Genomic DNA, 57,273 nt, shown 5'->3' with positions numbered 1-57,273 from the left:
CGTGGTGTAGGCGGGGTAGCCGCGTTCCAGCAGCCGGGCCCGCCGCTCGGGCGCGCCCGGCCGGCCGCGGCGCAGGAGCCCCAGGGCCTCCTCGGGGGTGAGCGCGTCCGTGATGTACCGGAAGTCGATCTGCCGGACGAGCCACTCCGGTTCGGCGTCGGCGAGCAGCCTCCACAGCGGCTTGGCGGCCCGTTTGGCGGCGAGGTCCCAGACCGCGTTGACCAGGGCGCCGATGGCCATGTGCATCACGCCCTTCTCCGGGCCGAGCCAGCGCAGCTGGCTGTCGCCGATCAGGTCCCGGAACAGCGACCCGGGGTCGTCGCACAGCTCCTCGACCGTACGGCCGAGGACGTGGTCCCGCAGCGCGTGGATCGCCGCGACCTGGACATCGTTGCCCCGCCCGATGGTGAACGTGAACCCGTGCCCCTCGTGCCCGTCGGCCGCGTCGGTGCGCAGCACCACATAGGCCGCCGAGTAGTCCGGGTCCGGGTTCATCGCGTCGGAGCCGTCCAGCTCGCGCGAGGTCGGGAAGCGGATGTCGTAGGTGTCGACCGCGCTCACGCGGGCGGGGGTCGGGGACACGGAAGGCCTTTCGGTCGGTGAGGAGGTGGCGGAGCGGGTCAGTCCTGTGCCCGGCCCGTCGTCACGCGGGCGATCATGAGGGCGACCAGGATGATTCCGCCGTAGATGGCCTGGATCCAGAACGAGGGCACCTGGGCGAGGGTGAGCAGGTTCTGTACGACGCCGAGCAGGAGTACGCCGGTCAGGGCGCCGAACATGGTGCCCTTGCCGCCGTCCAGGCTGATGCCGCCGATCACCGCGGCCGCGAACACGGTGAAGATCATGTTGTTGCCCTGGTTGGCGCTGATCGCGCCGACGTAGCCGGTCTGCATGATGCCGCCGACCGAGGCGAGCACGCCCGCGACGACGAACACCCCGAGCATCACGCGTTCGACCCGGATGCCGGCCGCGCGGGCCGCGTCCGCGTTGCCGCCGATGGCGTACAGGGCGCGGCCGACGCGGTGGTAGCGCAGGACGAGCCCGGCGACCGCGAAGGCGATCGCCGCCAGCCACACCGACAGCGGGACGGACAGGAAGGTGGTGGTGGCCAGGGAGTAGAAGCTGTCCGGCATGCCGAAGAGGGTCCTGCCCTTGGTCGCGCCGACCAGCAGTCCGCGCAGCACGATCAGCATGGCCAGCGTCACGATGAACGCGTTGAGCCGGAAGGTGACGACGAGGACGCCGTTGAACGCGCCGACGGCCGCCCCGACGAGGAGGACCGCGAACAGCGCGAGCGGCGCCGGGAGTTCGGTGCCCCAGCCGGACTGGGCGGACGGCAGGACGAGGAGCGCGCCCACGGCGGGCGCGATGCCGACGACCGACTCCAGGGACAGGTCGAACCTGCCGGTGATGAGCACCAGGGACTCGGCGAGCACGACCATCGCGAGCGCGGCACAGGCGCCGAGGATCGAGATCAGGTTGCGCTCGGTCAGGAAGGAGTCGTTGACCACCGCGCCGAGCACCATGAGCAGCAACAGGGCCGGGACCAGGGCGAGTTCGCGAGCCCGGCGGAGCAGCACCGTCCGGGCCGCACGGGGGTCGGGGGCGAGCGGCGGGGTGAGCGGCGGGGCCTTGGTGTCAGCCATGGTCCACTCCTTCGATGGAGGCGATCAGCTCGTGGTCGCGCCAGCCCGCCGGGTGCTCGGCGACGATGCGGCCGTGGAAGAGGACGAGGACGCGGTCGCAGCGGCGCAGGTCGTCGAGTTCGTCGGAGACGACGAGGACGGCGGTGCCGTCCTCGCGGGCGTTGTCCACCCGGGCCAGCAGGGACTCCTTGGACTTCACGTCGACGCCCGCGGTGGGGTTGATCAGGACGAGCAGCCGCGGGTCACAGGCGAGGGCGCGGGCCATGACGACCTTCTGCGCGTTGCCGCCGGAGAGGTCGGACACGGGCTGTTCGGGGCCCTCGGTGTGGATGTCGAGGCGTTCGATCAGCCCGGTGGCGACGCCGCGTCGGCGGTCGGTGCCGACGAGACCGAAGCGGCCGAGCCGGTCCAGGACGGTCAACGTGGTGTTGTCCCCGACGGTCATGCCCGGGACGAGGCCCTGTTCGTGCCGGTCGCGGGGCACACAGCCGACGCCCGCCGCCAGCGCGGCCCGTACGTCGCCGAACGGGAGCCTCGCGCCGTCGAGTTCGGCACTGCCCCCGCTCGGAGTGTGCAGTCCTGCGAGGGACTCGGCCAGCTCGGTCTTGCCGCTGCCGCTGATGCCGGCGAGTCCGACGACCTCACCGCGGCGGACCGTGAGGTCGACGTCCCGGTACGCGGCGGAGGTCAGACCGCGCACGTCGAGCACGACCGGGGCATCGGCGGCCACCGTGTCCCGGGTGTACGCCCGGTCCTCGACGGACTCGCCCGCCATCGCCTCCACCAGCGCCGACCTGGGCAGGTCGGCGACCGGAGCGGTGGTGATCCAGCGGGCGTCGCGCAGCACGGTGACGGTCTGGCAGACCTCGTACACCTCCTGGAGGTGGTGCGAGATGAACAGGAAGGTGACGCCGGAGTCCTGCAGGGCCCGCATGCGGGTGAACAGCCGCTCGATCTCGCGGTTGTCGAGCTGGGCGGTCGGCTCGTCGAGGACGATGAACCGGGCGCCGAAGCTCAACGCCCGGGCGATCTCGACCATTTGGCGGTCCTCGACCTTGAGGTCGGCGGTGCGCGCCTCGGGGTCGACATGGACGTCCCAGGTGTCGAGGAGCGCGGCCGCCTCGCTCCTCAACCGGCGCCAGCTGATGAACCCCCGGTGCAGGGGCTGCCGGTTGATGAAGAGGTTCTCGGCGACCGTCAACTCCGGTACGACGGTGGGCTTCTGGTAGACGCAGGCGACCTTGCGGCGCCAGGCGTCGCGGTCGGCGAGCGCGGGCGCGGGCTCGCCGTCGAAGCGGACCGTGCCCTCGTCCGGTGCCTGGAGGCCGGTGAGGACGTTGACGAGGGTGGACTTGCCGGCGCCGTTGCGGCCGACGAGCGCGTGCGACTCGCCGGGCAGCACCGTGAGCCGGCCGTCGGCGAGGGCGACCGTGGGGCCGTACCGCTTGACGATGCCCCGCGCTTCCACCAGAGGCGTGATCCCGGGTGCGCTCATTGGACCGTGTTGCCCCACAGCTTCGGGTCGTCGACGTTCTCCTTGGTGACCAGGGGCGCCGGCAGCTGGTCCTCCAGGATGCCGCTGGGCAGCTTGACGATCGTCGAGCCGTGGTCGGTGGGACCGGGCTGGAACGTCTTCCCGGCCATGGCCGCCTTGATGTAGTACATGCCGTACCGGGCGTAGGCGTCGGCGGGCTGGGAGACGGTGGCGTCGATCTCGCCCTTGCGGATGGCGTCGAACTCCTGCGGGATGCCGTCGTTGGAGACGATGGCGATGTGGCCCTTCTGCCCGGCCGCCTTGAGCATGTTCTTCGACTTGAGGGTCTGCAGGGTGGGCGCCAGGTACACGCCGCCGGCCTGCAGGTAGATGCCCTTGATGTCGGGGTTGGCGTTGAGCAGCGTGTCGAGCTTGGAGGCGGCGGTGTCGGACTCCCACTTGGCGGGGATCTCCAGCACCTTGAGCTGCGGGTAGTTCTTCTTCACGCAGGCGCGGAAGGCCTCGGAGCGGTCCCGGCCGTTGACCGAGGCGAGGTCGCCCATGATCTGCACGACCTTGCCGCTGGTGATGTGCTTGCCGAGGTAGTCGCAGGCCTTCTCGCCGTAGGCGACGTTGTCGGCGCGGACGACCATCGCGACCATGCCCTTGTCGGGGGCGACGTCGACGGCGACGACCGGCACGCCCTTGCGCTTCGCCTGGTCGAGGCCGGCCTCGATGGCGGCGCTGTCCAGGGGGGCGACGACCAGGCCCTTGACGCCCTGGTTGAGCTCGTTGTTGATGTCGGTGATCTGCTGCGAGGGGTCGCTGTTGGAGTTGACCGTCTTCAGCGCGTCGACGCCCTCGGACTTGGCCATCTTGGGTACGTAGTCGTTGTACGACTGCCAGAACGGCGAGGTCAGCAGGGGCAGGACCACCCCGACCTTGCCGGTGCCGCCGCTTCCCGCGCTCGCGCTGTCCTTGGTGCTGCCGCAGGCGGCGAGCACGAGCGAGGTGCCGACGGCCAGGGCCGCCATGCCGATCGTCCTGGACCGGTTCCGCTTCCGCGGGTGCCTCGGGTCACTGGGGTTACTCGGGTTACTCGGTTTCCGCACTGTTCTGCCGGGCATCTGGCAGCTCCTCATCGAGCGTGGTCGAGCAGTTGCCCGCATACTTATCAGACCACTCCCTCGAAACAACAGCCTCCGAACCGGAATTTTCCCGCTTCTCGCACGTAGTGGTCCGACCACCTCCATGACTAGACTGCGACGCACCCGCTGACTGGAGGAGTGGCGTGGACGAAGCAGCCCCGCAGAAGGGCACGGTGACGCAGCGCGCCATCGAGCAGATCAAGGCGATGATCGGCGAGGGCCGGCTGGAGCCCGGGGAGCGGCTGCCCACCGAGCGCGATCTGGCCGCCCAGCTGGGCATCTCCCGCAGCTCGATGCGCGAGGCGATCCGCGCGCTGACGGTCCTGGGCGTGCTGGAGGCCCGGCACGGGTCCGGGATCTACGTCACGGCGCTCGAAGCGGGTGATCTGCTGGAGACCTTCGGCGTCGTCGCCGATCTGTCCCGGGGCCCCCGTCTGGTGGAGCTGTTGGAGGTGCGCCGGGTCCTGGAGTCCACGGCGACGGCGCTGGCCGCCGCGCGCATCACCCCGGACCGGCTGGCCGAGGTGGAGAAGCATCTGACGGCCATGAACGCCACCGACGACCCCGAGGAGATCCTCGCCCACGATCTGGCCTTCCACCGCGAGATCGCGAACGCCGCGGGCAACGAGACCATGGCGGCCATCCTGGACGGACTGTCTTCGCGCACCTTCCGCGCCCGCGTGTGGCGCGGCTACCAGGAGGAGGGTGCCTTCGCCCGCACCCGCCGCGAACACGCCGCCATCCACCGGGCGTTGGCGGCCCGCGACCCGGAGGCGGCACGGGCGGCGGCGGCCGCGCACGTGGGCGAGGTGGAGGAGTGGCTCAGGGCGCAGCTGGGTTCCTGAGCCGGCTGGTCAGCCTCCCGCCGCGGGCACGGGCGGTTCCGGGCGCTGGGCCTGCGCCTCGGACCAGGCCCGCAGCTCGTTGGTGTGCACCTCCTCGATCACCGTCTGGAGCGCCTGCCGCGCCGCCGCGTCCCGTCCCTCCTCGGGCAGCAGGAGATAGCGATCGACCGCCTGGCGCAGCGTCTCGCGCGCCTGCGCGGCCAGCACCCAGCGCGAGCCGGCCCCGAACAGCTGCCGCATGCCCGTGAAGAAGACGGCGCCGCCCGCGATCAGGGCGGTCAGCCAGGCGGGAGCGCGCAGACCGGCGGCCACGACCGTCACCGAGGTGGTGGCGAGCGCGCCGATCTCGGTGACGTAGTGCAGCCGCCTGGCCCGCTCGCAGGCCGTCGCGTAGAACGTCAACTCCCGCCGCGCGAGCGCCAGCAGGGGATCAGGCTCCGCGGCCCAGGACTGGTCGGGGACCCTTCTTCGTCTCATCGCCACATCATGGTCCCCGCGCCCGCACCGGGCAAAGCGGGGGCGCGGGAGCGGGGCGGGGTCAACTCCGGCGGGCGTGGGACGGGCTCAACTCCGGCGGGCGCGGGGCGGGCTCAACTCCGGCGCGGGCGCGGGACGGGCTCAACTCCGGCGCGGGCGCGGGACGGGCTCAACTCCGGCGGGCGCGGGGCGGGCTCAACTCCGGCGCGGGCGCGGGGCGAATCCAACCCCGACGTGGGCCCACCCCCGACACCGGCACGGGACGGACTCAACCCCGGCACGGCCGCGAGAGGGGCCCAACCCCGACGCACGCGCGAGACGGCCCAACCCCGACACAGGCGCGAGACGGACCCACCCCCAGCACGGGCGCGAGACGGACCCAACCCCAGCACGGGCGCGAGACGGACCCACCCCCAGCACGGGCGCGAGACGGACCCAACCCCGACGCACGCGCGAGACGGACCCAACCCCGACACAGGCGCGAGACGAGCCCAACCCCGACGCAGACGTGAGACCGACCCACCCACCGACGCAGACGCGCGACAGGCTCAACCCCGCTGCAGGCGCAGAGTCATGAGCTCGAACGGGCGCAGCCGTACGGTGACCCGGGCCCCGTCCCACACGAGCGTCGCCTCCCGCTCTCCCGGTCGCTCCAGCAGGTCCGTCGCCGTGACGCCCGTGACCGGGAAGCCCGCCGTGAGCGTGGCAACGGCGCGTCCGCCGTGGGCCTCGTGGAAGCGGACCACCACGTCGCCGCTGCCGTCGTCGGCCAGTTTCACCGCCGTGATCACGACCGCCTCGTTGTCCACGGTGACCAGCGGGGCGACCTCGCGGGCGCCGGGCAGGCGGCGTTCCGGCAGGTTGATCCGCCAGCCCTCGCGGACCGCGTCCCCGATACCCGCCCCGGGGACCAGGGCGTGCCGGAAGCGATGGACGCCCTGGTCGGTCTCGGGGTCGGGGAAGCGGGGGGCACGCAGCAGGGAGACCCGGACCGTGGTGGTCGTACCGCGGTCACCGTCGGTGCGGACGGTGCGGGTGACGTCGTGGCCGTAGGTGGAGTCGTTGACGATCGACACGCCCCAGCCGGGTTCCTCCAGATGGACGAAGCGGTGGTTGCAGGCCTCGAACTTGGCCGCCTCCCAGGAGGTGTTGGTGTGAGTGGGGCGGTGGAAATGCCCGAACTGGGTCTCGGACGCGTACCGTTCGGCGTGCAGGTCGAGCGGGAAGGCCAGCTTGAGGAACTTCTCGGTCTCGTGCCAGTCGACCTCCGTGTCGAGCACCAGCCGCCGCTCGCCCGGCGGCAGCGACAGCACCTGGGTGACGCGCGAGGAGCCGAAGGAGCGGACGATCCGAACCGAGCCGCCGTCCTCGCCGACGCCCAGCTCGTCGAGGTCCGTGAGGTCCGTGACGCTGTTGCGGTAGAAGGCATCGACGTCCCAGGCGTCCCACATGTTCGGGAAGTCGGGGTGGAGTTGGAGGAGGTTCGCGGCCCGGCCGGGGGCCACGGTCTCGCGGCCGGCCCCGATGTCGTACGCCGAGACGACCAGGCCCCGGGCGTCGACGGCGATCCGCAGCAGGCCGTTGTCGAGGACGTGTCCGCCGTCCGGGCGGGGCGACACGGTCGTCGCACCCTGCGCCACCGGTGCGGCCGCGCCGCCCGCCGGTACACCCGCGCGCGGGTGCGGGGCCGCGTTGAAGACGAGAGCGGTCTCGCCCTCACCGGCCAGGGCACGCTGGGCGGCGTCGATGATCGCGCCCAGTTCGGCGGCGAGGCGGTCGTAGGTGGCGCGGGCCTCGCGGTGCACCCAGGCGATGGACGAGCCGGGCAGGATGTCGTGGAACTGGTGCAGCAGGACCGTCTTCCAGATGCGGTCCAACTCCTCGTAGGGGTAGGGGAATTCAGTGCGAACAGTGGCGGTGGCCGCCCACAGTTCGGCCTCGCGCAGGAGGTGTTCGCTGCGGCGGTTGCCCTGCTTGGTCTTCGCCTGGCTGGTGAGGGTGGCGCGGTGGAGTTCGAGGTAGAGCTCGCCGACCCAGACCGGCGGGTGGGGGTATTCGGCCTCGGCCTTCTCGAAGAACGCCTCGGGCGTCTCCCAGCGGACGGTGGCCGAGCCCTCCAGGTCCCGCAGCCGGCCCGCCTTGGCGATCATCTCGCGGGTCGTGCCGCCGCCCCCGTCGCCCCAGCCGGTCGGCGCGAGGGAGTGGCGGGCAGACCCCTTGTCCTTGAAGTTGCGGGCCGCGTGGGCGATTTCCGAGCCGCGCATGGAGCAGTTGTAGGTGTCGACCGGCGGGAAGTGGGTGAAGATCCGAGTGCCGTCGATGCCCTCCCACTGGAAGGTGTGGTGCGGGAACTTGTTGGTCTGGGACCAGGAGATCTTCTGCGTGAGCAGCCACTTCGCGCCCGCGGCCCGGATGATCTGCGGCAGGCCCGCGGCGAAGCCAAAGGTGTCGGGCAGCCAGGCCTCCTGGTTCTCGACGCCGAACTCGTCGAGGAAGAACCGCTTGCCGTGCACGAACTGACGGGCCATCGCCTCCGAGCCCGGCATGTTGGTGTCCGACTCCACCCACATGCCGCCGGCCGGCACGAACCGCCCGTCCGTCACCGCCTTCTTCACCCGCGCCCACACCTCGGGCCGGTGTTCCTTCACCCACGCCCACTGCTGGGCCTGGGACATGGCGAAGACGAACTCGGGCTCGTCCTCCAGGAGCGCGGTCATGTTGGCGGTCGTGCGGGCCACCTTGCGCACGGTCTCGCGCAGCGGCCACAGCCACGCCGAGTCGATGTGCGCGTGCCCGACGGCGCTGACGCGGTGGGCGGAGGGGACGGCGGGCGCGGACAGGACGTCGGTGAGGCAGGACCGGGCCCGCGCCGCCGTCCCGCCCACGTCCTGGAGGTCGATCGCGTCCAGCGCCCGCTCCAGCGCGCGCAGCAGGTCCCAGCGGCGGGCCGAGTCCACCGGCAGCTCGGCCATCAGCTCGCCGAGCACCTCCAGGTCGATCACCAGCTGCCACACGGTCTCGTCGAAGACCGCGAGGTCCATGCGGGTGAGCGTGTACTGGGGCTCGGTGCCCGCGGTCTCCTTGTCGCCCAGCCGTGTGGGCCGGAAGGGGTGGTAGTCGAGGACGACCGGGTTGGAGGCGGCCTCGATGTGCAGCCGCACCCGCTCGCCGCCCTCGACGGGGGCGCCGACGCGGACCCACTGGTTGCGCGGGTTGAGGCCCTTCACCGGGGTGCCGTCGGGGCGGTAGACCAGGCCCTCGCACTGGAAGCCGGGCATGTTCTCGTCGAAGCCGAGGTCCAGGAGGGCCTCGACGGTCTTCCCGGCCCAGGCCTCGGGGACGGTCCCCGTCACCCGGAACCAGCTGGTGCCCCAGGGAGCACCCCACCGGGCGCCCACCTCGATCGGCTCGGGTTCGGCCGCGAGCCCCTCCTCGACCGGTACGGGTTCGCCGGGCGCGTGCCACACGGCCACGTCCAGCGGTACGGACTCGGGGTACACGGCGGGGCGGACGCGTTCGTCGAGGACACGGCGGAGGCGGGCTTCGACCAGGCTGCGGTCGTCATGCATGCGGGGTGCTCCGTTGCTGGGTCGAGGGTGGTTACCAGGTGTGCGTGACGGTCACGGGGGCCGACGCGGTGTAGAGCTCCCCCACCGCCCGCACTTCGAACCGTGCCGCCGACTCGCCCTGCTCGGGCCGGAGTCCGGCGACGAAGTACGCCCGCTGGCAGGTGCCGCCGAGGAAGCGCCGGGTGCCGTCGGGCAGGACGCGGTGCAGCTCGTAATGGCGCACGTCACCGGGAGCGGCGCTCCAGGCGAAGCGCAGGTCGCCGCCGGAGGCGGCGGTGATCCTCGGGTCGGAGGGGGCGGCCGGGGCCGGGGCGGTGTCGCGGACGGCGAGCCCGCCGAGCCGCCAGCGCACGGGACCGTCGGTCGCGGTGAGCCGGACGCCGAGGGCGTGGACGGTGCCGGACAGCCCTGTGAGCCGTACGGTCGACGTCTGCCAGGTGTTGACCGAGTTCACGGGCAGATAGGTGTACGGCGGTGTCGCACCGGCGCCGCTCGGCTCGGCGGTGGCGACGGCGAGCTCGACGTTCACACCTCCAGCGTCGGTGCGATGCGTCAGCTCGACAACCGTGTCGGCGGTGATCGGCAGCCGTGTCGCATACACGTCCAGGACCGCTGGTTGATCCAGTTCACCCTGGACGAGCACGCTGCTGCCGCCCCGCCACGCGTCCGCGAAGTCGAACGTGACCTCCGGCCGCTGCCCCGCCGTCCGCACCGCCCACCGCCGCGACGGCAGCCGGTCCTGGAGTCCGAGGTGGTTCCACGGCAGGTCCGAGGTCACCGCCCCGTCCTCGTACCAGCGCAGCCCGTGCCCGGTGTTGAAGACGCTCGCGAACGGCACGCGCGTCACCGTCGACCGGTCCGCGACCGACACGGCCGGCGCCCGCCAGCCGTCCGTGCCGTCCGGCCGCGACGGGTCCAGCGACCGTCCCGTCCAGAACCGGTCGTCGGCGGCGTGGAAGTCGCCCGGGGTGCGCCCCGCCGGCAGGTGGTTACGTGTCCACTCGGGCCGGTAGAAGCCGATCGAGGTGACGTGCGCCTTCCCGGCCGGCACGATGGCGTCCCAGTTCACGTAGCTGTCCGAGCCGTTCGACTCGACGTCGACGCCCGCCCACAACTCGTAGCGGCTGCGCCCCAGTTGGACGGCCTTCTGGCCCGAGGAGGCGAGGGTGCCCGCGCTCCACCGGAAGTCCACGAACATGTCGTCCGCGGTCTGGAAGAACGCCTGGTTCTGGGAGTTGAGCGCGCCCTGCCAGCTCACCGTCCCGTTCACGGTCATCGCGTCGTACCAGGTCACCCGCTGCCCCTTGGCGGCCGCGAGGGACTTCAGCTCCTTGAGGAAGCCGCGCATGGCGGTGCCGAGCGCGGTGTTGCCGCCGCTCGTCTCGGCGTTCACGAACCACCCGTCGAAGCCGTAGGCGGCGGCCACGGCGACGAGTCGGTCGGCGAGCGGGTAGTGACCGGTGGCGTCCTTCTGGACGAGGTCGCGGGTCCACTGCAGCTGCCCGCCGTACGCGACGGGCGGCAGGAAGATGTTGCCGAGCACGGGTACGCCGTGCCGGTGGGCCGCGTCCACGATCGGCGCGTTGGGGGCGAGGATCAGCCCCTCACCCGCCGAGCCGCCCCAGAAGACCAGTTCGTCGAGGTAGGCCCAGTGGGAGAGCGCGTAGTAGTCGGCGGTGCCCGAGCCCTGGGAGGGGTTGGCGGACGTGGGCCCGAAGGAGACCAGGGCCTGGATGCGGGCCTGCCCGGAGCGGGCCGTGGTGTTGGCCGGGGTCGGGGTGAAACGGGCCGCGAGGGGCACGGTGGCGGCGTTGAGGGCGAGGTCGGCGTCGTCGGCCGGCCGCCAGGCCTTCAGACTGCGCCAGGTGACACCGGTGTCCGGGCTGCCCGCGGGGAACGAGTCCGGGTACCAGTAGGACGCGTACGGCGGGTTCGCGGCGGCGGCGCGCGGGGCCCCGGCGGCCGGCCGGGCAGGTGCCAGGGCGGCGGCGGTGCCGGCGATCAGGACGGTTCGTCTGCTGGGCTTCACGAGCGGGTGCCTCCTTGTGGGGTGGGGAGTACCTGGTCGGGAGTGACGACTTCGGTGATGCCGCGTGCGGCGAGATGGTCCTGGTCGGCCGCGCGCGTGTCGAGGACGGTGGTGGGGCGGGCGCCGTCGGCGGTGAGCCGGAAGAAGGCGTCGAAGACGGGACCACCGGGGGCGCAGCGGGAGCGGTGGGCCGGATCGGCGGGGACGACGAGCGCGGTGGTGCGCGGCGCGGGGGCGTACGCGTTCGTGCGGGCCGCGTCGGCGAGGACCCGGGCGAGGTCCTTGGGCCGCCGGTCGTTGGTCAGCAGGCCGAGCGTGTACTCCAGTTCGGGGAAGTCGGCGAGGGTGCGGGAGACGTCGTGGGAGCACCACCAGGTGATGCCCCACAGGCCGGGGCAGTCCAGGGCGTGGGCGACGGTCGCCTCGGTGAACGCGGCCGCGTGCTCGGCGGGGATCAGCGGGGCGGGGGCGCCGACCTCCTGCAGCCAGACCGGCCGGCGCGGGTCGTCGGCCCAGGCCTTGCAGAGTTCGACGAGGTACGCGGCGTGGTGTTCGGTGGGCACGGCGGTACGGCCGTAGCGCTGCGCGGTGCCGTTGAAGACCCAGGAGTGGACGGCCGTGACGGCGCCGTGCCGGGCGGCCTGGGCCGGGGTGAACGGCATGTCGTCCTGGTACCAGGTCGCGTCGTACTCGGCGTGCAGGTGCAGCTTGCCGGGGGCGCCCTTCTCGCAGGCCGCGAGCATCCGCATCAGCCAGGCGTCGATCTGGTCGGCGGTGGCCCGGTCGGGGTCGGGGTGCGGACCGGCCGAGAACTGGTTGACCTCGTTGCCGAGGGTCAGGCCGAGGAAGCCGGGCCGGTCGGCGAGGGCGGTGGCGAGGGTGTGCAGATAGGCGGCCTGGCCGTCGAGCACCTCCGGGTCGGTGAACAGGTTGCGCCGGTGCCAGGTGCGGGTCCAGGCCGGCAGGAAGTCGAAGCTCGACAGATGGCCCTGGAGCGCGTCCACGCCGACGTCGAGCCCGCGCTCGGCGGCCGCGTCGACGAGCCGGACGAGGTCCTCGACGGCGCGCGGGCGGATCAGGGCGCGGTTGGGCTGGAAGTACGGCCACAGCGGGAAGACCCGGATGTGGTCCAGGCCGAGTGCGGCGATGGAGTCGAGGTCGGCACGTACGGCGTCGAGGTCGAAGTCGAGCCAGTGGTGGAACCACCCTTCGCTGGGGGTGTAGTTGACGCCGAAGCGGACGGCAGCAGGCATGCGGTGTCCTTGGTGACGCTGGGTGGGTTCAGCCCTTGACGGCACCCTCGCCCACGCCGCGGAAGAAGTACCGCTGGAGGCAGGCGAAGAGGGCGATGAGTGGCGCGACGGCGATGACCGTGCCGGCGGCGACGAGCCGTTCGTCATTGGCGAAGGTGCCGTGCAGGTAGTTGAGGCCGATGGTGAGCGTGAACCGGGACGGGTCGCTGAGCACGATGAGCGGCCACAGGAAGTCGTCCCAGGCACCCATGAAGGCGAAGACGGCGACCACGGCGAGGGTCCCCTTCACCGAGGGCAGGGCGATCCGCAGGAAACGCTGCCAGGCGTCGGCGCCGTCGACGAAGGCCGCCTCCTCGATCTCGTAGGGGAGGTTGGCGAAGGCGTTGCGCATCAGCAGGACGTTCATGGCGCCGATCGAGCCGGGCAGGACGACGCCGATGAGCGTGTTGTTCAGGCCGAGTTCACGCATCGTCGTGAACTGGGCGATGACGATGCCCTCGACGGGCACGAGCATCGCGAGGATGAAGGCGAGCGTGGCCGCGCGCCGGCCCCGGTAGCGCAGCCGGGCCAGGGCGTACCCGGCGAGCGCCGAACCCACGCAGTTCGTGGCGACGTTGGCGGTGGCGACCTTGAGCGAGTTGAGGGCGTAGTCCCACACCGGGATGGTGTCCGCGACCCGTTCGTAGTTGTGCAGGGTGGGACGGCTCGGCAGGAACGAGGGCGGGGAGCTGAAGATGTCCTCGGTGGGGCCCTTGAGCGAGGTGGACAGCTGCCACAGGAACGGGCCGACGGTGAGGGCCAGCACGACGAGGAGCAGCGCGTAGCGCAGGACCAGCTCCCAGACGCGTATCCGCCGGCCGTGCTCGTCGGTGACGCGCGCCTCGCCCGGGACGGGGGGCGCCGGGGCGGGTCGTACCTTCTCGACGACGCTCATGACTCCTCCCTCCGGTCGGTGCGCAGGACGAGCAGCATGAGCGCGACCGTCACCACGAAGACGACGACGGACAGGGCGGAGGCGTAGCCGACGCGGCCGGTCAGGCCGGTGCCGGTGCGCTGCACCAGCATGACGAGGGTGGTGTCCTCGCCGGCCGGGCCGCCGCTCGGGCCGGCCATCAGGTACACCTCGGAGAACACCTTGAAGGCGGCCACCGAGGAGAGCGCGGCGACCAGGACCATGGTGGAGCGCACGGCGGGCACGGTGACGGTGAGGAAGCGGCGCACCGGGCCCGCGCCGTCCACCGCGGCGGCCTCGTGCAGTTCGCGGGGCACGTTCGCCAGCGCGGCCAGGTAAATGATCATGTAGTAGCCGAGGCCCTTCCAGACCGTGACGGCCATGGCGCTCAGCAGGAGCAGCCACTGGTCGCTGAGGAAGCCGACCCGGCCGATGCCGACGGCCTCCAGCAGGGAGTTGACCAGGCCGCGTTCGTCGAGCAGCCACACCCAGATGAGGCCGACCACGACGATCGAGGCGACGACCGGGGTGTAGAAGGCGGACCGGAAGAAGGTGATGCCGGGGATGTTCTTCTGGACCAGGAGGGCGAGCAGCAGGGGCAGGATCACCAGCGCCGGGACGACGCCGACGACGTACAGCGAGCTGTTGCGCAGCCCGGTCCAGAACATGTCGTCGTGGAGCAGCTCACGGAAGTTGGCGAGGCCCACGAAGTGACCCGGGATCAGGGTGCGGCGGTCGGTGAGCGAGTTGACCAGCGTGGAGACGAACGGGTAGAGCACGAACACGCCGGTGATCAGCAGCCCCGGGGCGGCGAACAGCCAGGGGCTGGTGGGCAGGTGGCGCCGCACCCGGGTGACGCGGGACATCGCGGGATTCACCATGCCGGGCTCAGCCCTGCTGCTGAAGGAGCCGGTCGCAGGCCTTGACAGCGTTGTCAAGAGCCGTCTTGGGACTCTCCTTGCCCTGCAACGCCCGGGCGACCTCGTTGCGCAGCGCGGTCTTCATCTGCTCGCTGAACAGCACGGGCGTGTAGTTGACCGCGTTCTTCAGGGACTTGGCGGCGGCGATGCGCACCCGTGTCTCGTCGGTGCCGTCCTCCTTGGTGAAGTACGGGTCGTCGAGGGAGCCGGCGGTGCTCGGGAAGATGGCGACCTTCTTGGCGAAGGACATCTGGTTCTCCGCGTCGGTGACGTAGTGCGCGAAGGCGACGGCGGCCGGGGTGTGCTTGGTGCGGGAGTTGACCATCACGCCCATCACGTACATGTTGACGTGGCCGGTGCTGGTGATCTGGTCGGTGATGCCGATGTTCTTGTACAGGTTCGGCGCGTTCTTCTTGAAGTTGCCGAGGTCGAGGGCGCTGCCGGGGTTCATGGCGACGGCCTCGGTGAGGAACTTCTTCCCGGAGGACTCCGGGGTCGCGGTCAGGGCCTGCGTGTCGAGCGCCTTGGCGTCGAACAACTCCTTGTACTTGGTGAGGAGTCGGACGCCCTTCGGGTCGTTGAAGGCGAAGCCGGTGCCCTGTTCGTTCATGAGCGGTACGCCGTAGCGCCCGAAGTCCTCGACGGTGGGCACGTTGGCCAGGGTGGCGACCTTGCCGCCGCTCTGCTTCGCCATCCGCAGGGCGTCGGCGAAGAGTTCGTCGTAGGTCTTCGGGGGCTGGTCGGGGTTGAGCCCCGCCTTCTCGAACAGGGACTTGTTGTAGAAGAGCGGCCCGGTGTTCAGGTACCAGGGGAAGGCGTACGTCCCGCTCATCCCCGGTACCTGGTGGCCGGCCCAAGCCCCTTGGAGGTATTCGGACTTGTACTTTCCGGCCGCCTTGTCCAGGTCGAGGGCGAGACCGGCCTTGGCGAGCGGGGCGAGGAGGTCGGGCGAGACGTTGACGACGTCGGGCAGGGTGCCGCCGGCGGCGTCGGCGCTGAGCTTGTCGGCGTAGCCCTCGGCGGGCTGGTCGATCCACTTCACGTGGGTGCCCGGGTACTTCTTCTCGAAGCCGGCGATCACCCCCTCGAAGTAGTCCTTGAAGTTGGCGCGCAGGTTCCAGGTCTGGAAGGTGATGTCACCCTCGACCTTGCCCGAGGCGTCGGTCGATCCGCCGTCGTCGTCACCGGAGCCGCAGGCGCTCAGCGGCAGCAGGAGGGCGGCGGCCGCGACGGCGGCGAACGTTCTGCGAGTCAGGTGCACGGTGGACGGCTCCTTTGCGAGGAAGGTGGTCGAAGGTGCCGGGCCAGACCTTGCACGCCGTTTCCGGGGCCCGTCAATGGATTCGCCCCAGCTAAATGCATTAGTTGGCCACCTTGCCCTCAAATCCCCTGTTCACAGGCTCACGTACGGACTATTGCCTCGATCGCTAATGCGCTTTAGGTTGGTTGAACTCAAGCGCATTAGTGGATCCCGAAAGGGGACAGGGTGTCGGGCAGACGATCGCCCGCGCGCCGGCCGACGATGAAGGACATCGCGCGCCGCGCCGGGGTCTCCGAGAGCGCGGTCTCCTTCGCGCTCAACGATCGGCCCGGGGTCTCCGAGGCCACCCGGGACCGGGTGCGCCGGGTCGCCGAGCAGCTGGGCTGGCGGCCCAGCACGGCGGCCCGCGCCCTGTCCGGGGAGGGCGCGGCCACGGTCGGCTTCGTCCTGGCGCGCCCGGCGGGCACGCTGGGCGTGGACTCCTTCTTCCTCCAACTCGTCTCGGGCATCCAGGAGGTGCTGGCCGAACGCCATCTGGGTCTGCTGTTCCAGATCGCCCAGGATCTCGACGACGAGTGCGCGGTCTACCGGCGCTGGTGGGCCGAGCACCGGGTGGACGGCGTCCTGGTGGTGGACCCGCGCGCCGACGACCCGCGCCCCGACCTGCTCGACGAACTCGGCCTGCCCGCCGTGGTGATCGGCGGCGCGCCGGACGAGCGCCACCCGGGCCTGTCCACGGTGTGGGCGGACGACGCGGGCGCGATGGCCTCCGTGGTCGACGAGTTGACCGCGCTCGGGCATCGCCGGATCGTGCACATCGCGGGCCTGCCCGACCTCGCGCACACCCAGCGCCGCATCCGCACCCTGCGCGCGGAGGCCGAGCGGCGCGGCCTCACCGAGGTGACCTCCGTGACCACCGACTACTCCGACACGGAGGGCGCGGCCGTCACCCGCCGCGTCCTGCGCCGCTCCCCCGCCCCGACCGCCCTCATCTACGACAACGACGTGATGGCCGTCGCCGGCCTCGCCGCCGCGTCCGAACTCGGCTTCTCCGTACCGGCGGACGTCTCGGTGATCTCCTGGGAGGACTCGGCCCTGTGCCGCATGGTCCAGCCCTGGCTGTCGGCCCTGTCCCGGGACAGCGTGCAGTTCGGCCGCACGGCCGCGACCGAACTGACCGCACTGCTGGACGGCGGCCCGGCCCGAACGGTCCGGGTACCGGTACCGCGGCTGATCGGGCGGGGCAGCACGAGCGTTGCGTGAACCGTGCTGCCCACACACCTCGCCGCGCGCGGTGGCCGTGTCGATGCCGTCGTTGTCGAAGTAGGCGTCGAGCGGGACATGCACCGGGTCGGGGACGGGGGCCCAGGGCCCGTCCCCCTCCCCGGCGCTGTCGGCGGCCCGCGCGCTCGTCGCCGCGGTGAGCGGAAGGGCGGCCGAGGCGGCGACACCCGCCGCGGCACCCAGGACCTGGCGTCTGGGGTACGTACTCATGAGCGGCTCCCATTCATCGGATGTCTGATGATTGGCGGGGCTCGGAGCACTGTCAATGGGGCGTCAGAAGAAGGCAGTTGAGAGATTGATCGGATGACCTGGTGGCCGATCGGCAGCCTCTCGACGCGGCGGGTGCGACCGTGCACAGTTCTCCCTACGTACCGACGAGTACATGGACTGACGAGTACCCCTAGGAGCGCCCGTGACCAGCTGGGTCGGCCGGACCGCCGCCGAGATCGCCGCCGCCGTACGCGAGAAGCGGGCCACGCCCCGCGAGGTGGTGGCCGACCATCTCGCGCGGATCGAGCGGCTCGACGGCCGGATCGGCGCGTTCCGCGCGGTCCGGACGGAGGCGGCGCTGAACGAGGCCGACGAGGTGGCGGCCCGCTCCGACCTGGGTGAACTCCCCCTCGCCGGAGTGCCCGTGGCGGTCAAGGACAACCTGGCCGTACGCGGCGAGTCGACCCGGATCGGCTCCGCGGCGACCCCCGATACGCCCGCCGACGAGGACCATGTCACGGTGGCCCGGCTGCGGGCGGCGGGCGCGGTGGTCGTGGGGCTGACCAATGTGCCCGAGCTGTGCGTCTTCGGCACGACGGAGGGCGTGCACGGCACGTCACGCAACCCCTGGGACACCTCGCGCACGGCGGGCGGTTCGTCGGGCGGCAGCGCGGCCGCGGTGGCCGCCGGCCTGGTGCCGGTCGCGCTCGGCAACGACGGCATGGGCTCGCTGCGCATCCCGGCGGCCAACTGCGGCCTCGTCACCCTGAAGCCGGGGCACGGGGTGGTGCCGGCGGGGATCGGCAACGGCGACTGGTTCGGGATGTCCGAGAACGGGCCGCTGGCCACCACGGTCGAGGATCTGCGCCTGGTGCTCTCGGTGCTGGCGGACACGGAGTTCGTCCGTGCCGACGAGCCCGCCCCGCGCCGGATCGCGGTCTCGCTGCGCAGCCCGCTGGTCGGCGTCACCGTCTCCGGACCGTATACGAACGCGGTCAAGGAGGCGGCCCGGCTGCTGGGCGGGGCCGGCCACGAGGTGCGGCGGGCGGATCCGCCGTTCCCGCTCTCCCTGGGGGTGACCTCGCTCCAGCACTGGACGGCGGGCACGGCGGTGGACGCGGCGGATCTGGACCCGGCGCGGCTGGCCCGCCGGACCCGGATCCACGCGGCCGTGGGCCGCCGCTTCCTGCCCGGCGTCCGCACCGGCGATCGGCGCGAGCGCCTGCGCCGTCGGCTGACGCCCTTCTTCGCCGAGCACGACGTGCTGCTCACCCCGGCCCTGGCCCGCCGCTCGCCCAAGGCCGTCCCGTGGCACGAGCGGGGCTGGCTGCCCAACCTCCTCGTCAACACGAACTACTCGCCGATGACGCCCCCGTGGAACCTCACCGGCTGGCCCGCCATGGCGGTCCCCTTCGGCACCCTGCCCTCCGGCGCCCCCTGCGCCGTACAGCTGGTCGGCCGCCCGGGCACGGAGGAGGACCTGCTCACCCTGGCCGAGCAGCTGGAGCGGCTGCACCCGTGGCAGCGGACGGCGCCCCTGGCGGATCAGCGGTAGCGGAACTCACGCCCGTCGCGCAGGTCCCGGACGGTGACGGAACCCGGGCCGGGCGGCGCCTCGCAGTACGGGCCGTGCAGGTCGAGGCCGGCGAGGTCGGTGGTGATCGCCGATCCCGGGGCGAAGTACGCGGGGTCGAGCGTGAGGGCGACGCGCGTGCCCGCCCCGGCGGGCGGGTCGAAGCTCCGGAGTTCTCGCGCCGGGCGGATCCCCGAGAGTTCCTGCCGGACGCCGTGGCCGTCCCGCCACACCTCGACGACGGTCCACGTGCCGAGCGCCACCGCCGCGCCGCCGACCCAGCGGTCGGGACCGAGCAGCGTGCCGTAGTACCCGGGCCGCGGTCGGCCCGGGTAGGCGTCCAGGGCTTCGGCCAGGTCGTCCGTGACGGTGAAGGCGAGGTCCCCGTGGATCTCCGCCAGGACCCGTGGGGCGTGGTCCGGGGCCAGCCGGGGCGCCGGATGCAGGGCGTGCGTCAGGATCCGGCACAGCACCCGGGTGGCCAGGCCGGGGTGATCGCGCGGGAGGTCGAAGTACATCGCCGGCCTCCGGCGCACGTGTGCGTCGAACTCGATGATCTCGATGTCGGCGGCGCTGTACTCCTCGGCCGTCACGCGTCTGCGCCCTCCGGCCGGTCGAGCGCCTTGTACATGATGTGCAGCCCCACCCTGCCGCGGCGGGGATGGTCGTACGCGTCGGGAACCGTCGCGAGGACGGTGAAGCCCAGGGACTTCCACAGGGCGACCGCGGGGTTCGTCTCCACCACGGCGTTGAAGACCATCGAGTGGTAGCCGTGGGTGCTCGCCTCAGTGAGGACATGCTCGGCCAGGGCCCGGCCGATGCCCTGGCCGGTGCGGTCGGGGTCGACCATGAAGCCCGCGTTCGCCACGCCCGCGGCGGGTCCGCCGTAGTTCGGGGCGAGGTAGGCGGAGCCGACCACGGCGCCGGTGTCGTCCTCGGCGACGTAGACCCGCTTGGCCGGGCTCATCCACAGGGCGCGGGCGGCCTCCTCGGAGGTGTCGGGGTCCCAGGCGTACGTCTCGGCGGCGGCGACGATCCGGTGCCAGAACGGCCAGATCCGCGGCCAGTCCTCGGCAACGGCGTCTCTGATCAGCATGGGCGTGAGTCTCGCACGCCCATGCGACGGCGATCGCGACGGACCGACCCGGGGGGTCAGTCCACGCTCGGCAGGATGTGGGGTTCGGCGAGGTCGTCCTCGTAGCCCGCGAGGCGGATCGGGGCGGACCGGGCCCACACGTCCAGGCTGCCGAGTTCTCCGGGCCGGCGGCCCGCGCGCTCCGTGCGTTCCTTGGGGCGCTGATCGCGATTCGTCTTCTCCGGTGTCACCGCGCACTCCTTATGTGTCGGGTAACCCTCGGGCATACCGGCCGGTCTGCGTTTCGGCGCCGCACGCCCGCTCGGGTCTGGATGGAAGGCCAGTTCGGACGCGGTGGCGCCGGTAACTCGTGAGAGCAGGCCGTGATGATCCGGCTTGTCCCGGGACGGACCGTGGGTGTGGGTGGAACCCCGTGCTGCTGTCCGTCGACTTCCAGATTAACCAAATGAGCGGGGGTCCGCTCGATAGGGATTGCAAACAAGACGTAACTATCCGGCCCCGGGCCGTGCTCCATCAGCACCATTTTGCGACTGTTTGTTACATGATGGGTAGTTTAAAATCACCCAGTTGTCTCACAGTGACGGCCACGTAGCTCAGTTCAAGTGCCGTTGGCCGAGTCGAAAGCTCGCCATGATCTGCTGACTTTGGGCAACGTCCGTCTCGCGGGAGGACTGACGCATGGAGCTGCGCAGCGTCGATGAGCTGATGGATCTGTTGTACGCCTGCCCGCACCAACACGCACTCCGCACCGCCGCCCTGCTGCGCCGCAGCCGTCCCGCCGACAAGGAGCTCCAGGTGGCCGGGCTGGTGCACGACATCGGCCGGATGCTGCGCCCGGGGGACGAGGCAGGCCAGGTGGTCCGCGCCGCCGAGGCGGTGCGCCCCCTGCTCGGCGAGCGGGTCTCCCGCCTCGTACGCCACCAGCGCGGGCCGGCCGGCCGCGCCGACGACGACCTGGTCCGGCTGCGCCAGGCGGACGAGGAGGGCCGGTCCGTCGGTTTCGACGCCGGGATCCTGGAGGACTGGCGCACGGTGCTGGAACTGGTGGCGGCCCGCAACTCGCCACTGAGGGCTGTTGACTGACGGTCCGTCATGAGACGGTACGGCGATGACGTCGCAGTACGGGATCGAGGGCAGGGCGGCCGTCGTCACCGGGGGCACGCGCGGGATCGGGCGTGCCGTCGCCGGGGCGCTCGCGGCGGCCGGGGCGCGGGTGTGCGTGACCGGACGCGACGCGGACGACGTGCGGCGCGCGGCCGCCGAGCTGGGCGGGATCGGCCTGGCCGGCAGCGTGGCCGAAGCCGATCATGCGCGGCGGGTGACCGACCTGGTCCTGCACGAGTTCGGGCGGATCGACGTGGTGATCAACAACGCGGCGACGAACCAGCCGTACGGACCGCTGATGGACGTGGATCCGGCGGCCTGGCGCGCGGCGTTCGCCGTCAATGTGGAGGCGCCGCTCAGCCTGGTGCAGTGCGCCTGGCGGGGGTGGATGCGCGAGCACGGCGGGGCCGTGGTCAACATCTGCACCGAGGGTGCCGAGCACGTGGGGCCGCGGGTCGGGGCCTACGGGACCAGCAAGGCCGCGCTGCTCCATCTCACCCGGCAGCTCGCGGGCGAGCTCGCGCCCCGGGTGCGGGTCAATTCCGTCTCCCCCGGGCTCGTCCGCACCGAGCTGGCGCGGTTCGTGTGGGAGCGCGGCGAGGAAGAGGTGGCCGCCGGGCTGCCGCTGGGGCGGATCGGGGAGCCCGAGGACGTCGCGCGGGCCGTACTGTGGCTGGTTTCGGACGCGGCGGACTGGGTGACGGGCGCCGACCTGCTGGTGGACGGCGGGACCCGCGTGCGGGCCGCGTCCAGCGCGGGACCGTACGCGGTGCACGAAAGACTTCGCGGGGTGCCCGGGACCGGGTCGGATCGCGGGTCACCCGGCGCGGGTCACCACCGGCCCGGCTCGTAGTCCTTCAGGAAGACGCCGTACACGTCCTCGCCCGCCTCGCCACGCACCACGGGGTCGTAGACGCGGGCCGCGCCGTCCACGAGGTCGAGCGGGGCGTGGAAGCCGGCCTCGGCGAGGCGCAGCTTGTCGTAGTGGGGGCGCTCGTCGGTGATCCAGCCGGTGTCGACCGAGGTCATGAGGATGCCGTCGGTCTCGAACATCTCCTGGGCGCTGGTCCGCGTCACCATGTTCATCGCGGCCTTGGCGGCGTTGGTGTTCGGGTGGCCGGCGCCCTTGTAGCCGCGTGCGAAGACGCCTTCCATCGCCGAGACGTTGACGACGTACGAGCGTCCGCGGGCCGCCTTCCTCGCGGCCTCGGCCATGGCCGGGCGCAGCTTGCTGATGAGGATGAACGGAGCCGTGTAGTTGCACAGCTGCGTTTCGAGGAGCTCCACCGGGGAGATCTGCTCGATGCTCTGCACCCAGGTGTTGGTGTCGACGACGTCGGGGACGAGGCCGCCCGCGTCGATGGCGGTGCCGTCGAGGTGCCGGGCGACGCTGGCGTTGCCCGCGACGAGGGCGAGGTCGGCCACCTTCTGGGCGTCCAGGCCGCTGGTGCCGAGGGGCAGCGCGGCGATGCCGTCGACGGCGCCGGAGCCGAAGGCGCCGATGACGTGGTGGGCGGGGAGTTCCCCGGCGGGCAGCGGGGCACTCTCGCCCTCGACCAGGGCCGCGTACGCGGAGGGCAGCCGGCGCACGGTCTGCGTCGCGTTGTTGATGAGGATGTCCAGCGGGCCCGCCTCGGCCACCTGCTCGGCCAGGGCCACGGCCTGAGCCGGGTCGCGCAGGTCGATGCCGACGACCTCCAGCCGGTGCATCCAGTCCGCCGAGTCCTCCATCGCCTTGAACCGGCGGATGGCGTCCTTGGGGAAGCGGGTGGTGATGGTCGTGTGCGCGCCGTCGCGCAGCAGGCGCAGGGCGATGTACATGCCGATCTTGGCACGACCGCCGGTGAGCAGGGCGCGCTTGCCGGTCAGGTCGGCCCGGGCGTCGCGCTTGCCCCGGTTCGTCCGGGCGCAGTCCGGACAGAGCTGGTGGTAGAAGTAGTCGACCTCGACGTAGCGGGCCTTGCAGGTGTAGCAGGAGCGGGGGCGCTGGAGTATCCCCGCGATCCGGCCCGCCTCGGTGATCGACGACGGCAGGATGCCCTCGGTCTCGTCGTCGATGCGCTGGGCGGAGCCGGTCGCAGTGGCCTCCGTGACCGCCTTGTCGTGGGCGGTCTTGGCGGCCCGGCGCTCCTGGCGGCGGCGCTGCTTGACCGTGCGGTAGATGCCGGCCGTGGCCCGGCGCACCGCGATGGCGTCGGGGTGGTCGACCTCCAGCTCGTCGAGCTCTTCGAGCACGCCGAGGCAGACGGCCAGGCGCTCCGGATCGATGCCGGGGCCGTAGACCGCCTCGTCCTCGGCCATCGGGCCGTCCTGTGTCACCGTCATCGCGCTGCCGTTTCCCTGGTCACCCGCGGCGCTCCGACTCGCGTCCGCTTTCGAACGGGGAATTTTACGGAGCGTCCGGCCGTGCCGCCAAACCCGCCCGCGCACTGGACGCCGGCGGGCGCGCTCCGGGGGCGGACGAGCCGGGGGACGGCGAGCCGGGGAACACGCGATCAGGACTCGCAGGCCGCGATCAACGTCTCCAGCTCGGCGGTCACGGCCCGCGCCAGCACGTCGAGGTCCGGCACGGCCCGCGCGTCGGCGACGAGGCCGTAGTGCACCCGGCCGCGGTACGTCGAGATCGCCACCGCCAGGGACTGGCCGCGGGCGAGCGGCGCGAACGGATACACCTCGGTGAGCGGGTGGCCGCCCAGCTTCAGGCCGAGGCCGGGCAGGGGCACGCTGGTGACCAGGATGTCGAACCAGAGCCGGGCGGCCTGGCTCATCAGCGGTCCGCCGAGCCGGTGGCCGAGCGCGGGCACGTGGTCGGCGAGCAGGGCGACGGCACCGGCGCCCCGGTTGGGCCCGGCGTCCTTGTTGCGGTCCATCGCCGTGCGGACCGTACCGAGGCGCCCAAGAGGGTCGGGGTCGCCGACGGGAAGCCGTATCAGGTAGCCGGAGAGCCGGTTGCCCTGCGGGTGGGCGCTGCGCGGGCGGCGCTTGGAGACGGGGATCAGGGCGCGGGGCGTCACGCCCTCGCTGCCGTCGCCGCGCTCGTCGAGCCAGCGGCGCAGGGCACCGGCGACGACGGCGATCAGGACGTCGTTGACGGTGCCGCCCACGGCCTTGCGGACGCGGTGCACGTCGTCGAGGTCGAGGACGACCCCGGCGGTGCTCCGGGTGCCGGTGGGCTCGGAGGTCAGCGCCGCGGAGGACCGTACGCCCAGGGTGGACAGGGCGACGGAGGCGCCGATGTCGAGGGCCCGGCCCGCGTCGGACAGGGCGCCCCGCAGCAGGCCGGGCAGCTTGCGCACGTCGGGCAGCGGACCGCGCGGGGGCTCGACGGCGCGGGGGGCGCGCCGGGGCAGGTCGACCGGGTCCAGGACGCCGGCGGCGAGCTTGAGCGCGCGCAGGCCGTCGGCGAGCGCGTGGTGGAACTTGAAGAGCACGGCGAAGGACACGCCGTCCTCGCCGGGCAGCACGTGCGCCTCCCAAGGCGGCCGGCCACGCCCGAGGGGGCGTTCCATGAGCCCGCCCGCGACAGCGTGGAAGTCGGCGGTCGGGGCGTGCAGCCGTACGTGGTTCATCGGGTCGAAGTCCGGATCGGCCTCGCGGGTCGCGCCGCCGAAGGCGAGCGGGAGCGCCAGCGGGGAGCCGATCGGCTGCCACACGTCGCGGATGCGCATCCGCAGGCCGGGCACGGCGGCGGCCCGGGCGGCGAGCAGGTCGGCGGCGTGGGCGCCGGCGGTCGGCGAGTGCGCGGAGAACACGCCGAGCGCGCCGAGGTGCATCGGGTGCCCCTCGGACTCGATGTTCCAGAACGCCAGGTCGAGGGGAGCGAGCAGGTCGGAAGTCAAGGGCTTGCCTCGCATCGACGGTGGGTGGGTCAGCAGTCAACCTCTGCGAAGCGATTACGGTCAAGTACGTTCAAGCTACGCTCAGTTAACAGCAGATTAAGTCCCCACCCTTCGGGAGAAGGGTGGGACGTATGAGGCACGTGAGGTCACTTCAGCACCGGTGGCGCCGCCTTCGGTGACGTACCCCACTCGGACGGGCGCGGCCCGACCGTGAAGGCGAGCGAGCGCAGGGTGCGGAGCCTACGCGTCGTCAGATACGTCCGCTCGTACGGCGCTCGGTCCGTGCGGACCGACTGGACGTAGCGCTCGGCGTCCGAGGTGCCGGGCGCGGTCACCGTCAGGCCCCCGCTCGGCCAGTACCGGCGGTCCAGGACGAGGTCGACGCGGTCGAAGACGGGCGTGGACAGACCCCAGGTGCCGTAGCCGGGCTGGACGGGGAACAGACCGATCGACGACAGCACGTTCCAGGCGGACATGGTGCCCAGGTCGTCGTTCCCGGTCATGCCCGTCGGGGTGTCCGTGAAGAGCGTCAGCGCGGCGTGCACCACGTCCGTGGTCTTCCAGGGCTGCCCCGTCGACAGATAGGTGTACGGGGCGATGAGGTCGGGCTCGTTCTGTGGGTTGTACTTGTCCGCGTTGTAGTAGTCGTACGCGTTGCCGTGCACCCACACCTCGCGGGCGGTGCGCTCGGGGTCGGCGAGCAGCCGGTCGTAGGCGAAGAACGCGTCGAGGCGGTCGTTCGTCGCGCGTGCGCCACCGATCAGGCCGATCAGTCCGGGCAGGTCCTGCGGCACCAGCCACTGGTACTGCCAGGCGGTGCCCTCGTGGAAGCCCACGCTGCGGGCCGGGTCGGCCGGTCCGGCGAAGGCGCCGGACGCGTCGCGGGCGCGGAAGAAGCCGGTCGTCGGGTCGAAGACGTTGCGGTAGTTCCGTGCGCGGGCCGCGTAGCGGGCGGCGTCGTCGCGGTGGCCGAGGCCGCGGGCCATCTGGGCCAGCATCGCGTCCGACAACGCGTACTCCAGGGTGACCGAACCACCCTGGTGGTAGTCCGAGTCGCCGAGCTTCGTCTGCGGGCGGCCCTTGACGTACGGGGCGAAACCGGCCGCGATGTACTCCGCGTTGGCCTCCCGGCCGGCCATCGCGAGGCCGGCCGGCGGCACGCCGTCGGCGTTCTGCCGCAGCACCCGGTAGGCCCGCTCCTCGAACCCGTGCAGCAGGCCCTGTTGGTACGCGGTGGTCAGGAACGGGGTCACCGGGTCGCCGGTCATGATGTTCGTCTCGGCCGTGGCGTAGCCCCACTTGGGCAGCCAGCCGCCCTCCTCGGCGATCCGCACCACGGACAGCGCCATGTCGCGGGCCTCGCGGGGAGCGAGCAGGGAGAGGAGCTGGGCCTGGGTGCGGTAGGTGTCCCACAGGGACCAGTTCTGGTAGTACGTGAAGCCCAGCGCGCGGTGGACCCGCAGGTCCCAGCCCCGGTAGCGCCCGTCCGCGTCGCTGCCCACGTTGGGGGCCAGGAACGAGCGGTACAGGGACGAGTAGAAGGTGCGCCGGCGGGTCTCGTCGCCGCCCGCCACACGGACGGTGCGCAGGCGTTGCTCCCAGGCCCGGCGGGCCGCCTCGCGGACGGCGTCGAACGAACGGCCGCCCTCCGCACGAAGGTTGACGGCCGCGCCCGACCGGTCGACGTAGGACAGCGCCGTGGTCGCCGTGACGGTGCGGTCGCGGGTGGTGTCGAAGCGGACGTAGGCGCCGTCGCCGCCGGTCCGCGAGCCGGGGGTGAGGGTGGCGCCGTTCCAGGTGCCGTACGCGGTGAACGGCCGGTCGAAGCGGGTGATCGTGTGCACGGTGTACGGCAGGGTGTTCCGGCAGAAGCCACGGCCGGTGATGGTGGTGCGTACGGTGCGGTCGTCGAGGATCTCGACCTGGCTCGACACCTTCTTGTGCAGCGACTGGCCCGCGTTGAGCAGGACGTTGGCCTTCTCGGTGGCCGGGAAGGTGTAGCGCTGCACGCCGGTGCGCGGCGTCGCGGTCAGTTCGGCGCGGATGCCGGAGGCGAGGCCCACGCGGTAGTAGCCGGGCCTCGCCTCCTCGTCGTCGTGGCTGAACTCGGCCGCGTAGGCGGCGTAGTCCGTCTGTGTGACGTCCCCGGTGGTGGGCAGGACCGGCAGATCGCCGCCGATCCGGCAGCCGACGCCCGAGAGGTGGACCAGGGAGAAGCCCCGGATGCGGTGCTGCGCGTAGTCGTAGCCGGTGCTGTGCCCGGTGTCCGGCGAGAGCTGCACCATGCCGAAGGGCACGGCCGCGCCGGGGAAGGTGTTGCCCTCGTTCTGGGACCCGATGAACGGGTTGACCAGGTCGGTGAGGTGACCGTCGGTCGGCTCGGCCGCCCGTACGCCGGGGGCGGCGAGCAGCGCGGACGCTGTCATCACCCCGGCCAGGCACAGACTCGTACGCCGGGTCCGTCTCATGTCGGATGACCTCCGATGGTTCGACATCGCTGTCTGCATCGTGAGGGCCGAGGATCTAGAACCCGGGCATCCGGACCACATCACAGTAAACGCGTCGCACCCGAACTCACGGCCTGCGGACAGGCGTACGAGGTTCGCGGGGCCTCCGGGGCAGGGGTGTCATGCGGGGTGCGCCAGCAGTGGAGGGGCGCAGGCAGGTGGGTCACGCCGGCGGGTGCGGTCAGGCCGGGGTTGTGTCGTCAAGGTGCAGTCGCATCGGCTCAGCGGCGTTGGCGAGGCTGAGCACGCGGGCTGTACCAGCGGCGTCGAGCGAAGGCAGGAAGGCCGCAACAGCGGTCGCGATGCGAACGCACATCGACCGAAGCCGCCCCGTGACCAGGCGGCGGCCAGCAGGACACACGGAGCCCTTCGGGAAGACAGCATCTCCGCCGCGTCGGCGACATCGGCGACGGCGACATGCCCGACGCACCGACAGCACGCAGCGACGGCGTCGAGCCGACGGAACCCAAGCCGCAGCGGCGGCGTTGAGCCGAAGGCGCGCGGGTCGGGCCGACGCGATCGGCGGAGGCGGCATGCCCCACGCGCCCGCCGCACCTCCCCTCGCGGCACCGGTGTCGCCCAGCGAGCACACGGGCCGCGACGGCAATGGCGAGGCAGAGGCACACAGGCCGCAGCAGCGGTCGCGATGCGAACGCACATCGACCGAAGCCGCCGTATCCAGGCGGCGGCCAGCAGGACACACAGTCCCCTTCGGGCAGACGCCATCCCCGCCGCGTCAGCGCCGGCGGCGACGGCGACATGCCCAACGCGCCTGCCGCACCCCCCTCCTTGCAGCACGGGTGTCGTGCAGCGGGCACATGGGCCGCGGTGGCAAAGTCAAGGCTGAGGCACGCAGGCCGCGCCAGCGGTGCCGGAGCGAAGTCACATCGACGCAGTAGCGATGGCGAGGCGGAGGCACATGGGCCGGGTCGGCGTCCTCCGGCAGACGGCATCGCCGCCTCTTCGGTCCGGCGCCCCTCCCCGCCAGCACCCGGGAGATGCGCCGCCTCTCCCCCTCAACGCCCGGGGAATGCCCCGCCTCTCCCCTTCGAGGCCCAGGAGGGCACCGCCCCGCCCCCTCAACGGCCAGGAGACGCACCGCCCCTCCCCTGAACCCTAAGAAACCCGCTGCCCCTTCCCGAGCGCGATCACGCCGCCCTTCGAGACCGTGTACAGCTCCGTGTCCCGGACCGGGTTGACGCCGATGGTCGCGCCGGGCGGTACGTCGACGTTCTTGTCGAGGACCGCGCCCCGGACGACCGCGCCGCGGCCGATGTGGACGTTGTCGTGGAGGACCGAGCCCTGGACGACGGCGCCCGGGTCGACGACCACGCCGGGGGACAGTACCGAGCGGGTGACCTGGCCGCGGATCAGGCAGCCCGCGCTGATGATGGACTCGCTCGCGATGCCGCCGGCGTTGAAGCGGGCCGGTGAGAGCTGGCCCTGGTGGGTGTAGATGGGCCAGCTGCGGTTGAAGAGGTTGAAGGCGGGGCGCTCGGCGATCAGGTCCATGTGGGCGTCGTAGTAGGCGTCGAGCGTGCCCACGTCCCGCCAGTAGCCCTGGTCGCGGGTGGTCTCGCCGGGAACGTGGTTGTCGCCGAAGTCGTAGAGCTGCGCCTCCCCCCGGCCGGTGAGCTGGGGCAGGATCGAGCCGCCCATGTCGTGCACGGAGGACTCGTCCTCGGCGTCCCGGTGCAGCGCCTCGATCAGGGCCTTGGTGGTGAAGATGTAGTTGCCCATGGAGGCGAAGACGCAGTCGGGCGCGTCCGGCAGACCGGGCGGGTCGGCGGGCTTCTCCAGGAAGCGCTCGACGGTCTGCCCGTCCGAGCCGGCGGTGATCACGCCGAAGGCCGAGGACTCCGAGCGCGGCACCCGGATGCCGGCCACCGTCACGCCCGCGCCGCCGTCGATGTGCTGCTTGAGCATCTGCCGGGGGTTCATGCGGTACACGTGGTCGGCGCCGAACACCGCGACGTAGTCGGGCTGTTCGTCGTGGACGAGATTGAGGGACTGCAGGATCGCGTCGGCGCTGCCCAGATACCAGCGCGGTCCGAGCCGCTGCTGCGCCGGCACCGGAGTGATGTAGTTGCCGAGCAGACTGGACATCCGCCACGTAGTGGTGATGTGCCGGTCCAGCGAGTGCGACTTGTACTGGGTCAGCACACAGATGCGCAGCACGTCGGCGTTGACGAGGTTGGACAGGACGAAGTCGACGAGACGATAGGTGCCGCCGAAGGTGACCGCCGGTTTGGCCCGGTCCGCGGTCAGCGGCATCAGCCGCTTGCCCTCCCCGCCCGCCAGCACGATTCCGAGAACTGAAGGTCCACCACGACGCATGGTCGCTCCCCTCACCCTGGTTGCCCCAACACTGCCCGGGACCGCCGCGGACTAAGCCTGCTTGAGGATCTCCTCGTACAGCCGCACCGTGCGCCGCGCCACCGTGTCCCAGCCGAACTCGCCCCTCGCGCGCTCCCGTCCGGCCTCGCCCATCCGCCGGGCCGTCTCCCGGTCCCCGAGGACGGTGTCCAGGGCCCGTGCGAGGTCCGCCTCGAAGACGTCGTCGTCCTCGTCCACCGTCACCAGGAGGCCTGTCCTGCCGTCCTCGACGACCTCCGGGATCCCGCCGACCCGGGAGGCCACGACGGGTGTGCCGCAGGCCATCGCCTCCAGGTTCACGATGCCGAGCGGCTCGTACACCGAGGGACAGACGAACACGGCAGCGTGCGTGAGGAGTTGGATGACGTCCGCGCGCGGGAGCATCTGCGGGATCCAGTGCACGCCCTCGCGGACGCGGCTCAATTCCCGGAACAGGTCGCGGAACTCCTGGTCGAGCTCGGGGGTGTCGGGCGCGCCCGCGCACAGCACGACCTGCGCGGCCGGGTCGATGTCCCGTACCGCGCGCAGCAGATGGGGCACGCCCTTCTGCCGGGTGATACGGCCGACGAACAGGACGTAGGGACGGGACGCGTCGAGGCCGACACGGCCGAGGACGTCGGTTCTGCGGTCCGGCCGGTAGAGCGTGGTGTCGATGCCGTTGTGGACGACGTGCACGCGGGCCGGATCCAGGGCCGGGTAGCAGCCGAGGATGTCCTCGCGCATGGCGCCCGAGACGGCGATCACCGCGTCGGCGGCCTCGATCGCGGTGCGCTCGGCCCAGCCGGACAGGGCGTATCCGCCGCCCAGTTGCTCGGCCTTCCAGGGGCGCAGCGGTTCCAGGGAGTGGGCGGTCATGACGTGCGGGACGCCGTACAGGAGCTTGGCGACATGACCGGCGAGGTTGGCGTACCAGGTGTGGGAGTGGACGAGTTCGCGGCCTTCGAGCGCGGCGGCGATGGCGAGGTCCACGGAGAAGGTGCGCAGCGCGTCGTTGGCGGTGTCGAGGGCGGACCAGGGGCGGTGGCGTACGACGCCGACGCCGCGGCCCTCGCCCCAGCAGTGCACCTCCAGATCGACCAGCGACCCCAATTCCCGTGCCAGGAACTCGACATGGACGCCCGCGCCGCCGTACACGTCCGGGGGGTACTCCCGGCTCAGCAGTCCCACTCGCACCCGTAACCCCCTGGTCTCAGCGGCCGGTTCTCTCATGGTCACCCAGATGCGGCGCCCGGGGAAGAGCGCGGCGGCCGTGTGAAGCAACAGTCGCCGCACAGGCCGCCGCCGGGCACGCGGTAGTAGAGGCAGCAGCTGCGGCGCCGGAACGAGGTGCCGGTGAGGGTGCCGGTCGCGCTCAGCAAGGGGTGTTCGAACAGTTCGGCGGTGAGGGTGCGGGCGCGGTCGGCCACGTCGGTGCGGCCGGCGGCCCGCGCCCACCGGTCCAGTTCGCGGGCCGCTCCGGCCAGCGCCGAGCCCGCGTTGCCCCACAGCAGCCCCGTGGCGACGCCGTAGCGGGCCCGCAACGCCTCCCCCAGGGGCCGCAGGTGGCCGTCCAGCACGGCGGCCGTGAGGCCGGCGGCGTCGCCGGGCAGCGGGCGCACCTCGGTCAGCCACAGGTCGTCGGGGGCGGCGGCTGCCGCGTCCCAGCGCAGCAGGCCCGGGTCGAGGTCGGGCAGCCGGCCGTGGAGGGCGGCGCAGCCGAGGGCCACCGACCACAGCCGGGCCGCGAGCCCTTGGTGGGCGATGGACGCCGCGACCCGCGGCTCCCTGGTGCGCAGACGCTGTCCGACCACCTCGACACGGAAAGTCAGCGGACTCCCGTAAACATCCGACTTGGCTTGTCCATAGCTTTCCGCCAGGGTCGGAATCCGGCCGCGGGCGCTGTCTTCTGCCGTCCGTAGGACGAAGAATCCGCCGAGTGCGCGGAGGGCGGCGAGATCGGGGTCGAGGTCCACGAGGTCGAGTAGTACCAGCTCCGCACAAGGCCCTCTTTAGTGGGTCTCAACCCGACGTCGCCCACCCTGGGGATGAGCGAGGCACGGGGATACTCCATCGGCAGTAGGACCCAATGCCTGCTCAGGTACGACGACGGGAAGAGCAGGACCGGGCAGAGTGTTCACCATGGAAGCCGACCGTTCGCCGCGCCGGGCCCAGGGCCCCGGCCTCACGCAGAGGAGCAGCTCATGAGTGCCCTCGCGTTGTCCGTGGTGCTGTCGTTCGTCTCCGCCGTGGCGTACGCGGGCGGTGCGATCGTGCAGGAGCAGGTCGCGGTGTCCTCCCCCGACGGGCAGTACGCGCCGCTGCGCAGGCCGAGCTGGTGGGCGGCGGTGGCGCTGAACGGGCTCGGTGGACTCCTGCACGTGGTGGCGCTGGCCTACGGCCCGCTCAGCCTGGTGCAGCCGCTGGGCGCCCTGACGATCGTGTTCGCGCTGCCCATGGCGGCCCTCTTCGTCGGCCGCAAGGCCGGGGCGACCGCCTGGCGGGGCGCGATCATGGCGACGGTCGGCCTGGCCGGCCTGCTGTCGCTGGTCGGCACCGCCGACGGGCACTCCCTCGATCCGGCGCAGCGCGTGGCCGTGGCACTGGTCACCGGCGGCGCGGTCGTGGCACTGATGCTCGCCGGCCGGGCCGCGCACCGGCACCCGGCGGTGCGCAGCGTCCTGCTCGCCACCGCGTCCGGCATAGCCTTCGGCATGTCCTCGGTGTTCACCAAGACCGTCGCGGTCGACTGGACCGGCGGCGTCTCGCTCACCGAGGTGCCGTCCCTGGCCGTGATCGGCGTGTTCGCGGTCGCCGGCGTGCTGCTGTCACAGGCCTCCTACCGGGGCGGCGGCCTGGCCTCGCCGCTCGCCACACTGACGGTGGTGAACCCGGTGCTGGCCGCCGCGGTCGGCATCACCATGTTCGGCGAGACCTTCCGCTACGGTTCCACGGGCACCGCGCTCGCGCTGAGCTGCGGTGTGGTGGCGGCGGGCGGTCTGATCCTGCTGACCACGGAGCGGCTGCAGAGCACCTCGGAGACGACCGGGACGCAGGCGCTGCCCGAGACCGGGACCGGGATCGCCGGGACCACCATCCCGCAGGAGGTCGCCCTCGCCGAGCCCGCGGCAACCACCGTCGCGGTCCCGGTACGGGCCGGGGAGCCGGTCGGGGAGGCGCTCGTCACCCTGCCCCACCAGCGGGTCGCCCCGGAGCCGGAGACGGCCCGCGAGGAGGTTCCCGACCCGGCGTACGTCTACGGCCTCCAGGCCCCCTACAACGCCTTCTACACCGGGCTGTACGTGCCGCTCCCCGTCCTGGACCGGCGTCGTACTCGGGTCAAATCCTGACGCCGCCGGCCCGGAGGTACGCCACCGGGTCGATGTCCGTGCCGAAACCGGGCCCCGTCCGCACCTCGAAGTGCAGATGCGGGCCCGTGGCGTTTCCGGTCGACCCCGAGCGGCCGAGCCGTTGCCCCGCCGCGACGCTCTGCCCGGCCCGCACGGAGATGGCCGACAGGTGGGCGTACTGGGTGTAGCGGCCGTCGGCGTGCCGGACGACCACCTGGTACCCGAAGGAGCCGCCCCAGCCGGCGGCGACCACGTGGCCGGCCGCGACGGCCTTGACGGAGGTGCCGGTGGGCACCGGGAAGTCGACCCCGGTGTGGTAGCCCTTCGACCAGTGCGACCCCGCCACCCGGTACGGGGTGCCCAGGGCGGCGTGCACCGGAGCGACCATGGAGTGGCCGCTCGTCGACGGCGCGTGGGTGTGGTGCGTGGAGGTCGTGTGGGTCCCGGGCGAGGGCTTGTGGGCCTTCTTGGGCTGCTCCGCCGTCCTCGGCTTCGTCGTCGAGGACTTCGGGGTCTTCGGGGACTTCGAGGGCGCGGCCGGGGCGTGCGTGTCGGCCGCCGGGGCGGCCCCGCCCCGCAGGTTCAGCCGCTGCCCCGGCAGGATCAGGTCGGGGTCCGGCCCGACCGTCGTGCGATTGCCGGCGTACAGCCGCTGCCAGCCGCCCTGGACGTGCTCGTCCTGGGCGATGCCGGAGAGCGTGTCGCCGTGCACGACGGTGTACATCTCCGCCCGGCCCGCCCGCGACTGCGGCGTGCTCTGCGGTTGTACGTCCCGTACGGAGCTCTTGGCCGGACGCGCGGCCGTGTGCGTGGCGGGGCGCGTGGCGGTGCTCTCGGTGTGCAGGCCGGGGGTGTCGCCGCCCGCGGTGAGCCCGGCGCGCACCGAACACACCGGCCAGGCACCGGGTCCCTGCCCGTCGAGCACCTTCTCGGCGACGGCGATCTGCTGGTCCCGGGTGGCCAGGTCCGCGCGCGGGGCGTACCTGGTGCCGCCGTAGGCCTCCCAGGTGGACTGGGTGAACTGGAGTCCGCCGTAGTAGCCGTTGCCGGTGTTGACGCTCCAGTTGCCGCTCGACTCGCAGGCGGCGACCTTGTTCCAGGTGGCCGCGTCGGCCGCGTCGGCGGTCCCGGCGGCGACCAGCGGGATCGCGATGCCGGCGCCGCCCGCCGTGACGGTGAGCGAGGCGCGGTTGATCCTGTTCGGCTGGTACCGGCGGTGCCGGCCGCTTGCGGCCATGGAAAGCCCCCTCGACATGCGTCAGGAGGGGCAAAAGTAAGCGCTGCGAACAGGCCATGACAAGACGGCAATCGGTCGCCCGGACACCACAAGTGGCCAGGAATCGGCCCTCGTTGGCCGGATCACCCGAAGCGGCTGAGGCGTGGGGGGTCTTCCGTGCGTAATCAAGCCTGGCGGGTCGGATGTGCGCTCGCCGTACCGGCACGTCAGGATGGTCGCAGCGGCAGTACGGCAATACTCAGCACTACCGGCACCACCTTTTCGCAGCATCTACTGTGCAGGATCTACGGGATCCGCTGGGATCCCTGAGGAGCAGGCGGTATGAGCACTTCAGCGCAGATCGGCGTCACGGGTCTCGCGGTCATGGGCCGTAACCTCGCCCGGAACTTCGCCCGCAACGGCTACACGGTCGCGGTGCACAACCGGACGTCGTCGCGGACGCACGCGCTGGTGGAGGAGTTCGGGAACGAGGGCGACTTCATCGCGGCCGAGACCGCCAAGGAGTTCGTGGCGGCGCTGGAGCGACCGCGCCGGCTCGTCATCATGGTCAAGGCGGGCGGTCCGACCGACGCCGTGATCGAGGAGTTCGCCCCGCTCCTGGAGCCCGGCGACATGATCATCGACGGTGGCAACGCGCACTTCGCGGACACCCGCCGCCGGGAGAAGGCGCTGCGCGAACAGGGCATCCACTTCGTCGGCATGGGCGTCTCCGGCGGCGAGGAGGGCGCCCTGCACGGGCCGAGCATCATGCCCGGCGGCCCGAAGGAGTCCTACGACTCGCTCGGCCCGATGCTGGAGAAGATCTCCGCCAAGGCCGCGGACGGCGCCCCGTGTGTCACGCACGTCGGCCCGGACGGCGCCGGTCACTTCGTGAAGATGGTGCACAACGGCATCGAGTACGCCGACATGCAGCTGATCGGCGAGGCGTACCAGTTGCTGCGCGATGTGGCCGGGTACTCCCCCGCGCAGATCGCGGACATCTTCCGCACCTGGAACACGGGCCGGCTCGACTCCTACCTGATCGAGATCACCGCCGAGGTGCTGTCGCACGTGGACGCGGCCACGGGCAAGCCGTTCGTGGACGTGGTGGTGGACCAGGCCGAGCAGAAGGGCACCGGCCGCTGGACCGTCCAGATCGCCCTCGACCTCGGCGTCCCGGTGTCGGGCATCGCGGAGGCGGTGTTCGCCCGCTCCCTGTCCGGCCACGCGGCGCTGCGGGAGGCCTCGCGGGGCCTGGCCGGGCCGAAGCCCGCCCCGCTGAGCGAGTCGGAGGCGGCCGCCTTCGCCGACCGCGTGGAGCAGGCGCTGTACGCCTCGAAGATCGTGTCGTACACGCAGGGCTTCCACGAGATCGCCGCCGGCAGCGACGAGTACGACTGGAACATCGACCTCGGCGCGGTCTCCGCCATCTGGCGCGGCGGCTGCATCATCCGCGCGGCCTTCCTGGACCGCATCCGCGCCGCGTACGACGCCCGCGCGGACCTGCCGAGCCTGCTGTCCGACGAGACGTTCGCGCAGGAGATCGCGGCGGCGCAGGACGACTGGCGCGAGGTGCTGATCGCGGCGACCCGGCAGGGCGTGCCGACGCCCGGCTTCGCCGCTGCGCTCGCCTACTACGACGCCCTGCGTGCCGAGCGGCTGCCCGCTGCGCTCACCCAGGGCCAGCGGGACTTCTTCGGTGCGCACACCTACCGGCGCGTGGACCGGGACGGGTCCTTCCACACGCTGTGGGGCGGGGACCGCTCGGAGGTCACGGCCTAGTCGCCGCCGGTCGCCCGGGGGCGGTGGATGCCCCCGGGTGGCCCGGCAGGCCCGGGTGTGGGTGGCCGCGCCCGGGCCTGCCGGGATGTGGCCGCACCCGGGTTCAGGTGAGCGGTGGCCCCGGTTCCGGGCTCGGTACCGGCTCCGGGCCGGGCGGGATCGGTGACGGCGAGGGCTCCGGGGGCGGGGTCGGCGTCGGCGGGCCGGGCAGCGGCTCCGGGGGCGGGAGCGGCTCGGGCGTCGGGGGCGGCTCGGGGTCCGGGACCGGGTTGGGGACGGGCTCCGGGTTGCGGGGGTCCGGACCTGGCGTGGGACCTGGGCCGACGGGATCCGGATAGGGGTTCGTCATGATGTCCTCCGCCCGGTCGCTCGACGCCTCTGGACTGTTCCCCCGCCTACTCGACCACCTACCCGACCCCCGCTTCGGCCACTCGCCCGCCGGCGTCACACCTGGGTCGCCGCCACGGCGGCCGCGCCCGCCGCCAGGCCCGGGCGGGGGCTGGACAGGACCGGGACCGTGGTCCGCGTCAGGCGCCGGGCCGGTGTCATCGAGGCCTGGGCCAGGATGATCGCGTCGGCGCCGGTGACCGCGTCGGCGGCCGCCGCGACCTGCCGCGCGTACCCCTCGTGGTCCCCGGCCTCGAAGCGGGGCCAGGCCTCCTCGACGAGCAGGGTGCGGACGGTGACGTCGCGGCCCGCCCGGCGGGCCTCCTCCTCGACCAGGGCCACCGTCGGGTCGAGCGTGCTGCGCACGGTGGCGAGGACGACGACGCGGGAGCCCGCCGCCACGGCAGCGGCGGCCATCGGGCGGTCGACGCGCAGTACGGGCACCCCGGCCCCGGCGGCGGCCGCCTCCGCGACGCCGCCGATGGTCGAGCAGGTGCACAGGACGGCCCGTGCCCCGTCGGCGACCGCCCGTTCCAGGGCGGCGCTCACCTCTCCCGCGACCGACTCGGGGCCGTGCCGACGCGCCCGGTCCAGCAGGCCTTCGTCGACGAAGTGCCGTAGTTCGAGGCCCTGATGGTCCATGTCGCGCAGGGCGTCGAAGACCGGGACGTGGACGGGAGAGGTGTGCAGGAGGGCGAGCATCGCGGTGCGGATTCCCTTCCGGAGTCTCCTCGGATTCCCGCGGGTGTCCTCAGAACCGGCCGGGGTGCGCCACCAGCCACTCCTTGGCGGCGCGCAGCAGCTCGGGGCCGGCCGTCGGGGCCTCGTCGGGGTGGCGTGCGGCCCACTTGACGACGTACGGGCACAGCGGCGCCACCGGGACGCCCTCGCGCTCGGCGATGCCGTACAGCTCGCGGGCCAGGGAGCCGGCGATGCCCTTCCCCTCGTGGGCCGGCTCGACGATGGTGTGGACGGGCACCAGGGCGCGGCCGGGCGACTCGAGGACGAAGTACTCGATGCGGCCGACGACTTCGCCGTCGCCGACGGCCTCCAGGCGGCCCGCCGCCCGGTCGTCGCGGATCTCGATGTCGCTCATGCGCACGCTCCTGGCGTCCGTCGGTCCCTCAGGCCGGTACGGCCTGCGGGCTGCGTTCCTGGTCCGAGCCCGGTACCGGCTCGGACGGGTCGGCGCCGAGGTCCACGATCCGGTTGTCACGGTCGACGTGCACCACCCGCGGCCGGAGCGCCCGCGCCTCGGCGTCGGTCACTTGAGCGTAACTGATGATGATCACGAGGTCGCCGGGGTGGACGAGGTGGGCGGCCGCGCCGTTGATCCCGACGACGCCGGAGCCCCGCTCGCCCTCGATGACGTACGTCTCCAGACGGGCGCCGTTGGTGATGTCGACGATGTGGACGAGCTCACCGGGCAGCAGGTCGGCGGCGTCGAGCAGATCGGCGTCGATGGTCACCGATCCCACGTAGTGCAGGTCGGCCTGGGTGACGGTGGCTCGGTGGATCTTGGACTTGAACAGAGTACGCAGCACTTTGGACTCCTGGAAGACGGCTCCCTGCCTGCTTTGTGCAGGTCAAGGGCGGCCTTCACTCTACAGGGCACGTCGGACTCGAAGAATGTAAGGAACATCGCTTCGCTCTGGCGAGAAGGCTCCCTGCCTGCGCTTCCGTGCGAACCAGGCTGTTGTGCCGCCGCCGACCAAGCGTCTGTACACACACCCGTCTCGGAATGTCCGGGGACTGATGCTGATCAGATGCTGACTTGCCTGACGGAACATCAGGCACATTCCGGTACCGCATCACTCATGCCCGTCATCGCCGGCAACAAGACCAAAGGACACGAGCGGTGACTGAGCACCGACGCCCTCGGCCCGGTCCCGGAAGTGCCAGGGCACCGAACTGGCGAACGCCGGCAAGGCCACGGTCTTGCGCCTCCCGCTCGGCTACCTGGAGTCCGTGACGGGCGAGGGCTGTACCCCCGGGCGGAAAGTCAAGAAGGATCCGGCCCCTCCCTTGCGCCGAATTCGACGATGAGGCTTTCCGGACTGTTTGATCCCGGTCTGAGCGTGACGTTTCCGTTGGAGCGGATGCGCAGTTGGTGCAGCGGATCGGGGACGAGACGCAGGACAGGATCGGAGTCTGCCGCGAGTCCGGATACCACGACGAGGAAGAACTCGGCTCCCGAGGCCGCCCGTTCGCATTCCTTGGCAGTGAGGGTCACCATGTCCTGCTCAGATCCATAGGTCGTCTTCAACTCGTGGAACCGATCGAGCGCGTCCACGGCGTCGGCGCCCACGCCGTGCTGGTGCCGTAGATCGCGAAGCCACTCCGGTTCCTGCTCCGTGCCCGGAACCTTGCGCAGGAGGGTTCCCAGGGGCAGGCGGCCCGGGGGACCCGGTCACGGCCCAACAAGCAGCCAGCGGTCGGGCCACCCGCGCCCCCGCCGCCGCTTCCACGCGTCTATCCGTTGCAGCCGTGGCGAAAGCGACCCGGCATGAGCAATCGACTCTCGTGATCTGTGCTGTCGACTTCGGGGCGCCCCTCAGGAACGGACGGCTCGGGCTGCGGGGTCGAACCGTCCGGCGTCAGGGCCGGAAGCGGCTCGTCCGGCGGGTCGGACGAGAGGTGGGGCATCCGGCGGCCCAGCCATGCCGGGAGTCACCAGTTGGCCTTGCCGATCAGGTGCATGCCCGCGGGTCCAGGATGGTGCGCAGGATGAAGGCGTCCAGGGCGACCGCGGCGGCCAGACCGATGCCGAACTCGACGAACGTCGAACTGGGCGGCCAGGCGATCGCAGGCACGCTCGATGCTGCGTGCCGTCCGGGCGAACGGCGTCCCCTTGGTGGAGACGGCGACGTCGCCGGGGTGCATCCCGACACGGGTCAGCGTGGCGCTGAGGCTGCGCTCCGATCTTCCCTTGCCGCATACCTCGGCGGTGTCGGGCGGGAGCAGGTTGCTCATCCAGTCCTTCCCTCCGCAGACAGCGCAGTGGATCACGGGCGACAACCTCGGCCAGAGCCGTTCTCGGTCCTGCTGGTTTCAGCCGGAAACATCTCCTGCGCGCAGAAAATCTATATGAACCCTATTGAACCGGGCTTTGTCATTGTGCGGCACGGCCTCGGCTTCGCTGCCGCGAGAGGTTCGGTTGCTGCGACTGGGTTCGAAGGCGACCCCAGGAGATCAAGGAGTCGGCGAGCCCGGCCGCCGAGCCGGAAAGGCCCTCCGGGACAGCAGCAACCCGTGAGGCTCCCCACAAGCGCGCCGATCGGTTGGCGCCCGGACGGTGAGGGGGCTATCGTCGATAGGTAGAACGACCGGTCTTCCTACCTTGTGAGGAAGGCCTTCCCGGCTGGGATGCCTCCAGGGCGGGGATCTGCCAGTAGGTCGCCGTGTACGACGAAGAGAGATCAAAGGGTTCCGTGAAACCGATCCGCGCCCCGGCCCAGCCGCGGCACCGCACACAGCTGCTGCCTCATGCGGCTCCGGCATCAGCCTCCCGACCGGATCAGCCGGACCGCGTCCAGCAGGGTCTTGTGGGCGGCCGTCGAGTCATCCAGGTAGCCGGCTGCCATTGCGCCGTCGTACAGCATCAGCAGCGCACCGGCGGCCGACACCGGGTCGGCGTGGCCGAGCCGGGTGAGCAGGTCCTGGAAGAGGTTGCGGATCCAGTCCCGGTGGGTCGTCACCAGGCCGCGGACCGGGTGGTCGGCGTCCGGATACTCGGCGGCCGCGTTCAGGAACGGCGATCCGCGAAAGCCACGCTCGCGGGCGTGCTCGGCGATCGCCTCGAAGATGAGGTCGATCGCTTCGGCGGGCGGGTGTGCGGCGGCCAGCGGTTCGGCCACCTGCTTGTAGTAGGCGTCCTTGGTCAGCAGGTAGGCCACGACCAGGTCGTCCTTGGAGGCGAAGTGCCGGTAGAAGGTCGCCTTGGTCACCCCGGCCTCGGCGATCAGCCGCTCCACGCCGATCGCGCGTACACCTTCGTAGTAGAACAGCCGCGACGCGGCCCGGACCAGGCGTTCGCGAGGAGGCAGGTCTCCTTCGACCGTGCTCTCCTGACGTTTCGGGTTGGTCGTCTTCTGCCCAGTAGTACTCACTTCCCCATTCTGCCCGTGGCCCGGCCCTGAGTGGCCCCACCCCCTACGGCCCACCAGGGCCGTCACTCCCTGTCCCGTACGGCCCGAGCACCGTGGCCACGCACCGAAAGGTCTGAACGATGACTCGTCGTCTTGAAGGAACCGTCGCCCTGGTCACCGGCGCGTCCAGCGGCATCGGCCACGCCACCGCCCTCGAGCTTGCCCACCAGGGCGCGGCCGTGGCCCTGGTCGGCCGGCGCGAGGACCGGCTCACCGACCTCGCCGCGGACATCTCCACGGCCGGCGGCAAGGCCCTGGTCGTGCCCGCCGACATCACCACCCCCGAGGCCGCCGCGGAAGCGGTCGATCGGACCGTGGAAGGCCTGGGCCGCCTGGACACGCTGGTCAACAACGCCGGCCTCATGCTGCTCGGCCCCACCCCCGGCGCGGACCTGAACGAATGGCAGCGCATGGTCGACATCAACCTGATGGGTCTGATGTACACCAGCCACGCGGCCATCCCGCACCTGGTCAAGGCCGCCGCCGACGGGCCACGCCGGGTCGCCGACCTCGTCAACATCAGCTCGCTGAACGGCCGCAACGCCTACGCCATGATGGCCGTGTACACCGCCACCAAGTTCGGCGTCACCGGCTTCAGCGAGGCGCTGCGCCAGGAGCTGGCAAAGCAGCATGTCCGTGTGTCCGTCGTCGAGCCGGGCAGCGTCGACACGGAACTGCGCACCCATAACTCCGACGCCGTCCAGCAGCTCCTCAACGCCGGACTCGGCGACGTCGAACGGCTGCAGAGCCAGGACATCGCCGACACCGTCGGCTACATCGTCACCCGCCCCCGGCACGTCGCCGTCGCCGAACTCCTCGTACGCCCCACCGAGCAGGTCTGAGCCCGAGGCCGGGGTCCACTCCGAGAGGAGCAAGGGGGCGTGGTGGCGGTCGGCACTCCTGTCGCAGCGGCCAACACCATCGTCCGTGTCTGCTGCCGGCCACCGCCATCGCGCTCGGAGACAGCCTGCAGCAATTGGCGCAGGGAGGCCCGGCGGACGCGGACAACCTGCAACGCTTCGTGGCAGGCGTCTGCATCGGCTGGGCTCCCCTGTTCTTCGGGGGGGGGCGGCGACGATCCGTCGGCAGGGAGTGCTCGTCTGCTTCCTGGCGGTTCCGATCTTCCTCGGGGGCGTCGGCCGACTGGTCTCCTTCTCGCAGTACGGCATTCCCAGCCCAGCGGGAGTCTTCCTCGCCTCCGGCCTCCTGGATTTCCGCCTCGCGATCGTCGTCGTCAGGGCACATTCCACTGCGTTCAGATCCAGACGAGCGCCGGCCGTCGCCTGAGGCACCGTGCGCGGCTTCGTGGATGGTGCCGGTCGGCCGTCGTCTCCAAGTTCACCCACCGCACCGGGCCCAGCTGCTCAACCAGACCAGCAGCACGTCCATCCTCAACCAAATCGAGCTGCATCCGCACTCATCTCAGGACGCGAGCATGACCGCTGCCGCCGAACTGACATCGCAGTACGCCTCCCAAGAGGCCAACGGCCTCGAACGCTATGGCAAGGAGCAGAGACGCATCATGGACGACACGCTGCTGGAGCGGCTCGGCGCCGGCAAGTACATGCTTCTCACCAGCTACCGCAAGAACGGCACTCCGGTCGCCACCCCGGTGTGGGTGGTGCGGGACGGTGACACGCTGGGCGTGCGGACCCCCGCCGACTCCTGGAAGGTCAAGCGGATCCGGGCCCGCGGCGACATCCTCGTCGGCCCCTGCGACCTGCGCGGCAACCCGACGGGCGACCAGGTCCCGGCCACCGCCGAGATCGTCGACGAGGCGACCGGCGACCGCTACCGCTCCCTCATCGCGCGCAAGTACGGCATCCTCGGCCGCCTCATGATCCTCGACAGCCGACTCCGGGGAGGGAACAGCACTCTGGGCATCCGTGTGCGGCTCGCCTCGTAGCGGGTGACGTATCCTCAGCTCCCCGGCCGGTGAGGCTCGCCGAGGAGTTGGAAGATCGGGTGCCGCACTTCACCCACGTATCGCTGCAACTGGCCGGCGCGGACGTGCTTCCCGTAGTCGATGTCCACGAGCGACGCCGCGTGCCGGGAGGGCGGAGATCTCGTCGAGGGCGAGCCCATTGAGGCCGATGAGATGGCTCGGTCGCCGTATGCCGTCGCGCATCAGGGGCATCTGCTGCTCGAACGCGGAGGCGACACCCTCGTCGTCGCCGGCGTGGACGACGTCACCGCCGAGTCCTCCGGCCTGGCAGGCCACCGCGCCCACCTCGCCGCAGCCCTGAACGGCGCCGACCCCGACCTGCCCGTCCTGCTCCTGGCACACCAGCCCAAGTTCGTCGACCGCGCGGCAGCCGCCGGCATCGAGCTCCAGCTCTCCGGCCACACCCACGGCGGCCAGATCTGGCCCTTCCACCACCTCGTCCGCATCGACCAGCCCGCCCTCGCCGGCCTCAGCCACCACGGCCCCCGCACCCTTCTCTACACCAGCCGCGGCACCGGCTTCTGGGGCCGCCGTTCCGCGTCTTCGCCCCCAGCGAGATCACCCTGCTCGTCCTCCGCTCCCCACACCCGCCCACCTCGCCGTAGCACAGGACGGCCCTACACATCCGCTTGGAGCAGTCCACCAGCCGAGGGGTGCGACGACGACAGATATACGTGGCCACTTTTCACGCAGGTCAGCACGCGTGACGCCTGCAGCACCAGCAGACGAAGAACATTCTTTGTTCTTACAGCCCTCAGAAGCTTGGCTTCTTCCAGCCTGGAGTCGGTTGCCTGGAGGCATCGTTGCGCAGGCAACCCGACACGGGAGCAGCCCTCCGGGATCAACGCAATACCTCGCGCCACGGTCCGAGCTTCAAGTGAGCGTCCCGGACCAGCCCCGGACCGAATGGCGTCCCTGTGGAACCACTTCCCGACCGAAAAGCCGGCCAACCCGCAGGTCATACGCTGCTGTTCGATCGTGTCCGCCGGCATCGCGTCCAACGGCAGAACGGCCGTGAGGGAGTTGCCAGCGGGCGGCGGAGCCGTCGAGTTTCGCGTCGGCGACGGCGTCGTACGGGTCGCCGAGCGGCTGGTCGCGATCCGGCCTCTCAGCGTCGCGCACGAGCGCTGGTCGGCCCGACGAGGCGATCGTCGCAGAGCCGCGTGCCGGCCTGCTTGACGTGCCTCAGCACGGGTGAGACCTCCATGCTCTGCAGTCCGGTCAGGGACCCGATGCGATCCGAAGTGAACTCGAACAGTTCATCGAGGTCCCGGCAGTGTGCGACGGCGTGGATGTTCCAGGGCCCGGAGATGGCTGCGGCGAAGGCGATCTCGGGTTCCTGCGCGAGTGCGCGGCCCACGCTCTTCACCACCGACGGGTGAACGCGGAGCCAGAGGTTCGCGCGAGCGTGATACCCCAAGGCCGCTGGGGCGATCTCGACGTCGATGTGGACGCCGCGGTGCTGGAGCAGAGCGTCAAGGCGTCGCGAGGCACGTCCCGGAGTGAGGTCGGCGGCTGCGGCGAGATCGACGAGACTGGCGCGGCCGTCTGCAGCGAGGGCATCGAGCATCTTCTCGTCCTCGGGGGTCAGGCGCAGTGGCTCGCGGGTGACGACCGGAGACTCGGTGAAGGGGGGCCCGCCGCTCCCCAGCGCTGCCTCCTCCTGCGGGGACAGTGTGCCCTGCAGGGCGGACCAGTAGTGGGCGCGGCCCCCGAGGAACTGGCGGAGCATGGCGAAGGCGTTGATGTCGATCACGGCTGCGGTGCGCGGAAGCCGCTGCCCCAGGAGGTCCTCGCGTTGTTCCCGCGTCCGGGACTGCGTCGCGCAGGTGATCTCGCAGCCCGCCGCGCTCAGCGCTACCCAGTTGATGTCGTCACGCTTGGCGAGCGCGTCGGCGATCGCCGCGACGCTGCCGGGCCGGCAGCGCAGGCGCACCAGCCACCTGCTCTGCCCCAGGGCGCCCGGGTTGACCACGCCGGCCACCCGGATGACGCCCTCGGCGCGCAGGCGGCGATACCGACGGTTGACGGCGCCCTCGGTCAGTCCGAGGGCGGTGGCGATCGAGGCGAACGAAGCCCGCGGAGCGATCTGCAGGGCCCGAATGATTCGTACATCGTCAGGCTGTACCGAAGCGGATTCCGTCATGAACACCCTTGCCACGTCGCCGATCATACAAACGAGCGCTCGTGGCTCGCCTGCGATGCAGCGCGGACGAAACACTTGAAGCGCACGCTGAGGGGCCCCGCAGCAGCGGGCACCTGTGCCCATCCCGGGGCCTCGCCGATGCCCGAACGGAGTACGACGCTCGAAGAACGGAGATGACGCTGGATGTCATCGACTGGCACCGAACAACACCCACCGACCGCTCTCATCGTCGGGGCCTCGCGCGGCCTCGGCCACGCGATGACGGCGGAGTTCCTGGACAGGGGCTGGAACGTCATCGGCACCGTTCGCGACACCACTGCCCGAACGCCGCTGCACGATCTCGCGGACCGCACCGACGGGCGGGTGACCATCGAACACCTCGACATCAACGAACCCGGCCAACTACCCCCGTTGCACGAACGTCTGGCGCACCGCCGACTCGACGTGCTCTTCGTCAACGCGGGTACCACCAACAATGAGCAGACGCTCATCGGCGCGGTCGCGACAGCCGACTTCATCGACGTGATGGTCACCAACGCGCTCAGCCCCATGCGCGTCATCGAAGCCCTCGAAGACCTGGTGGTCCCGGCGGGGCTCATCGGGGCGATGTCCTCCGGGCAGGGCAGCATCACGAACAACACGAGCGGGGGCCGCGAGGTCTACCGAGGGAGCAAAGCAGCCCTGAACATGCTCCTGCGGAGCTTCGCGGCCCGGCAAGGTGAGACGCAGCGCGCCCTCGTACTCATGGCGCCGGGGTGGATACGCACCGCCCTGGGCGGTCCGGATGCGCCGTTCACCATCGAGGAGACCGTCCCCTTGCTGGTGGACGTCCTGCTCTCCCGACTGGGCACGCCCGGCCTGGCGTACCTGGACCGCTTCGGCCGGACCGTCCCTTGGTAAACCCTGCGGCCAGCACTCACGTGCGCCGGCTTGGGGCAGCCCTCAAGCAGTCGGATCCGGCATGCTCCAGAGGACCTGGAAGCGGGCCGCATCGCGGCGATGGAGACTCAGGGCTTCGACCTTTCGGTCCTCACCCTGACTCCGCCCGGAACCCAGGCGCTGCCCCCCGAAAGCCCCGGCGCTGAGAGCGCGAACGGGCAGGGTGTCGGGCGACGGCCGCCACGGCCACGTCGTTCCCAGCCCGTTTCGGCGCGGCGTCGGAAATCGGGCAGCCCGTGTTCACTCACCCTCAACTGCCGTCGAGTGTCCGTGATGCCTCGTACCGAGGGTTCGACCCCATGACGGAACCCTCCCTGTGCTCCGGCGAGCCGAGGACGCAACCAGTCGTTCCGGCCGCTCTACCTGACCGGGCCTTCGTCTTCTCCTCGCTGTTCGTCAGGCATGTCCAGGATGGCCTCTCGGGTGTAGTGAGGGCTTCCTCGGGGTGGGGCCGCCCCGGGGGCCATGAGTTCGGCGAGGAGTCTGCTCAGGTCATCCGTGGACAGCGCCAGGCCCAGGGTCTGCACGATGCGCAGAGCGCAGTCCCGGATGGACCGGGCGCTCTTCTCGGGCGCGGCCGTGCTCCTGATCTCGTCACACACTCGGCCGAACTGCTCAGCGCTGATCGTCGGCCTACTTGCCAGTTGCGCCATGGTGCGCTCCTCCTGGATGAACGGGCCGTTCCACCCGCTCTTCCAGAAAGCGCTGAGCACAGCCCGATGGCAACTGGAGAGAGCCGGCGCGCAGGCGATCGGCCAGAGGCGCTCAGACTCCGCTGGCCAGCGCCTGGCCTTGCAGTTCGACCGCTTCGGAACCGGTTCCTGACCGAGACCACCACCCTTTTCCTGGGCCTTCAGCGAGACAAGGTCGAGATGACCCGGTTCACCGTCGATATGCTGCTCGGATGCGCCCCGACCATGTCGGCCACTGCGCGCGCTGCCAGGGGCTGACGCGCCGTTACGGACGCAAGGCCCAGCTGTTGTGCCGGGCCTGCCGTGCGGCCAAGGCCGCCGAGGATTGCTCCGGCTCATCGGCTGAGGCCACCCGGCCATCGGCGCAGCTCCCTGTGCGAACGCGGCGACGTCTCCGAGCTCCCTGTCCTCGCGGAGTCGCACGAACCGCGCGGGATGCCTCCAGACCCCTCGGTCCCGGCGGTGTCCACGTCGGTCTCGGCGACCGGCTCGGACTCGACGGGGACGACGCCCAACGGGGTTCGTGATCCCGATGGCGTGGTGAATGGCGTCGTGAACCGTGTGCCCTCTCAGCGGTGTCCCGATGCGGCCGGGCTGAGCTGGTCCGGCGATGTATTGGCCGTGGTCGGGATGGGACGGCGTGCTGCGCGCCACGGCCCGAAAGGCCCCTCCCGGTCGTGCCGGCCCAGCAGGAGGTTCTGGGGGGCGGCGCAGGGCGCCGGTGATCGCGCCGAGGGTGCCCGGATCTCGATGAGCGCCCGGGCGACGGGCAGGTACCGCTGCTGGTTCCCACGAATGATCAGCCCTCAATGCCCGGTGACTCGGTCCAGGCGGTGAACCGCTCCTTGGCGGGGGCGACGTCGGCCGTCTCGGGTCACATGGTCCACGGGTCGGTCAGGTCGCGCCCGGCGAACAGCGCCTCCAAGCGGGCATGGCTTCACCGTGCGGCGCCCACGACAGCTCCTGCCCATCGATCCGGAGGGCATCGAACGCGACAAAGTGGGCTGGGCCGACAGCTCGGCGCGGAGCCGGATGGCAGGCCGCCCCCGCCTGCGAGTGTGGTGGTGGGGTGGGGTGGGGTGGGGGCGGATACGTCAGCGCCTCGTCGGGTCGCGCGACCAGATGGCGACGCCCCCAGGCGGGCGCCGAGGGCGATTCATCTCCGTGTACGCACAGCCAGACCACGTGCGCACAGCTTGACCACCGGCCGTGATCACGCACGGATTGACGCCTGCTGTGAGGGTTCCCAAGCTGTAGAAGGGGCGGGTGGAAGGGGTCGTGGTCGTGAGCGGTAGGCGGAGTGGACTTCCCCGGCTGCTGACCGCAGCGGAGAGGGCGGCGCCGGTGGACGCCGTCGCGGTGGTCGCTGAGGACCTCCGGCGGCGTTTCGCCGCCACGAAGGTGTCATTCCTCATCGTGGACCTGACGGGCAAGACGGTGGCGCGGCTGGCCACTGCCGTCGGTGCCGGGGGTGAACAGGAAGCCGAGCGGATTCCCATGTTCGGCAGCGTCTACGAGCAGGTGATCCGGACCCAGCGGCTGTACCAGGAGAGGACCGGGCAGGGACAGCGGGTGATCGTGCCGGTCACCAACCGGGGGGACGCCATCGGACTGCTGGAACTGCTCCTGCCCGCCGACCCCGGCGGCGACGTCCTCGACGAGGTCGGGGAAGCAGCCCACATCCTGGCCTACATCGTGATCGCCAACGGACGCTTCACGGACCTCTACACCTGGGGCAAACGCTCCAGGCCCCCCACGTTGGCTGCTGAAATCCAGTACCAGCTGCTGCCCCCGTCTCTGTCCTGCGAGGCTGCGCAGTTCACTTTGTGCGGGCACCTGGAGCCCTCCGAAGACCTCAGCGGCGACACCTTCGACTACGCGCTGGACCGCGACACCCTGCACGTGTCGGTGACCGACCCCATGGGCCATGACATCGCTTCCGCCCTGGCCGCCACAGTGCTGGTGAGCGCCCTGCGCGGCGCCCGTCGCGCAGGAGCCGACCTGGCCGAGCAGGCCCACCGGGCCGACCAGGCCCTGGCCGATCACGGCCACGGTCACGCCACCGGGCAACTGCTGCGGATCAACCTCGGCACCGGCCGCGCCCGGCTCGTCAACGCCGGCCACCCCTGGCCACTGCGCATGCGCGAGGGCGCTGCGGAAGCGATCACCTGCGAGGTGGACCATCCCTTCGGGCTACCCGTCTCCGTGCCCCACCCCTACCGTGTCCAGGACATCGACCTGCGCCCGGGTGACCGTCTGCTCATGGTGACCGATGGCATGCTCGAACGACATGGGGAGACGGTCGACCTGCTCGCCCTGCTGGAGCGCACCCGGGATCTGCACCCGCGGGAAACGGCGCTCACGCTGACGTCCGCGGCCCGGGATGCCGCCGGGGGCCGGCTCGCAGACGATGCCACCGTGATGTGCCTGGACTGGCACGGCCCCCAGCAGACCCTGCGGCACGTCAGCTCCGGCGCGGACACTCAGCAGGCTTCAGCCGGCCGCACGAAGCAGTAGCGGTGACCAGGGCGCTCCCCCGGCCGGTGCCAGACGGTTCGTTGCTCCCGCGCCTCGCCCTTCCTTCCGAGCATGAGCTCTCCCAGCAGCTGTGGGCGGCTTCGGCGACATGACCGGATGAGACATCACAAGGTGTCCGGCGAACCGTCCCGCTTCGGCTGGAAAATCGGTTCGCCGGGGAGCGCGCCGACGGCGGCAGGCTGTCTTGCGCCTGCGCCGGCAGGGGTTCCACAGGCGGTCGCAGGACCATACGTCCGGTCCACGGGTCGCCTGGGGGACCCGCTACCCGAAAGCACTCGGCCGGGTGCTGTCGCAGCCCCGCACGCGCCCAGCCGGCAAGGCGCCGAGGCCCATCGGGCCGACGACGCGGTCCCACGACTCATCATTTCTGCTCGTCCGCTGGAGACGGTTTGCGGTGCCCATCCCGGCCCCTGGCCGAGTGGGGGCCGACCCCATCTTTGCGCCTGTTCCTGTGCCTCGCGTGGCAAGTTCCCACGGTGAGATGCGGCCCCCGCAGACTGGCCCGCATCACGGGATCGATGGAGGATGGAAACAGCCACACGGCGAGCAGACAGGCCGGTTCCCTTGCCTCACGCCGACGTACCGCTGCGGTCCCTGCCGTTCGCGGATCACGCCTACCGGACGCACGAATCCAGGCGCTCTCATGAACAGCATCTACGCGTTGATCCGAATCGACGGCGGCATGCAGTTCCGCGACGGCATCCCGGACCAGGGCGCCGGCACCGGCACTGCCTTCGCCATCCAGCGGGCCGCATGGGGTGGTCACGGCCTCCACGGCGGCGTCAACAATGTCCGAGCTCCCGGCGGCACCCAGCTGCTCAACCGTATCGCCACCCTTGTTGTGTACGCGCTGGGAGGCCCCAACCGGTGCGTTTTCGGGGACCTGACCATCAGCGGCGACCGTTTTGAGTCCGGCTCCGGAAAAACCACGCCCTGCGGCCTTACAGAGGCACAACAGCACCTCATCCGCGACGTCCATGGCGCGATCTGCGGGAACGCCGACGCGGCCGAGGGCGGGGACGCAGGTCCTTCGGCTGCCTCTGGCGAGAGGGACGACTGGCCCGCCTGGGCCTGACTGGCCTGTCGCATCCGTTCCATCTGGGTCGGTCAGCGGCGTTTTTGCTGTTCAGGCTCGGATGGCGGCAGAAACGAGGTGCTGGGTCGTCCCGTTTCGCCGGCTTGTGCGTGTTGGAGTGGGCCTGCTCGCACCCGGTAGACCTCGTCCGCTACGACGTTGTCGCCCAGCATCATGTCACCCTGCATGACGGGCCGGTCGCTCCTGGTGCGCTCCGCCATGAGCCGCAGTCCGGCCGGTGCGCGAGGAGCCAGGGGCGCGACTTCCTCTCCGGCCAGGACCGACTCGGCGACCTCGATCCGTACGGAGTCCGCGAAATCCGGGACCATGAGCCTGGCGAACTCCTCCATCGTTCGCCTGACGTCGAGCGTGGTACCGATTCCGCTGGCTCGGCTGAGCAGCGCCAGGCGAGTCTGTGCCTCGTAGCGTTCCGTGATCTCAACGGCCGCCTCGCAGACGCCCAGGGGCCGGCCCGTGTCGTCCTGCAGCCGGAAGTACGAGCACGAGTAGACCCGCTGCTGCTCAGAGGAGCGGGGATGGGCCCGCGCCAGTGGACGTCGAGCACCGTCTCCCCTCAACTCCGCCCGCCACGTGCTGCGCAACCTGCACCCGGACGCTCCCGCGATCCCCGCACTGGACGAGACCGGAGCCGGCTAGGAGATCACGGCGCGACGGCTGCGCCCGGGTCGCCTCCGTCGCGGCCACCCTGCGCGACCTGGGACTCGCCGCCGCCAAACTGCGTGAGGGCACCCGCCGGGCGTGCAGCGGCTCCGCCGGCTCGTTGACTGAACCGGAGGAGCCTGAGTCGAGCCAGCCCCATGGATACGCTGCTGAACGCGGCCTACCCGCCGGGTCCCCCCTCCTGAATTCCCCACACCCGAATGCCGGTCCACCTTTCCGGGAAGTCGAAAGACCACAGGTCCTTTGCTGCCCATGCCGGCTTCTTCACGGTCCGACGGTGGTTATCGGCGCGGGCGTCGGCCTCCCCGCTCGACCCGATGCCTCGTCGACGGCGTGGGCAACGAATTCGAGGACGAGCCGTCCGGCAGGTATCCGGCATCCTGTTCAGCTCGGTCGGGGCCGAGGCGCGGAGGGCCGGGAAGTGGCACTTCCGCTCTGTCGTCGCGGCCGAGGGGGATCCTCGCGCACCGCGCGGCACACTTCCGCCACCAGATCGCCGGAGCGCACCACGAGCCGGTCGCCGCGTTTCGCGCAGCGAGGTGTTGAGGTCGGCCAGGCAGGCGGCGGGAAAGGCCACGCGGTGGGGCGCGGCGAATCCGGCCGTATCCACGGCGCGGTCACGGACGAAGGAGCGGAACGACCGCGCCGGCGGTCTCCCCCGCCGCACGGAACGGCGGATGGTCGTGCAGGCGCAGGTCGGAGGCGAAAGGAATCGCCGAGACACGCACAGTTGTCAGCTTCGTTCCGGCGGGCGGCGTCGGCCGGTGTGGACGGCACTGTCTTCCGGCGGCGTGGGGGGTCCGGAGGCGGGGCGGCCGTTCGTGGCCGGTTCAGCGCCGTCGGAGGCAGCACGCTGGACGCGGGCGGCCGCACGGACGATGTTGCGGGCCATCCCGCCGAAGACGACCGCGTGAAAGGGCGAGACGCTCCACCAGTACACCTGGCCGAGCAGCCCCCGCGGATGGAACACCGCCCGCTGCCGGTACCGCACAGGCCCGCCGTCGTCTCCGTCGACGCGCATCTCCAGCCAGGCCAGGCCCGGCAGCCGCATCTCGGCGCGTAGCCGCAGCAGCCGCCCGCGCTCGATCTCCTCCACCCTCCAGAAGTCCAGCGAGTCGCCCACCCGGAGCCGCCCGGCGTCCCGCCGACCGCGACGCAGGCCCACACCACCCACCAGACGGTCGAGCCAGCCGCGCGCCGCCCAGGCCAGCGGGAAGGAGTACCAGCCGTTCTCGCCGCCGATCCCCTCGATCACCTGCCACAGGGCGTCGGGCGCCACGTCCGCCTCACGTTCCCGGACGTCGGTGTACAAGCTGCCGCCGGCCCAGTCCGGGTCGGTCGGCAGCGGGTCGCTGGGCGCGCCGGGCATGGAGGCGGACGACCAGCGAGTGCTCACTTGCGCGTCACGTACCCGCTGCAACGCCAGGGCGACGGCCCGGTCGAAGCCGAGTGGGTGTCCCGGCGGGCTGGGCACGTACCGCTCGATGTCCCGCTCTGTGCAGACCACTTCGTGGCGCAGGGACTCTGTCAGCGGGCGGGCGATGGACGCCGGCACCGGGGTCACCAGGCCGACCCAGTGACTCGACAGGCCGGGCGTGAGCACAGGAACGGGCACGATGAGCCGCCGGGGCAGGCCGACGACGGCGGCGTACCGCTGCATCATCTCCAGGTAGGTGAGCACCTCTGGGCCGCCGATGTCGAAGGCGCGGCTGACGCCGGCCGGCAGGCCGGCGCAGCCCACCAGGACGCGCAGCACGTCCCGCACCGCGATCGGCTGGATGCGGGTCCGCACCCAGCGCGGGGTCACCATCACCGGCAGCCGCTCGGTCAGGTACCGCAGCATCTCGAAGCTGGCCGAGCCGGAACCGATGATGACGGCGGCGCGCAGAACGGCGGTCGGCACACCCGAGGCCAGTAGGACGCGGCCGACCTCGGCGCGGGAGCGCAGGTGCGGGGAGAGCCGCGATGCGTCGACGCCGGCGGGCGTGAGACCACCTAGGTAGACAAGGCGGCGGACGCCTGCCTGGTGTGCCTGCTCGCCGAAGACGTGCGCGGCGTCGCGGTCGGTCCGCTCGAAATCGCGACCGCTGCCGAGCGCGTGCACCAGGTAGTAGGCGACGTCCACACCTTCCATGGCGCGCGCCACGGACCCGGCATCGGTCACGTCGCCCCGGACGATCTCCACCCGGTCCGCCCACGGATGGTCGCGCAGCTTGCGCGGCGTGCGGACCATACAGCGCACCCGGTGACCGGCGTCCAGCAGCTCCGGCACCAGTCGGCCGCCTATGTATCCGCTCGCGCCGGTCACCAGACACGTCAGCGCTTCGCGGGCCGTCGCTTCGTCCTCGGTCGTCATCATGGCTGCCTCATGTGCAATGGTCCCCGTTCCTGCACTCGCTCGAGCACACGGTGCGCCGCACCGGACTTCTCCACTGCCTCTACCGTGCCGTCGGTCAGGCCGGATGCACTACGTGCGCGCGGCAACCGGGTGACGTGCGCGTCGGAGAGGAGGACGCCTCAGCGGGGCTCCGCACAGACGCCCGGCGGTCGCGTCGTTTTGTAGTCTGCCGACGAGGGGTCTCCGCCCTGGCGCGTCGTTCGCGTGGGCACGGGAAGCCCTGTGTACGCACGCCGGGGCCCGCCGAGACCGCATACGAGCACCGGGCGGCAGGCCGGGCCGAACAGCCGCTCAGCGCGCCTGGCGCGCTGTGCGCTGTGCGCTGGAGATCCTCCAGGGCGTCCAGGATGACGGTGCGTCGGTGCCATGCCAGCCGGCGGCCCACCACGTCGGCGGTTTCGTGCAGGGCCGCGAGCTGGCTGCTGGTGAATCCGGCGATCGGCAGGGCGTGATGCGACGAGATCACTCCCAGCAAGACACCACGCTCGTCGAGCAGCGGGACGCTGTGACAAGCGCGGCTGCCGGCGTGCAGGATCACGTGCCGGGAGTCCTCGTCGAAGACGGTGGCACTGGCGACGTCGCGAATGGTCACCTGCCGGCGGTCTCGAGCGGCCTGCGCGCATGCGGTGCCGGAGTGGTCGACGAAGGCGAAGAAGTCCGTGAACTGCCGACCGAGCCCGGAGTGCTTCTCCAGGCGCAGCAGTCCGCCCTCGGCGAGCTGCACATTGCCCATGGCGGTCTCGGTGATCTCCGGTACGCGGCGCAGCCCCGCGCCGAGGACCGCGCCCTGCGGAGCCGCCGAGCTTGTGCTGCCGGGCAGCCGGAGCCCGGGAAGCCGGGGAGCACCGGCCCGGGCGCGGTGGGGAAACCAGGCACCGGTCCGCTCGTCCGGCCCGGCGATGCGGATGACCGCGTCCGCAAGAGTATGGAGCTTGACGTTGTGCCGCTGAGAAGTACGGCGCAGCAGCTCGAACCCCTCCTCCAGGGAGGCGAGACGGTATCGCTCCTTGAGGATCCCCTGGGCGGCGGCCACGGCCGCGTGCGCGAGCATCCGATTGCGCAGTGCGACGTTCTCCTGCCGAAGCCGCTCGACCTGGTCCGCCTGGCCGGGCGGACTCGGATTCGTGCCGACGTGAGTGTCGATCTCCTGGCCCACGACTCCTCGCCCTCCTCGCTGCTCGGCAGGCCGCCCCGCATGATCCGGGCTCTTGCGTTGTCTCCTTTCCAGCGCGCGCACCTAGGCGTCACAGTCGCAGGATCATCGCGTACGGGAGCATTCGCGTGGCCTCAGGCCGAGATGCCGTCGTCCGACCGTGGCAGTCGCAGGGCGAGCAGGGCGATGTCGTCGTGGGCCCCTGCCACGAGTCCGTTCATCAGCTCGTCGCTCAGCTCGTCGAGGTCCTGGTCGACCAAGGCGGCAGCGTGCTGCCGGAGCCGGGTCATACCGTGATCCATGGATTCGCCGCGCCGTTCGATCAAACCGTCCGTGTACAACAGCAGGGTGCTGCCCTCGGGCAGGGGCAGGCAGGCACTGGGCCGTTCGGCGTGCGGGTCGACGCCCAGCAGCAGGCCGTGTGCTTCGTGCAGGTAGGCGGTCTCGCCGTCTGCGGTGACGAGGAGGGGCGGTGGATGTCCGGCACTCGCCCATTCCAGCTGGTACGGCCCTCCTTCCTGGCCCTTGAGCAGCGCGTACACGCAGGTGGCGGTCCGGTGTCTGTAGAGGGCGTCGACCGCGAGGTCCAAGCGCCGCAGGATCATGCCGGGGGGCTCCCGGCGGTCGCAGGCGATGCCACGCAGCATGTTCCGCATCTGGCTCATGGTCACGGCGGCACGCAGATCGTGGCCGGTGACGTCGCCGATGATCAAAGTGGTGTCACCGCTTTCCGGCAGGACGAAGCTGTCATACCAGTCACCGCCGATCTGCGCCGTGGTGCCCGCCGGGGAGTAGCGGGCGGTGATGCGCAGACCCGGTACGACGGGCAGGTCCGGCAGCAGGGAGCGCTGGAGGCGCTCGGCGACCGCCTGGGTCTCGGCGTAGAGCCTGGCGTTGTCGAGAGCCAGCGCGATGCGGTGGGTCAGGTCCTCGACCAGCGCCAGTTCCGCCTCGCCCCATGGCGGGTACCCCTCGCCCCTGACCAGGGTCAGCGCACCCAGCACTCTCCGGCGTGCCCGCAAGGGTGCCACGATCACGGAGTCTCCCCCGAGGCGGGCGAACGGCTGCATGGATGCGGCATGCAACGGATCGGACGCCTCCTGCCCGGTCGGCAGGCGCCCGGCCGACAACAGCAGCGGGCCGGCGCCGCGAAGCACCCGGGACAGCGGGCCTGTCGCCGTCTCCGGCACCGGCGGCAACGGTCCCGTCAGGCCGGTCAGGGCGGCGTTGGGGTCACGGTGCGAGACACAGACCCGCTCGACGGCGCCGTCCTCGTCCATCAGGTCGGCCGCGGCCCAGTCGGCCAGACCCGGCACCAGCACCCGGCACACCCGCCTGAGCCCCTCGACCGCGTCCAGCGTGCTCGACAGCGCCGCCGCGCTCCGGGTGGCGAACGCCAGCTGGTCGAGCGCGGCTCGCAGCGCAGCGTCCGCGTCATCCTCGTTCATGCCGACCACCTACCCGCCTGGTGGCCCTACGGCCGCTGCCGCCCCGGGAAACCACTCCCCAGGCAGTGCGCTGCGTCCGTGTACGGCACGGGGCCCAGGCATGTCCTTACGGTCTCACCGGGGCCGCGTCTTCTCCTTACGGCTCTGGTCGGCCGGTCGGGCCGAGGTCTATGCGTTCATGGACCGGGCCATCGCCGAGCAGTTCCGGCCCGACCACTTCGTCACCGCGCAGATGATGCGCCTGAACATCGCAACGGGCCACCTGCAGTGGGTCAACGCGGGCCACCCCGCACCGCTGCTGATCCGCAACCACCAGGTCGTACGGCAACTGACAGGCCCGACCACCCTGCCGGTCGGCTTCGGCGGTGAAGAGCCCCGGATCAGCGAGCAGATGCTCCAACACGGCGACCGGGTGCTGTGCTTCACCGACGGCCTGATCGAGGAACACGAAGCAGGCGAAGAGCAGTTCGGCGAGGAGCAACTCATCCACTGGGTCAACCGACGACGCGACCCTCTTCCTGATCGAATGGCGCGGGGGCGCCGCCGACCACCTCGCCCTGCTGGGGTGAGCCGGCAGTCGGCTCCCGGTCGTAGGAATCGTGCTCGGTGCGCGGGTGAGCCCCCGATGTGGCGCTGCGGGCATCAACGGCGCTGCAGAAGGCCGTGGTGGGAGGTCGCCGGGGTAGCCGTGGAGCAGGGTGCTGTTACCGGTGAGGGCGATGATTCGAGCCAGCGCCGGTGGCGGGTGGTGCAAGCGCAGGGATCCGCCGGCCACGGCGGTGGCCCGCGACGCGTGGAGCAAGGCGTCGAGGCCGGTCACATCGCAGAAGGCGACCGTGATCAGGTCGACGTCGACACTGCCTCACGAAGGCCGCCCAGGGCGATCACCGCCAGGCGCAGGCCCACCGTCGTGACGGTCTCCATGCCTCACATTCCTTCTGCCGGGGTGGGCACGTCGTCGATGACCGCTCGGGCAGAGGTATGCGAGGCCGGACGGCGGGTGTCATGCCCGCCCTCGGAGTCCCGGACCGCCTCCCGGATCAGGTTCGAGCCGGCCGCTGCCTCTGCCGCCGCCCGGAAACGTTCGGCCTCATGCATCAGGCCGGTCGCCGTGAGGCTCCGCGACGGGTCGGTGGCCGTAGCCATGAGCCGGGCCGCGGTGGCCGGCTCTGTCTCCGGTGGGATCACCAGCAGGTCCCAGCGGCCGACGGTATAGGAGAGCAGCAACAATTTGTGCGGGTCTTGCTCGGCTTCGAACCAGCCGACGTGCACCACGTGCCCTTGGACGGGCACCTTTCGCGGGATGACGGGCCAGAACGTGGGATTCACCGTTACTCGGGTGATCCGCCCCCACAGCGGATCAAGGACCTCGATGAGCGCCGGAAGCTCCGCCGTCAGGTCGCGGGAGCGGGGCCACCAGGCACCGTCGATCAGGGCCGGAGCGGCTCCGGGGGGTGCCAGGACGAGCCGGAGGGGCGACGAAGAAGGAGTCCGGTCTTCGACCGCGGGCGTCAACAGAATGGTCGCGGTCATGACGCGGACCCAACCCCGGGCCGGTCGTGGCCTACCCGGTTGTCGTGAATCGCCGAGAACGACGTCAGCGTGGAAGCTGGTGTGCGGAATGCTCTCGGTAATGACCAGGCTACTCCTCGTCGGGGCCCGGCGGACCGATGCGGAGCGATGGGTTGAACGAGAGCACGAAGGAGCGACGGTTCCGACGGTTCGCAGGGCCTGTGCCCGCGCCGCCGCTCATGCCGCGTCGTGCCAGGCGGCAATACCGGTCACCGTGACCGCGACGGTGACCGGCTCCGCGACACCGTGGGTGGCGAGGTGGGT

General features: G+C 71.4%; 46 protein-coding genes and 5 pseudogenes (2 of these 51 running past the window's edge). 14 read left to right on the top strand and 37 right to left on the bottom strand.

Going from position 1 to position 57,273, the window contains the following annotated elements; all coding sequences use genetic code 11:
* The 4 genes in view from ACWGKT_RS00510 to ACWGKT_RS00495 are tightly spaced (at most 38 nt apart) and all read right to left on the bottom strand, a layout consistent with a single transcriptional unit that may run on beyond the window.
* Positions 1-582, bottom strand: partial view of an L-fuconate dehydratase gene (locus ACWGKT_RS00510; RefSeq protein ID WP_453271855.1) — the start only. 759 nt of this gene lie to the left of the window's left edge; 582 of the gene's 1,341 nt are visible here — the first part of the coding sequence; it begins with the start codon at positions 580-582; its stop codon lies beyond the left edge, outside the window.
* Positions 583-620: 38 nt separating this feature from the next.
* Entirely contained in the window at positions 621-1,646 is a 1,026-nt protein-coding gene (locus tag ACWGKT_RS00505) for an ABC transporter permease (protein ID WP_356150409.1), read from the bottom strand.
* Positions 1,639-3,141 carry a sugar ABC transporter ATP-binding protein gene (locus tag ACWGKT_RS00500; RefSeq protein ID WP_453271854.1) on the bottom strand — a complete coding sequence of 501 codons (1,503 nt, stop codon included), beginning with the start codon at positions 3,139-3,141 and terminating at the stop codon, positions 1,639-1,641. Before ACWGKT_RS00500 ends, ACWGKT_RS00505 begins: the two co-directional genes overlap by 8 nt.
* Complete coding sequence (locus tag ACWGKT_RS00495; protein WP_453271853.1) at positions 3,138-4,247, bottom strand: sugar ABC transporter substrate-binding protein; 1,110 nt, start codon at positions 4,245-4,247, stop codon at positions 3,138-3,140. Before ACWGKT_RS00495 ends, ACWGKT_RS00500 begins: the two co-directional genes overlap by 4 nt.
* Positions 4,248-4,411: 164 nt before the next feature.
* On the opposite strand from ACWGKT_RS00495, the gene ACWGKT_RS00490 reads away from it, so the two are divergent.
* Entirely contained in the window at positions 4,412-5,113 is a 702-nt protein-coding gene (locus ACWGKT_RS00490) for a FadR/GntR family transcriptional regulator (protein WP_356150403.1), read from the top strand.
* Positions 5,114-5,122: 9 nt separating this feature from the next.
* On the opposite strand, the gene ACWGKT_RS00485 is transcribed toward ACWGKT_RS00490, so the two are convergent.
* The 7 genes from ACWGKT_RS00485 to ACWGKT_RS00455 form a co-directional block, all read right to left on the bottom strand.
* Entirely contained in the window at positions 5,123-5,590 is a 468-nt protein-coding gene (locus ACWGKT_RS00485; RefSeq protein WP_453271852.1) for a DUF4231 domain-containing protein, read from the bottom strand.
* 548 nt (positions 5,591-6,138) lie between these two features.
* On the bottom strand, positions 6,139-9,159 hold the full coding sequence (locus tag ACWGKT_RS00480) for an alpha-mannosidase (protein WP_453271851.1): 3,021 nt from the start codon (positions 9,157-9,159) through the stop codon (positions 6,139-6,141).
* Between the two features lie 31 nt (positions 9,160-9,190).
* The gene (locus tag ACWGKT_RS00475) at positions 9,191-11,188 is read right to left on the bottom strand and encodes an endo-beta-N-acetylglucosaminidase (RefSeq protein WP_453271850.1); all 1,998 of its coding nucleotides are present in this window, start codon (positions 11,186-11,188) and stop codon (positions 9,191-9,193) included.
* Entirely contained in the window at positions 11,185-12,441 is a 1,257-nt protein-coding gene (locus tag ACWGKT_RS00470) for a glycoside hydrolase 5 family protein (RefSeq protein WP_453271849.1), read from the bottom strand. Before ACWGKT_RS00470 ends, ACWGKT_RS00475 begins: the two co-directional genes overlap by 4 nt.
* Positions 12,442-12,469: 28 nt before the next feature.
* Positions 12,470-13,375: a carbohydrate ABC transporter permease gene (locus ACWGKT_RS00465; RefSeq protein ID WP_453271848.1), complete on the bottom strand. Its 906-nt coding sequence runs from the start codon at positions 13,373-13,375 to the stop codon at positions 12,470-12,472.
* Positions 13,372-14,259 carry a carbohydrate ABC transporter permease gene (locus ACWGKT_RS00460; RefSeq protein WP_453271847.1) on the bottom strand — a complete coding sequence of 296 codons (888 nt, stop codon included), beginning with the start codon at positions 14,257-14,259 and terminating at the stop codon, positions 13,372-13,374. Before ACWGKT_RS00460 ends, ACWGKT_RS00465 begins: the two co-directional genes overlap by 4 nt.
* 22 nt (positions 14,260-14,281) lie before the next feature.
* Positions 14,282-15,574, bottom strand: coding sequence for an ABC transporter substrate-binding protein (locus ACWGKT_RS00455; RefSeq protein ID WP_453271846.1), 1,293 nt, complete (start codon positions 15,572-15,574; stop codon positions 14,282-14,284).
* A 261-nt stretch (positions 15,575-15,835) separates the two neighbouring features.
* Here ACWGKT_RS00455 and ACWGKT_RS00450 point away from each other — a divergent pair, with 261 nt between their 5' ends.
* The gene (locus ACWGKT_RS00450) at positions 15,836-16,837 is read left to right on the top strand and encodes a LacI family DNA-binding transcriptional regulator (RefSeq protein ID WP_453272079.1); all 1,002 of its coding nucleotides are present in this window, start codon (positions 15,836-15,838) and stop codon (positions 16,835-16,837) included.
* Positions 16,838-17,270: 433 nt separating this feature from the next.
* On the top strand, positions 17,271-18,623 hold the full coding sequence (locus tag ACWGKT_RS00445; RefSeq protein ID WP_453271845.1) for an amidase: 1,353 nt from the start codon (positions 17,271-17,273) through the stop codon (positions 18,621-18,623).
* Here ACWGKT_RS00445 and ACWGKT_RS00440 read toward each other — a convergent pair.
* From ACWGKT_RS00440 to ACWGKT_RS00430, 3 genes are read right to left on the bottom strand one after another with little or no spacing between them, the layout of a single operon-like run.
* A complete protein-coding gene (locus ACWGKT_RS00440; protein ID WP_453271844.1) occupies positions 18,614-19,234 on the bottom strand; it encodes a hypothetical protein in 621 nt (206 codons plus the stop codon). The two genes, ACWGKT_RS00445 and ACWGKT_RS00440, sit on opposite strands and share 10 nt — an antisense overlap.
* Complete coding sequence (locus tag ACWGKT_RS00435) at positions 19,231-19,737, bottom strand: N-acetyltransferase family protein (RefSeq protein ID WP_453271843.1); 507 nt, start codon at positions 19,735-19,737, stop codon at positions 19,231-19,233. The genes ACWGKT_RS00440 and ACWGKT_RS00435 overlap by 4 nt, the downstream gene beginning before the upstream one ends.
* Before the next feature lie 56 nt (positions 19,738-19,793).
* Positions 19,794-19,967 carry a hypothetical protein gene (locus ACWGKT_RS00430; RefSeq protein ID WP_110633937.1) on the bottom strand — a complete coding sequence of 58 codons (174 nt, stop codon included), beginning with the start codon at positions 19,965-19,967 and terminating at the stop codon, positions 19,794-19,796.
* A gap of 448 nt (positions 19,968-20,415) precedes the next feature.
* On the opposite strand from ACWGKT_RS00430, the gene ACWGKT_RS00425 reads away from it, so the two are divergent.
* The gene (locus ACWGKT_RS00425; protein WP_453271842.1) at positions 20,416-20,820 is read left to right on the top strand and encodes an HD domain-containing protein; all 405 of its coding nucleotides are present in this window, start codon (positions 20,416-20,418) and stop codon (positions 20,818-20,820) included.
* A gap of 25 nt (positions 20,821-20,845) precedes the next feature.
* Entirely contained in the window at positions 20,846-21,694 is an 849-nt protein-coding gene (locus ACWGKT_RS00420; RefSeq protein ID WP_453271841.1) for an SDR family oxidoreductase, read from the top strand.
* On the opposite strand, the gene ACWGKT_RS00415 is transcribed toward ACWGKT_RS00420, so the two are convergent.
* The 6 genes from ACWGKT_RS00415 to ACWGKT_RS00390 all read right to left on the bottom strand — a co-directional run bounded on the left by ACWGKT_RS00415 (position 21,673) and on the right by ACWGKT_RS00390 (position 31,515).
* Positions 21,673-23,166, bottom strand: coding sequence for an SDR family NAD(P)-dependent oxidoreductase (locus ACWGKT_RS00415; RefSeq protein ID WP_453271840.1), 1,494 nt, complete (start codon positions 23,164-23,166; stop codon positions 21,673-21,675). The genes ACWGKT_RS00420 and ACWGKT_RS00415 overlap by 22 nt on opposite strands.
* Before the next feature lie 170 nt (positions 23,167-23,336).
* Positions 23,337-24,680: a wax ester/triacylglycerol synthase family O-acyltransferase gene (locus tag ACWGKT_RS00410; RefSeq protein ID WP_356150454.1), complete on the bottom strand. Its 1,344-nt coding sequence runs from the start codon at positions 24,678-24,680 to the stop codon at positions 23,337-23,339.
* A 146-nt stretch (positions 24,681-24,826) separates the two neighbouring features.
* A complete protein-coding gene (locus tag ACWGKT_RS00405) occupies positions 24,827-27,148 on the bottom strand; it encodes a GH92 family glycosyl hydrolase (RefSeq protein WP_453271839.1) in 2,322 nt (773 codons plus the stop codon).
* A 1,155-nt stretch (positions 27,149-28,303) separates the two neighbouring features.
* Entirely contained in the window at positions 28,304-29,524 is a 1,221-nt protein-coding gene (gene glgC / locus ACWGKT_RS00400) for a glucose-1-phosphate adenylyltransferase (RefSeq protein WP_356150374.1), read from the bottom strand.
* Between the two features lie 51 nt (positions 29,525-29,575).
* On the bottom strand, positions 29,576-30,736 hold the full coding sequence (gene glgA, locus ACWGKT_RS00395) for a glycogen synthase (protein ID WP_356150372.1): 1,161 nt from the start codon (positions 30,734-30,736) through the stop codon (positions 29,576-29,578).
* 38 nt (positions 30,737-30,774) lie between these two features.
* Entirely contained in the window at positions 30,775-31,515 is a 741-nt protein-coding gene (locus ACWGKT_RS00390) for a (2Fe-2S)-binding protein (protein ID WP_453271838.1), read from the bottom strand.
* Between the two features lie 228 nt (positions 31,516-31,743).
* Here ACWGKT_RS00390 and ACWGKT_RS00385 point away from each other — a divergent pair, with 228 nt between their 5' ends.
* The gene (locus tag ACWGKT_RS00385) at positions 31,744-32,889 is read left to right on the top strand and encodes a DMT family transporter (protein ID WP_453271837.1); all 1,146 of its coding nucleotides are present in this window, start codon (positions 31,744-31,746) and stop codon (positions 32,887-32,889) included.
* On the opposite strand, the gene ACWGKT_RS00380 is transcribed toward ACWGKT_RS00385, so the two are convergent.
* Positions 32,879-34,126, bottom strand: a complete 1,248-nt coding sequence (locus ACWGKT_RS00380) for a transglycosylase family protein (protein ID WP_453271836.1) — start codon at positions 34,124-34,126, stop codon at positions 32,879-32,881. The genes ACWGKT_RS00385 and ACWGKT_RS00380 overlap by 11 nt on opposite strands.
* A 321-nt stretch (positions 34,127-34,447) precedes the next feature.
* Here ACWGKT_RS00380 and gndA point away from each other — a divergent pair, with 321 nt between their 5' ends.
* Positions 34,448-35,887 (top strand): NADP-dependent phosphogluconate dehydrogenase, encoded by a 1,440-nt coding sequence (gndA, locus tag ACWGKT_RS00375; protein ID WP_235456767.1) that lies wholly within the window; start codon positions 34,448-34,450, stop codon positions 35,885-35,887.
* Positions 35,888-36,331: 444 nt separating this feature from the next.
* Here gndA and ACWGKT_RS00370 read toward each other — a convergent pair whose 3' ends face one another.
* The 6 genes and pseudogenes from ACWGKT_RS00370 to ACWGKT_RS00345 form a co-directional block, all read right to left on the bottom strand.
* Positions 36,332-36,976, bottom strand: a complete 645-nt coding sequence (locus tag ACWGKT_RS00370) for an aspartate/glutamate racemase family protein (protein WP_453271835.1) — start codon at positions 36,974-36,976, stop codon at positions 36,332-36,334.
* A gap of 49 nt (positions 36,977-37,025) precedes the next feature.
* A complete protein-coding gene (locus tag ACWGKT_RS00365) occupies positions 37,026-37,370 on the bottom strand; it encodes a GNAT family N-acetyltransferase (RefSeq protein ID WP_453271834.1) in 345 nt (114 codons plus the stop codon).
* A 28-nt stretch (positions 37,371-37,398) separates the two neighbouring features.
* Positions 37,399-37,818, bottom strand: a complete 420-nt coding sequence (gene panD, locus ACWGKT_RS00360) for an aspartate 1-decarboxylase (RefSeq protein WP_453271833.1) — start codon at positions 37,816-37,818, stop codon at positions 37,399-37,401.
* 458 nt (positions 37,819-38,276) lie between these two features.
* On the bottom strand, positions 38,277-38,582 hold the full coding sequence (locus ACWGKT_RS00355; RefSeq protein ID WP_453271832.1) for a hypothetical protein: 306 nt from the start codon (positions 38,580-38,582) through the stop codon (positions 38,277-38,279).
* A 164-nt stretch (positions 38,583-38,746) separates the two neighbouring features.
* Positions 38,747-39,045 (bottom strand): annotated as a pseudogene (locus ACWGKT_RS00350) (hypothetical protein); the annotation flags it as partial.
* Positions 39,046-39,774: 729 nt separating this feature from the next.
* Positions 39,775-40,383, bottom strand: coding sequence for a TetR/AcrR family transcriptional regulator (locus ACWGKT_RS00345; RefSeq protein ID WP_453271831.1), 609 nt, complete (start codon positions 40,381-40,383; stop codon positions 39,775-39,777).
* Between the two features lie 119 nt (positions 40,384-40,502).
* Here ACWGKT_RS00345 and ACWGKT_RS00340 point away from each other — a divergent pair, with 119 nt between their 5' ends.
* The 3 genes and pseudogenes from ACWGKT_RS00340 to ACWGKT_RS00330 form a co-directional block, all read left to right on the top strand.
* Entirely contained in the window at positions 40,503-41,264 is a 762-nt protein-coding gene (locus tag ACWGKT_RS00340) for an SDR family NAD(P)-dependent oxidoreductase (protein WP_453271830.1), read from the top strand.
* 680 nt (positions 41,265-41,944) lie between these two features.
* The gene (locus tag ACWGKT_RS00335; RefSeq protein ID WP_453272078.1) at positions 41,945-42,328 is read left to right on the top strand and encodes a PPOX class F420-dependent oxidoreductase; all 384 of its coding nucleotides are present in this window, start codon (positions 41,945-41,947) and stop codon (positions 42,326-42,328) included.
* Between the two features lie 228 nt (positions 42,329-42,556).
* Positions 42,557-42,972: pseudogene (locus tag ACWGKT_RS00330) on the top strand (metallophosphoesterase); the annotation flags it as partial.
* A gap of 503 nt (positions 42,973-43,475) precedes the next feature.
* Here ACWGKT_RS00330 and ACWGKT_RS00325 read toward each other — a convergent pair.
* Complete coding sequence (locus ACWGKT_RS00325; protein WP_453271829.1) at positions 43,476-44,540, bottom strand: Lrp/AsnC family transcriptional regulator; 1,065 nt, start codon at positions 44,538-44,540, stop codon at positions 43,476-43,478.
* A gap of 156 nt (positions 44,541-44,696) precedes the next feature.
* On the opposite strand from ACWGKT_RS00325, the gene ACWGKT_RS00320 reads away from it, so the two are divergent.
* Positions 44,697-45,413, top strand: coding sequence for an SDR family NAD(P)-dependent oxidoreductase (locus tag ACWGKT_RS00320; protein ID WP_453271828.1), 717 nt, complete (start codon positions 44,697-44,699; stop codon positions 45,411-45,413).
* 398 nt (positions 45,414-45,811) lie between these two features.
* Here the strand turns inward: ACWGKT_RS00320 and ACWGKT_RS00315 are convergent, their stop codons facing one another.
* The gene (locus ACWGKT_RS00315) at positions 45,812-46,165 is read right to left on the bottom strand and encodes a hypothetical protein (RefSeq protein WP_397641263.1); all 354 of its coding nucleotides are present in this window, start codon (positions 46,163-46,165) and stop codon (positions 45,812-45,814) included.
* 1,323 nt (positions 46,166-47,488) lie between these two features.
* Here ACWGKT_RS00315 and ACWGKT_RS00310 point away from each other — a divergent pair.
* Together ACWGKT_RS00310 and ACWGKT_RS00305 are read left to right on the top strand one after the other, a co-directional pair.
* Positions 47,489-48,661 (top strand): PP2C family protein-serine/threonine phosphatase, encoded by a 1,173-nt coding sequence (locus tag ACWGKT_RS00310; protein WP_453272077.1) that lies wholly within the window; start codon positions 47,489-47,491, stop codon positions 48,659-48,661.
* A gap of 664 nt (positions 48,662-49,325) precedes the next feature.
* Positions 49,326-49,757 (top strand): hypothetical protein, encoded by a 432-nt coding sequence (locus ACWGKT_RS00305; protein WP_453271827.1) that lies wholly within the window; start codon positions 49,326-49,328, stop codon positions 49,755-49,757.
* A 32-nt stretch (positions 49,758-49,789) separates the two neighbouring features.
* Here ACWGKT_RS00305 and ACWGKT_RS00300 read toward each other — a convergent pair whose 3' ends face one another.
* The 5 genes and pseudogenes from ACWGKT_RS00300 to ACWGKT_RS00280 all read right to left on the bottom strand — a co-directional run bounded on the left by ACWGKT_RS00300 (position 49,790) and on the right by ACWGKT_RS00280 (position 55,437).
* Positions 49,790-50,359 carry a PAS domain-containing protein gene (locus ACWGKT_RS00300; RefSeq protein WP_453271826.1) on the bottom strand — a complete coding sequence of 190 codons (570 nt, stop codon included), beginning with the start codon at positions 50,357-50,359 and terminating at the stop codon, positions 49,790-49,792.
* A 538-nt stretch (positions 50,360-50,897) separates the two neighbouring features.
* Positions 50,898-51,166, bottom strand: a pseudogene (locus ACWGKT_RS00295) (deoxyribodipyrimidine photo-lyase); the annotation flags it as partial.
* A 5-nt stretch (positions 51,167-51,171) separates the two neighbouring features.
* Positions 51,172-52,797, bottom strand: coding sequence for an SDR family oxidoreductase (locus ACWGKT_RS00290; protein ID WP_453271825.1), 1,626 nt, complete (start codon positions 52,795-52,797; stop codon positions 51,172-51,174).
* A 94-nt stretch (positions 52,798-52,891) separates the two neighbouring features.
* The gene (locus ACWGKT_RS00285) at positions 52,892-53,992 is read right to left on the bottom strand and encodes a GAF and ANTAR domain-containing protein (RefSeq protein WP_453271824.1); all 1,101 of its coding nucleotides are present in this window, start codon (positions 53,990-53,992) and stop codon (positions 52,892-52,894) included.
* A 131-nt stretch (positions 53,993-54,123) separates the two neighbouring features.
* Positions 54,124-55,437, bottom strand: a complete 1,314-nt coding sequence (locus ACWGKT_RS00280; RefSeq protein ID WP_453271823.1) for a PP2C family protein-serine/threonine phosphatase — start codon at positions 55,435-55,437, stop codon at positions 54,124-54,126.
* A 154-nt stretch (positions 55,438-55,591) separates the two neighbouring features.
* Between ACWGKT_RS00280 and ACWGKT_RS00275 the strand changes: the two are divergent.
* Positions 55,592-56,006, top strand: a pseudogene (locus ACWGKT_RS00275) (PP2C family protein-serine/threonine phosphatase); the annotation flags it as partial.
* Between the two features lie 149 nt (positions 56,007-56,155).
* On the opposite strand, the pseudogene ACWGKT_RS00270 reads toward ACWGKT_RS00275, so the two are convergent.
* The 3 genes and pseudogenes from ACWGKT_RS00270 to ACWGKT_RS00260 all read right to left on the bottom strand — a co-directional run.
* A pseudogene (locus ACWGKT_RS00270) lies at positions 56,156-56,281 on the bottom strand (STAS domain-containing protein); the annotation flags it as partial.
* An 83-nt stretch (positions 56,282-56,364) separates the two neighbouring features.
* The gene (locus tag ACWGKT_RS00265; protein ID WP_453271822.1) at positions 56,365-56,970 is read right to left on the bottom strand and encodes a DUF5994 family protein; all 606 of its coding nucleotides are present in this window, start codon (positions 56,968-56,970) and stop codon (positions 56,365-56,367) included.
* 216 nt (positions 56,971-57,186) lie between these two features.
* Positions 57,187-57,273, bottom strand: partial view of a hypothetical protein gene (locus ACWGKT_RS00260; protein ID WP_453271821.1) — the final stretch only. 279 nt of this gene lie beyond the right edge of the window; 87 of the gene's 366 nt are visible here — the last part of the coding sequence; the start codon falls outside the window, past its right edge — the gene reads right to left on this strand; its stop codon occupies positions 57,187-57,189.

The sequence above is a fragment of the Streptomyces sp. NPDC054794 genome (genome assembly GCF_053611585.1).
The sequence above is the reverse complement of the archived record's forward strand: the minus strand, read 5'-3'. Positions and strand labels throughout refer to the sequence as shown.

Excerpts from the sequence above, each read along its gene's own strand:
- ACWGKT_RS00505 (WP_356150409.1), bottom strand. The coding sequence starts at position 1,646 with ATGGCTGACACCAAGGCCCCGCCGCTCACCCCGCCGCTCGCCCCCGAC.
- ACWGKT_RS00500 (WP_453271854.1), bottom strand. The coding sequence starts at position 3,141 with ATGAGCGCACCCGGGATCACGCCTCTGGTGGAAGCGCGGGGCATCGTC.
- ACWGKT_RS00495 (WP_453271853.1), bottom strand. The coding sequence starts at position 4,247 with ATGCCCGGCAGAACAGTGCGGAAACCGAGTAACCCGAGTAACCCCAGT.
- ACWGKT_RS00485 (WP_453271852.1), bottom strand. The coding sequence starts at position 5,590 with ATGAGACGAAGAAGGGTCCCCGACCAGTCCTGGGCCGCGGAGCCTGAT.
- ACWGKT_RS00480 (WP_453271851.1), bottom strand. The coding sequence starts at position 9,159 with ATGCATGACGACCGCAGCCTGGTCGAAGCCCGCCTCCGCCGTGTCCTC.
- ACWGKT_RS00470 (WP_453271849.1), bottom strand. The coding sequence starts at position 12,441 with ATGCCTGCTGCCGTCCGCTTCGGCGTCAACTACACCCCCAGCGAAGGG.
- ACWGKT_RS00465 (WP_453271848.1), bottom strand. The coding sequence starts at position 13,375 with ATGAGCGTCGTCGAGAAGGTACGACCCGCCCCGGCGCCCCCCGTCCCG.
- ACWGKT_RS00460 (WP_453271847.1), bottom strand. The coding sequence starts at position 14,259 with ATGTCCCGCGTCACCCGGGTGCGGCGCCACCTGCCCACCAGCCCCTGG.
- ACWGKT_RS00450 (WP_453272079.1), top strand. The coding sequence starts at position 15,836 with ATGAAGGACATCGCGCGCCGCGCCGGGGTCTCCGAGAGCGCGGTCTCC.
- ACWGKT_RS00435 (WP_453271843.1), bottom strand. The coding sequence starts at position 19,737 with ATGCTGATCAGAGACGCCGTTGCCGAGGACTGGCCGCGGATCTGGCCG.
- ACWGKT_RS00425 (WP_453271842.1), top strand. The coding sequence starts at position 20,416 with ATGGAGCTGCGCAGCGTCGATGAGCTGATGGATCTGTTGTACGCCTGC.
- ACWGKT_RS00420 (WP_453271841.1), top strand. The coding sequence starts at position 20,846 with ATGACGTCGCAGTACGGGATCGAGGGCAGGGCGGCCGTCGTCACCGGG.
- ACWGKT_RS00415 (WP_453271840.1), bottom strand. The coding sequence starts at position 23,166 with ATGACGGTGACACAGGACGGCCCGATGGCCGAGGACGAGGCGGTCTAC.
- ACWGKT_RS00405 (WP_453271839.1), bottom strand. The coding sequence starts at position 27,148 with ATGAGACGGACCCGGCGTACGAGTCTGTGCCTGGCCGGGGTGATGACA.
- glgC (WP_356150374.1), bottom strand. The coding sequence starts at position 29,524 with ATGCGTCGTGGTGGACCTTCAGTTCTCGGAATCGTGCTGGCGGGCGGG.
- ACWGKT_RS00385 (WP_453271837.1), top strand. The coding sequence starts at position 31,744 with ATGAGTGCCCTCGCGTTGTCCGTGGTGCTGTCGTTCGTCTCCGCCGTG.
- ACWGKT_RS00380 (WP_453271836.1), bottom strand. The coding sequence starts at position 34,126 with ATGGCCGCAAGCGGCCGGCACCGCCGGTACCAGCCGAACAGGATCAAC.
- gndA (WP_235456767.1), top strand. The coding sequence starts at position 34,448 with ATGAGCACTTCAGCGCAGATCGGCGTCACGGGTCTCGCGGTCATGGGC.
- ACWGKT_RS00370 (WP_453271835.1), bottom strand. The coding sequence starts at position 36,976 with ATGCTCGCCCTCCTGCACACCTCTCCCGTCCACGTCCCGGTCTTCGAC.
- ACWGKT_RS00365 (WP_453271834.1), bottom strand. The coding sequence starts at position 37,370 with ATGAGCGACATCGAGATCCGCGACGACCGGGCGGCGGGCCGCCTGGAG.
- ACWGKT_RS00340 (WP_453271830.1), top strand. The coding sequence starts at position 40,503 with ATGACTCGTCGTCTTGAAGGAACCGTCGCCCTGGTCACCGGCGCGTCC.
- ACWGKT_RS00335 (WP_453272078.1), top strand. The coding sequence starts at position 41,945 with ATGGACGACACGCTGCTGGAGCGGCTCGGCGCCGGCAAGTACATGCTT.
- ACWGKT_RS00325 (WP_453271829.1), bottom strand. The coding sequence starts at position 44,540 with ATGATCGGCGACGTGGCAAGGGTGTTCATGACGGAATCCGCTTCGGTA.
- ACWGKT_RS00320 (WP_453271828.1), top strand. The coding sequence starts at position 44,697 with ATGTCATCGACTGGCACCGAACAACACCCACCGACCGCTCTCATCGTC.
- ACWGKT_RS00305 (WP_453271827.1), top strand. The coding sequence starts at position 49,326 with ATGAACAGCATCTACGCGTTGATCCGAATCGACGGCGGCATGCAGTTC.
- ACWGKT_RS00290 (WP_453271825.1), bottom strand. The coding sequence starts at position 52,797 with ATGATGACGACCGAGGACGAAGCGACGGCCCGCGAAGCGCTGACGTGT.
- ACWGKT_RS00280 (WP_453271823.1), bottom strand. The coding sequence starts at position 55,437 with ATGAACGAGGATGACGCGGACGCTGCGCTGCGAGCCGCGCTCGACCAG.
- ACWGKT_RS00265 (WP_453271822.1), bottom strand. The coding sequence starts at position 56,970 with ATGACCGCGACCATTCTGTTGACGCCCGCGGTCGAAGACCGGACTCCT.